Annotated in this window: 53 protein-coding genes, 2 tRNA genes and 1 pseudogene (2 of these 56 running past the window's edge); 24 read left to right on the top strand and 32 right to left on the bottom strand. The window is 50.1% G+C overall.

Translation table 11 applies throughout. The features are described from left to right. The 6 genes from tig to ACSTTO_RS06820 form a co-directional block, all read right to left on the bottom strand. On the bottom strand, positions 1-700 hold the beginning of the coding sequence (gene tig / locus ACSTTO_RS06845) for a trigger factor (protein ID WP_439272409.1). It extends 722 nt beyond the left edge of the window; only the first 700 of its 1422 coding nucleotides appear in the window; its start codon is at positions 698-700; the stop codon falls past the left edge of the window. Between the two features lie 181 nt (positions 701-881). Further along, positions 882-964, bottom strand: a tRNA-Leu gene (locus tag ACSTTO_RS06840). Between the two features lie 229 nt (positions 965-1193). Continuing rightward, positions 1194-1775, bottom strand: coding sequence for a GDYXXLXY domain-containing protein (locus tag ACSTTO_RS06835; protein ID WP_439272408.1), 582 nt, complete (start codon positions 1773-1775; stop codon positions 1194-1196). A 4-nt stretch (positions 1776-1779) separates the two neighbouring features. After that, positions 1780-2970, bottom strand: a complete 1191-nt coding sequence (locus tag ACSTTO_RS06830; protein WP_439272407.1) for a DUF2157 domain-containing protein — start codon at positions 2968-2970, stop codon at positions 1780-1782. Positions 2971-3093: 123 nt separating this feature from the next. Then, positions 3094-4032: a sterol desaturase family protein gene (locus ACSTTO_RS06825; RefSeq protein WP_439272406.1), complete on the bottom strand. Its 939-nt coding sequence runs from the start codon at positions 4030-4032 to the stop codon at positions 3094-3096. Between the two features lie 19 nt (positions 4033-4051). Then, positions 4052-4519, bottom strand: coding sequence for a hypothetical protein (locus ACSTTO_RS06820; protein WP_439272405.1), 468 nt, complete (start codon positions 4517-4519; stop codon positions 4052-4054). Positions 4520-4955: 436 nt separating this feature from the next. Between ACSTTO_RS06820 and ACSTTO_RS06815 the strand changes: the two genes are divergently transcribed. Together ACSTTO_RS06815 and trmFO are read left to right on the top strand one after the other, a co-directional pair. Beyond that, positions 4956-5108, top strand: a complete 153-nt coding sequence (locus tag ACSTTO_RS06815; protein ID WP_439272404.1) for a DUF1127 domain-containing protein — start codon at positions 4956-4958, stop codon at positions 5106-5108. Positions 5109-5485: 377 nt separating this feature from the next. Next, on the top strand, positions 5486-6889 hold the full coding sequence (gene trmFO / locus ACSTTO_RS06810) for a methylenetetrahydrofolate--tRNA-(uracil(54)-C(5))-methyltransferase (FADH(2)-oxidizing) TrmFO (RefSeq protein WP_439272403.1): 1404 nt from the start codon (positions 5486-5488) through the stop codon (positions 6887-6889). On the opposite strand, the gene ACSTTO_RS06805 is transcribed toward trmFO, so the two are convergent. Continuing rightward, positions 6881-7213 (bottom strand): hypothetical protein, encoded by a 333-nt coding sequence (locus tag ACSTTO_RS06805; protein ID WP_439272402.1) that lies wholly within the window; start codon positions 7211-7213, stop codon positions 6881-6883. The two genes, trmFO and ACSTTO_RS06805, sit on opposite strands and share 9 nt — an antisense overlap. 56 nt (positions 7214-7269) lie before the next feature. Between ACSTTO_RS06805 and gatB the strand changes: the two genes are divergently transcribed. Both gatB and ACSTTO_RS06795 read left to right on the top strand, forming a co-directional pair. After that, a complete protein-coding gene (gene gatB / locus ACSTTO_RS06800; RefSeq protein ID WP_439272401.1) occupies positions 7270-8769 on the top strand; it encodes an Asp-tRNA(Asn)/Glu-tRNA(Gln) amidotransferase subunit GatB in 1500 nt (499 codons plus the stop codon). Further along, positions 8769-9272 (top strand): GNAT family N-acetyltransferase, encoded by a 504-nt coding sequence (locus ACSTTO_RS06795; protein WP_439272400.1) that lies wholly within the window; start codon positions 8769-8771, stop codon positions 9270-9272. Before gatB ends, ACSTTO_RS06795 begins: the two co-directional genes overlap by 1 nt. A 72-nt stretch (positions 9273-9344) precedes the next feature. On the opposite strand, the gene ACSTTO_RS06790 is transcribed toward ACSTTO_RS06795, so the two are convergent. Further along, positions 9345-10277, bottom strand: a complete 933-nt coding sequence (locus tag ACSTTO_RS06790) for a bile acid:sodium symporter family protein (RefSeq protein WP_439272399.1) — start codon at positions 10275-10277, stop codon at positions 9345-9347. Between the two features lie 219 nt (positions 10278-10496). After that, a complete protein-coding gene (locus ACSTTO_RS06785; RefSeq protein ID WP_439272398.1) occupies positions 10497-11183 on the bottom strand; it encodes a helix-turn-helix transcriptional regulator in 687 nt (228 codons plus the stop codon). A gap of 150 nt (positions 11184-11333) precedes the next feature. Here ACSTTO_RS06785 and ACSTTO_RS06780 point away from each other — a divergent pair, with 150 nt between their 5' ends. Further along, entirely contained in the window at positions 11334-12755 is a 1422-nt protein-coding gene (locus ACSTTO_RS06780) for an MFS transporter (RefSeq protein ID WP_439272397.1), read from the top strand. A gap of 37 nt (positions 12756-12792) precedes the next feature. Here the strand turns inward: ACSTTO_RS06780 and msrQ are convergent, their stop codons facing one another. The 4 genes from msrQ to gltX form a co-directional block, all read right to left on the bottom strand. Then, positions 12793-13488 (bottom strand): protein-methionine-sulfoxide reductase heme-binding subunit MsrQ, encoded by a 696-nt coding sequence (gene msrQ, locus ACSTTO_RS06775; RefSeq protein ID WP_439272396.1) that lies wholly within the window; start codon positions 13486-13488, stop codon positions 12793-12795. 13 nt (positions 13489-13501) lie between these two features. Then, positions 13502-14455 carry a protein-methionine-sulfoxide reductase catalytic subunit MsrP gene (gene msrP / locus ACSTTO_RS06770; RefSeq protein WP_439272395.1) on the bottom strand — a complete coding sequence of 318 codons (954 nt, stop codon included), beginning with the start codon at positions 14453-14455 and terminating at the stop codon, positions 13502-13504. A 282-nt stretch (positions 14456-14737) separates the two neighbouring features. Next, positions 14738-16030: a citrate synthase gene (gene gltA, locus ACSTTO_RS06765; RefSeq protein WP_439272394.1), complete on the bottom strand. Its 1293-nt coding sequence runs from the start codon at positions 16028-16030 to the stop codon at positions 14738-14740. 354 nt (positions 16031-16384) lie between these two features. Then, on the bottom strand, positions 16385-17803 hold the full coding sequence (gene gltX, locus ACSTTO_RS06760; RefSeq protein WP_439272393.1) for a glutamate--tRNA ligase: 1419 nt from the start codon (positions 17801-17803) through the stop codon (positions 16385-16387). 256 nt (positions 17804-18059) lie between these two features. Here gltX and ACSTTO_RS06755 point away from each other — a divergent pair, with 256 nt between their 5' ends. Beyond that, complete coding sequence (locus tag ACSTTO_RS06755) at positions 18060-20693, top strand: ComEC/Rec2 family competence protein (RefSeq protein ID WP_439272392.1); 2634 nt, start codon at positions 18060-18062, stop codon at positions 20691-20693. 212 nt (positions 20694-20905) lie between these two features. On the opposite strand, the gene lexA is transcribed toward ACSTTO_RS06755, so the two are convergent. From lexA to ACSTTO_RS06725, 6 genes are all read right to left on the bottom strand, one after another. Then, positions 20906-21628 (bottom strand): transcriptional repressor LexA, encoded by a 723-nt coding sequence (gene lexA, locus ACSTTO_RS06750; RefSeq protein ID WP_439272391.1) that lies wholly within the window; start codon positions 21626-21628, stop codon positions 20906-20908. 325 nt (positions 21629-21953) lie between these two features. Continuing rightward, a complete protein-coding gene (locus ACSTTO_RS06745; protein WP_439272390.1) occupies positions 21954-23174 on the bottom strand; it encodes a molybdopterin molybdotransferase MoeA in 1221 nt (406 codons plus the stop codon). Positions 23175-23234: 60 nt separating this feature from the next. Then, on the bottom strand, positions 23235-23708 hold the full coding sequence (moaC, locus tag ACSTTO_RS06740; RefSeq protein WP_439272389.1) for a cyclic pyranopterin monophosphate synthase MoaC: 474 nt from the start codon (positions 23706-23708) through the stop codon (positions 23235-23237). Between the two features lie 19 nt (positions 23709-23727). Then, positions 23728-24525, bottom strand: a complete 798-nt coding sequence (gene trpC, locus ACSTTO_RS06735; protein WP_439272388.1) for an indole-3-glycerol phosphate synthase TrpC — start codon at positions 24523-24525, stop codon at positions 23728-23730. A gap of 1 nt (position 24526) precedes the next feature. Then, positions 24527-25549, bottom strand: coding sequence for an anthranilate phosphoribosyltransferase (trpD, locus tag ACSTTO_RS06730; protein WP_439272387.1), 1023 nt, complete (start codon positions 25547-25549; stop codon positions 24527-24529). A gap of 65 nt (positions 25550-25614) precedes the next feature. Further along, positions 25615-27504, bottom strand: a complete 1890-nt coding sequence (locus tag ACSTTO_RS06725) for a SurA N-terminal domain-containing protein (RefSeq protein ID WP_439272386.1) — start codon at positions 27502-27504, stop codon at positions 25615-25617. 284 nt (positions 27505-27788) lie between these two features. Here ACSTTO_RS06725 and tpiA point away from each other — a divergent pair, with 284 nt between their 5' ends. From tpiA to kdsA, 5 genes are all read left to right on the top strand, one after another. Then, on the top strand, positions 27789-28553 hold the full coding sequence (gene tpiA, locus ACSTTO_RS06720; RefSeq protein ID WP_439272385.1) for a triose-phosphate isomerase: 765 nt from the start codon (positions 27789-27791) through the stop codon (positions 28551-28553). A gap of 111 nt (positions 28554-28664) precedes the next feature. Beyond that, positions 28665-29060, top strand: coding sequence for a preprotein translocase subunit SecG (gene secG / locus ACSTTO_RS06715; RefSeq protein ID WP_439272384.1), 396 nt, complete (start codon positions 28665-28667; stop codon positions 29058-29060). Positions 29061-29339: 279 nt separating this feature from the next. Beyond that, positions 29340-29990 carry a L,D-transpeptidase gene (locus ACSTTO_RS06710; protein ID WP_439272383.1) on the top strand — a complete coding sequence of 217 codons (651 nt, stop codon included), beginning with the start codon at positions 29340-29342 and terminating at the stop codon, positions 29988-29990. 442 nt (positions 29991-30432) lie between these two features. Beyond that, positions 30433-32061, top strand: a complete 1629-nt coding sequence (gene pyrG / locus ACSTTO_RS06705) for a CTP synthase (RefSeq protein ID WP_439272382.1) — start codon at positions 30433-30435, stop codon at positions 32059-32061. Between the two features lie 180 nt (positions 32062-32241). Next, positions 32242-33084 (top strand): 3-deoxy-8-phosphooctulonate synthase, encoded by an 843-nt coding sequence (gene kdsA / locus ACSTTO_RS06700; RefSeq protein ID WP_439272381.1) that lies wholly within the window; start codon positions 32242-32244, stop codon positions 33082-33084. Between the two features lie 56 nt (positions 33085-33140). Here kdsA and ACSTTO_RS06695 read toward each other — a convergent pair whose 3' ends face one another. Then, complete coding sequence (locus ACSTTO_RS06695; protein ID WP_439272380.1) at positions 33141-33578, bottom strand: Lrp/AsnC family transcriptional regulator; 438 nt, start codon at positions 33576-33578, stop codon at positions 33141-33143. A 160-nt stretch (positions 33579-33738) separates the two neighbouring features. On the opposite strand from ACSTTO_RS06695, the gene rocF reads away from it, so the two are divergent. From rocF to ACSTTO_RS06680, 3 genes are all read left to right on the top strand, one after another. Further along, positions 33739-34662 (top strand): arginase, encoded by a 924-nt coding sequence (gene rocF / locus ACSTTO_RS06690; RefSeq protein WP_439272379.1) that lies wholly within the window; start codon positions 33739-33741, stop codon positions 34660-34662. Between the two features lie 103 nt (positions 34663-34765). After that, positions 34766-35833: an ornithine cyclodeaminase gene (gene ocd / locus ACSTTO_RS06685; protein ID WP_439272378.1), complete on the top strand. Its 1068-nt coding sequence runs from the start codon at positions 34766-34768 to the stop codon at positions 35831-35833. A 112-nt stretch (positions 35834-35945) separates the two neighbouring features. Then, a complete protein-coding gene (locus ACSTTO_RS06680) occupies positions 35946-36383 on the top strand; it encodes a DUF1489 family protein (protein WP_439272377.1) in 438 nt (145 codons plus the stop codon). Between the two features lie 20 nt (positions 36384-36403). Here ACSTTO_RS06680 and ACSTTO_RS06675 read toward each other — a convergent pair whose 3' ends face one another. From ACSTTO_RS06675 to ACSTTO_RS06660, 4 genes are all read right to left on the bottom strand, one after another. Further along, positions 36404-36703, bottom strand: coding sequence for a hypothetical protein (locus ACSTTO_RS06675; RefSeq protein WP_439272376.1), 300 nt, complete (start codon positions 36701-36703; stop codon positions 36404-36406). 370 nt (positions 36704-37073) lie between these two features. Continuing rightward, a complete protein-coding gene (locus ACSTTO_RS06670) occupies positions 37074-38633 on the bottom strand; it encodes a D-alanyl-D-alanine carboxypeptidase (RefSeq protein ID WP_439272375.1) in 1560 nt (519 codons plus the stop codon). A 522-nt stretch (positions 38634-39155) separates the two neighbouring features. Further along, positions 39156-40682 (bottom strand): DEAD/DEAH box helicase, encoded by a 1527-nt coding sequence (locus ACSTTO_RS06665; protein WP_439272374.1) that lies wholly within the window; start codon positions 40680-40682, stop codon positions 39156-39158. 271 nt (positions 40683-40953) lie between these two features. After that, positions 40954-41727, bottom strand: coding sequence for an NAD kinase (locus ACSTTO_RS06660; protein WP_439272373.1), 774 nt, complete (start codon positions 41725-41727; stop codon positions 40954-40956). A 141-nt stretch (positions 41728-41868) separates the two neighbouring features. On the opposite strand from ACSTTO_RS06660, the gene ACSTTO_RS06655 reads away from it, so the two are divergent. Then, a tRNA-Thr gene (locus ACSTTO_RS06655) sits at positions 41869-41944 on the top strand. Here the strand turns inward: ACSTTO_RS06655 and ACSTTO_RS06650 are convergent. Next, a pseudogene (locus ACSTTO_RS06650) lies at positions 41944-42132 on the bottom strand (type 4 pilus major pilin); the annotation flags it as partial. The gene ACSTTO_RS06655 and the pseudogene ACSTTO_RS06650 overlap by 1 nt on opposite strands. Before the next feature lie 44 nt (positions 42133-42176). Between ACSTTO_RS06650 and ACSTTO_RS06645 the strand changes: the two are divergent. Beyond that, positions 42177-43568 (top strand): FAD-binding oxidoreductase, encoded by a 1392-nt coding sequence (locus tag ACSTTO_RS06645; RefSeq protein WP_439272372.1) that lies wholly within the window; start codon positions 42177-42179, stop codon positions 43566-43568. Between the two features lie 124 nt (positions 43569-43692). Here ACSTTO_RS06645 and ACSTTO_RS06640 read toward each other — a convergent pair whose 3' ends face one another. The 3 genes from ACSTTO_RS06640 to ACSTTO_RS06630 all read right to left on the bottom strand — a co-directional run bounded on the left by ACSTTO_RS06640 (position 43693) and on the right by ACSTTO_RS06630 (position 44637). After that, positions 43693-43938, bottom strand: coding sequence for a YMGG-like glycine zipper-containing protein (locus tag ACSTTO_RS06640; protein ID WP_439272371.1), 246 nt, complete (start codon positions 43936-43938; stop codon positions 43693-43695). A gap of 55 nt (positions 43939-43993) precedes the next feature. Continuing rightward, positions 43994-44218, bottom strand: coding sequence for a hypothetical protein (locus ACSTTO_RS06635; protein ID WP_439272370.1), 225 nt, complete (start codon positions 44216-44218; stop codon positions 43994-43996). Between the two features lie 176 nt (positions 44219-44394). Further along, complete coding sequence (locus ACSTTO_RS06630; RefSeq protein ID WP_439272369.1) at positions 44395-44637, bottom strand: HP1242/YdcH family protein; 243 nt, start codon at positions 44635-44637, stop codon at positions 44395-44397. A 265-nt stretch (positions 44638-44902) separates the two neighbouring features. Here ACSTTO_RS06630 and ACSTTO_RS06625 point away from each other — a divergent pair, with 265 nt between their 5' ends. The 5 genes from ACSTTO_RS06625 (at position 44903) to ACSTTO_RS06605 (ending at position 50155) form a co-directional block, all read left to right on the top strand. Then, entirely contained in the window at positions 44903-46144 is a 1242-nt protein-coding gene (locus ACSTTO_RS06625; RefSeq protein ID WP_439272368.1) for an ABC transporter substrate-binding protein, read from the top strand. A gap of 91 nt (positions 46145-46235) precedes the next feature. Next, on the top strand, positions 46236-47117 hold the full coding sequence (locus ACSTTO_RS06620) for a carbohydrate ABC transporter permease (RefSeq protein ID WP_439272367.1): 882 nt from the start codon (positions 46236-46238) through the stop codon (positions 47115-47117). Next, on the top strand, positions 47114-47980 hold the full coding sequence (locus tag ACSTTO_RS06615) for a carbohydrate ABC transporter permease (protein WP_439272366.1): 867 nt from the start codon (positions 47114-47116) through the stop codon (positions 47978-47980). The genes ACSTTO_RS06620 and ACSTTO_RS06615 overlap by 4 nt, the downstream gene beginning before the upstream one ends. Before the next feature lie 3 nt (positions 47981-47983). Then, positions 47984-49096 carry an ABC transporter ATP-binding protein gene (locus ACSTTO_RS06610; RefSeq protein ID WP_439272365.1) on the top strand — a complete coding sequence of 371 codons (1113 nt, stop codon included), beginning with the start codon at positions 47984-47986 and terminating at the stop codon, positions 49094-49096. 252 nt (positions 49097-49348) lie between these two features. Beyond that, positions 49349-50155 carry a hypothetical protein gene (locus tag ACSTTO_RS06605; RefSeq protein ID WP_439272364.1) on the top strand — a complete coding sequence of 269 codons (807 nt, stop codon included), beginning with the start codon at positions 49349-49351 and terminating at the stop codon, positions 50153-50155. Positions 50156-50220: 65 nt separating this feature from the next. Here ACSTTO_RS06605 and ACSTTO_RS06600 read toward each other — a convergent pair whose 3' ends face one another. Continuing rightward, positions 50221-50997 (bottom strand): GGDEF domain-containing protein, encoded by a 777-nt coding sequence (locus ACSTTO_RS06600; RefSeq protein WP_439272363.1) that lies wholly within the window; start codon positions 50995-50997, stop codon positions 50221-50223. A 437-nt stretch (positions 50998-51434) separates the two neighbouring features. Then, positions 51435-52634, bottom strand: coding sequence for an MFS transporter (locus ACSTTO_RS06595; protein ID WP_439272362.1), 1200 nt, complete (start codon positions 52632-52634; stop codon positions 51435-51437). 244 nt (positions 52635-52878) lie between these two features. On the opposite strand from ACSTTO_RS06595, the gene ACSTTO_RS06590 reads away from it, so the two are divergent. The 3 genes from ACSTTO_RS06590 (at position 52879) to ACSTTO_RS06580 (ending at position 55226) form a co-directional block, all read left to right on the top strand. Continuing rightward, positions 52879-53673, top strand: coding sequence for an AraC family transcriptional regulator (locus ACSTTO_RS06590; RefSeq protein WP_439272361.1), 795 nt, complete (start codon positions 52879-52881; stop codon positions 53671-53673). Positions 53674-53895: 222 nt separating this feature from the next. Further along, complete coding sequence (locus ACSTTO_RS06585; RefSeq protein ID WP_439272360.1) at positions 53896-54588, top strand: bestrophin-like domain; 693 nt, start codon at positions 53896-53898, stop codon at positions 54586-54588. Between the two features lie 188 nt (positions 54589-54776). After that, entirely contained in the window at positions 54777-55226 is a 450-nt protein-coding gene (locus tag ACSTTO_RS06580; protein ID WP_439272359.1) for a universal stress protein, read from the top strand. Positions 55227-55306: 80 nt separating this feature from the next. Here the strand turns inward: ACSTTO_RS06580 and ACSTTO_RS06575 are convergent, their stop codons facing one another. Together ACSTTO_RS06575 and ACSTTO_RS06570 are read right to left on the bottom strand one after the other, a co-directional pair. Next, the gene (locus ACSTTO_RS06575) at positions 55307-56977 is read right to left on the bottom strand and encodes an ABC transporter substrate-binding protein (RefSeq protein WP_439272358.1); all 1671 of its coding nucleotides are present in this window, start codon (positions 56975-56977) and stop codon (positions 55307-55309) included. A gap of 379 nt (positions 56978-57356) precedes the next feature. Then, a protein-coding gene (locus ACSTTO_RS06570) for an isoaspartyl peptidase/L-asparaginase family protein (protein ID WP_439272357.1) crosses the window boundary here: on the bottom strand, positions 57357-57671 show its 3' portion. 630 nt of this gene lie beyond the right edge of the window; the window shows 315 of its 945 coding nt (coding positions 631-945); the start codon falls outside the window, past its right edge; the stop codon is at positions 57357-57359.

The following is a 57671-nucleotide window of genomic DNA, read 5'->3' as shown; positions in this document are numbered from 1 at the left end:
GATGTTCAGCACCATAATTTTCAGGGAAGGTGACCTTGATCTGCTTTTCCTCACCGGCTTTTACGCCGATCAGCTGATCTTCAAAACCCGGAATAAACTGGCCGGAACCGAGAACAAGCTGGGCATCATTATCTGCGCCGCCGTCAAAAGGAACGCCGTCCAGCTTGCCCACATAATCCATGGTCACACGGTCGCCATCTTCAGCCTTGCCTTTCTTGGTTTCATAGCTGCGGGCGGAAGAGGCAATGCGCTTAACCTGATCTTCTACTTCTTCATCAGAAATATCAACAATTTCACGGGTCACTTTCAGACCGGAAACATCTTTAAGCTCAATTTTTGGCAGAACTTCATAATTCATCGAAAATACGAAATCAGCCTTGCCGCTCAGAACCTTTTCGGCTTCTGCCTCATCTTCGCTCATCACAACTTCTGGCTGGGTTGCAGCTTTTTCGTTGCGGTCTGCGAGGATCGAACGGGTTGAATCATTGAGAATTTCGTTAACGATCTCAGCCATAAAGGACTTGCCATACATCTTGCGCAGATGTGCTACAGGTACTTTACCAGGGCGGAAACCGTCAATTCTGGCGCGACCGCGAGCAGTCTCAAGGCGCTCTGCAAGCTTTGCCTCAAGGTCTTGTGCCGGAACCACGACTTTGATCTCGCGCTTCAGCCCTTCATTGAGCGTTTCGGTAACCTGCATGTCCAAACCTTCACTTTTATCTTCGTTTCGCATACCGGCCGCACGACCAGCAGCCGCCGTGGCTGGCGAAATAATTGTTCTTTTTAGCTGTCACAGGCCGCGCCAGCAAGCGCAAGGGCCATGCAACTCTCCTGACCTTATATAAAGCCTGCCAATTAAGGCAGGAACTTTATATTATTATTGGTGCGGATAGAGGGACTCGAACCCCCACGGTCTCCCGCCAGAACCTAAATCTGGTGCGTCTACCAATTTCGCCATATCCGCATCTGAAACAGCAACACTCTTGAAAGCGCGCGTCTCTATAGCATCCAATTTTCAGGCTTCAAAGGGAAAAAACAGCCTTATGGCACGATAAGACACCGCAAAACACAGCATCTTGTCATTTCTTCCCTGTAAAACAGTCAAACGGGCTATCGCTGAGTCTGCTGCAAATTACAAGCCCGCAGCCATAAATGTCAAAAACGGGCTGTTTAAGGCATAAATGGCATCTGTCTTAAAATAATGGCTCCTTATAAAATGGTTTGCCATTTACCAGCACCGAGCGGATAGCGGCGATACCCTTATCATTAACCGAGAGGACAATATCAACAGTGCCCTCGGTTTGTGCCTGTTCCAGTGCCAGCCCTTCGCCTTCCGGCACATAATAACGCTCAATACCATAAACAACCGGTATGCGGGAATTTTCATCATAGGCCTGTATTGGCGCCTCAATCTCCCCGCGCAGAATTATCTCATTTTTCTCCGTTCTGTCCGGCATTGTAAATTGCGCACGCTGCAGCTTCCAGCTGTCATCCGGCTCTTTTGCAAGGATTACATAAAGATAATTCAACCCGCTTTTGTGCGGCGGCTCACCTCTGATCATGTTTACCGGTATGCGGGAAATATCATAAGACAGGGTCACATAGTCGCCGCGCATCAGATCCCGCGGGTCAACCGGCAGGCTGCGCAGTACCACTTCCGTGCCGTTGCGCAAAATATTGATGCGTTGCAATACACCGGCCAGCATCACCCCTGTTTGCAGCAATGCGGCAATCACAGCGGCAATCAGGAGCTGTTTTTTTGTCAAACTGCTCATTATGTCAGCCTTTCCGCATGGTGTGATCTGTTTCGGCGTGGCGCATATGTTTTTCCGTCCGCGTGACAATATAGGCCAGAGCCATAATCAAAAGCCCGCAAATCAGGAATATGCCGGAAGTGCCGATCATTGTTCCCGCGGTTACCGTTGCGAGATAGAGCACATGCAGCGAAAAACCGGTATAGGCAAACCAGCGCAGCTGGCCGCTTTTTTCGCCGGCGATAATTAAGGCCGCCACACTCACGCCGATAGCGGCAAGTGAATAAACTGCCTCTGTTCCGGTTTCGTAGTGACGAAACAGCCCTCTGTTCTCAACCTGAAAAATAAACAGCGCAATCAGCACCGCTGCCAGCCCGTAGCCGGCAAGCTGGGAGCCGAAGCCAAAGCAGAAACGATCAAAATCCGGCCAGCGCCCTTGTGCTACAATCAGTATAGCGCCGATGATAATCATCATTATGAGTATAAGACTGTTCAGCAGATCAAAATAAAGCACCAGCAAAAAGGCCAGAGTCAGCATTGCTGCAAGATGCATGGCTTTGCCGGCTTTTGTGTAAATCATTGTTATAATGCAGGCGGCAATATAAAGCGGCATTACCCAGCGATAGGATGCCACAAGATTAACCTGTCCGCTCATTTCCATCAGCACGGAATAGAGATAAAAGCCGCCAATACCGAGTGCCGTTGCGCATAAGATTGGCGCACGCAGCAAAACGGCTGCCACAAGCACGCCGATGCCCCAGGCAAGCGCCGCAGTCGTGGCATCGCCGGACATGTGATACATTTGCCCGATCAGGGCAATGCCCGCCCCATAGGTGATTGCTGCCAGAAGATAGAGCGCGGGCGCAAATATGCCTAATATATGAGTGTTATTTTTGCCGGATGCAGGATTATCAGGCTCAGAGCGGCTTACAGCGCGAGCCTGCAAGAACGCACCGCCAAGATAGCCGCCCCACATAATGGCAAGAATCAGCCCGACCCGCCCGATACGGGGAATGACATTCCAGTTGGCCGCAACAAACATGATAAGTGCCGCACCAAGCAGCAAGGCGCCCAGCAGAGCCAGCACGCCGCCGATGCCAAAGCCGCTTTTATTGGTTTGTATATCTTTGCGCAGGCGTCCGGCTGTTTGTGCATCCAGCAAGCCTTGCGCCTCCCACCGGTCAATCTGCCGGCTTAGTGAAACAAAAAAGGACAAATGATAATCCTGTTATCCGGTAATCGGCAGCGGAAGAACCGCCCATATTGCGCCAATCCAAAATGATTCTGATCATGCCTGATCTGTGACTGTGCCCAAAAATCAAAGCCCGTAAGCTGTAAATCATGACGGGTGATCAGGCAATCCCGGTTTTCCGGCCTCCTGCGGATGCTCTCGCACATAATCGGCTTTAAGATCCTGCGAGGTTTTGCGGCTGCCGTCATGGCTCCAGCCAGGTGGCGCCAGCATATACATCAGCCTTTGCCGCAAGGTCAGCTTTGGTGCAAAAACATCACGCAGCATGCCCGCCCATTCATGAAAAGCCACCCGCAGCGGATTAAATGTGCCCAGATTTTTCACAATGCCGTAGCGCGGCACATCTTCGGGCAATTCTTCAACAAAGGTACCGAATAAACGATCCCAGACAATCAGTGTTCCGGCATAATTGGCATCCAGATAACGCGGATTGGTGGCATGATGCACACGGTGATGTGAGGGGGTGTTGAAGATCAGTTCAATCGGCTTCCACATTTTGCCGATTGTTTCTGTGTGGATCCAGAATTGATAAATCAGATTAAAACCATAGACAAAAGCAATCACCGCCGGATGAAAACCCAGCAAGACCAGCGGAGCCTGCAAAATAAACATACCGGTAAACTGCCCCGTCCAGGATTGGCGCAAGGCTGTGGTGAGATTATAATGCTGGCTGGAATGGTGATTAACATGTTCTGCCCACACCCAGCGCACACGGTGTGCAATGCGGTGATACCAGTAGTAACGCAGATCATCAAAAATAAAGGCCGCCAGAAAAACCCACCAATGCAGGCCAAGATCAAAAAAACGGAATTGCCACACCCAGAGCAGGGCAGTAACGGAAACAAAGCCAAGCAGCAGGCCGGCCACGACATTGCCGGTGCCCATGAGCAGGCTGGTTAATGCGTCGCGGGTTTCAAAATCACCATTGCGGTGCCAGTAGCGCACGGCAATGAGCTCAATCAGGATCGCCGCCAGATAAAGCGGCACCGCAAGCAGCGTTACATCAAAAAATGCCGGTTCCTGCATGATGCATGCTCCTGTTTTGCTATATATCCCCTGTCAGCCGGTTATAAATATGATCGCGGCTCTCTTTGTCTGTAAAAATAAAATCAGCTTCCGGCCATGTAAAATCATGCATATGCAGGCGCAGGCCGGTATCGCCTTGTTTGCTGATGGTCTGAATATCGTGCGGCGTTAAAATGCGGGTGAGGAACTTGGCGCCGACCGCATGTATCAGCCCCGTAGCCGGTATATTCTTCTGTTCATTCGCTTTTGGCTGGTTATCGGATATAGTCGCCATCCGCTCCGGTAATGCAAAAAATGCCGAATGCCTGTCTTGCGTATAATAAATTTTTCCCGCCGGATTATATGGATAATCCTGCCGGAACCGCGCCAGCACATCCCCGTCACCGGTTAATACGCCCTGCTTGCTGCCGCCAGTATAATGAACAGCCAGCACAATGGTGAGAATACCGGCAATTATCATAACAATCAGTACCGGCAAACTTATCAAGCAGCGTTCCCCTTTATAAATAAGCTGTAATCAGCGCCGTCAAAGGCAGGTTCCCATGAAAGGCAGGCTGTTTCAACCATATAAAATTATGCTCCCGATCTGTCGGGCTTTTAAAGGGGGAGGGGCTTTATGCTTAATTTTCGTATCACCCCTTGAATTGTCATAAAATATACACAACCAAAGCGCGATTTATTTATAATGATCGCATCTATTATCCGCAGTAAAATTACAGCCGGTCATGTCTTTGCGCACAAAAATTACGCGCAGGTCTGATCATGGCTAAAACCAGGCAAAATTGCGATTTTAATCGTTTAAATAAGGTCTGCAAGCCCCGCAGAGGAGCTATGCATTCTTGTCTCTCCTCATTAAAGGGCAGGCGGGTTATATAAGGGACAACAGATTATACAACATATCAAACACAATCGAGGGTTTAAAAATGAATATCATCCGTTCTTTTAATAACTGGCGCCGTTACCGCGACACTGTTTCTGAACTCAACCGTTTGTCCAATCGTGAACTTGGCGATCTTGGTATTTCGCGTTCCGATATTCCTTATATTGCCCGCAAGTCCAGCACTTCAGGCCTTTAAGATTGTGCAGTCTGCGGTTGATGCGCAGGCTGTCTTGTGAGAATTCTCTGCGCTTTTGGCTCTTGCAGGTGAGGGCGCAGGGCAAAGTCCTTACATGGCCGGTGCTTTCCTCCTCCCGTTCCGGCCATGTTTAACTGCCTGCTATTGTTCCTCCCCCGTATTGCAGCAGGCAGGGCGCTGTGCGGAATAGTCCGCAAATCTGCGCCGGCCGATACATCCCCCTCCGTATCGGTTTAATCAAAAACGGCTCCGTCGCCTGTCCCTCCGGCGACGGAGCCGTTTTTTATTCAATTGTTTAATGATTGCCGCCTGCAAAAGCTTGTGATCAGCCATTCTGGCAATTGAAGCCCGGCCATAAAAGCGGTATTGGACAAAACATGTCCACTATATCCTCATATCAACCGGTTCACATTATCGGCGGCGGTCTTGCCGGCAGCGAAGCAGCCTGGCAGATTGCCAATGCCGGTATCCCTGTCATTCTTCATGAAATGCGCCCTGTGCGCGGTACCGATGCACATAAAACAGAAGGATTGGCAGAGCTTGTCTGTTCCAATTCTTTCCGTTCGGATGATGCGAAGACCAATGCCGTTGGCGTGCTGCATGCAGAAATGCGGCTTGCCAATTCATTGATCATGGCCTGTGCGGATGCGCATCAGGTGCCTGCCGGCGGTGCGCTTGCTGTAGACCGCGACGGATTTTCCAATGCTGTTACGGCCAAACTTGAAGCGCATCCGCTTATTACCATCAGGCGTGAGCTGATTGAGGGGCTGCCGCCCCAAGACTGGGGCAATACGATTATCGCCACAGGGCCGTTAACCGCGCCGGAGCTTGCTGAGGCGATTGCACAGGAAACAGAGGCTGATTCCCTTGCATTCTTTGATGCAATTGCGCCGATTATCCATTTCGACAGTATCAATATGGATGTGTGCTGGTTCCAGTCACGCTATGATAAAGTCGGCCCGGGCGGTACGGGTAAGGATTATATCAATTGCCCGATGAATAAAGAGCAATATGCGGCTTTTATTCAGGCATTGATTGACGGTGAGAAAACTGAATTCAAGGAGTGGGAAGGCACACCTTATTTTGACGGTTGCCTGCCGATTGAAATCATGGCCGAGCGTGGCTTTGAAACCCTGCGTCACGGCCCTATGAAGCCGATGGGGCTGACAAATGCCCATCAACCCGACATCAAGCCCTATGCTGTGGTGCAGTTGCGGCAGGATAATGCGCTTGGCACGCTTTATAATATGGTCGGTTTTCAGACCAAGCTGAAATATGGTGTGCAAACGCAGATTTTCCGCATGATTCCGGGGCTGGAAAATGTGGAATTTGCCCGCCTTGGCGGCTTGCATCGCAATACCTATCTTAATTCTCCTATATTGCTGGATAAGAGTTTGCGGCTGAAATCGCGTCCGCAAATCCGGTTTGCCGGCCAGATCACCGGCTGTGAGGGCTATGTGGAATCATCAGCCATGGGGTTGCTTGCCGGGCGGTTTGCCGCAGCCGAGCAGCGCGGCGAGGTGTTGCCGCCGCCGCCGGTGACCACAGCTTTTGGCGCTTTGCTTAATCATATTACCGGCGGGCATCTTGTGAGCGATGATGAGCCGGGCAAACGTTCTTTCCAGCCGATGAATGTCAATTTTGGTCTGTTTCCGGAAGTGAATATTCCGAAACAGGAGGGCGTGCGCTTGCGCGGCAAGGAAAAAACACTGGCTAAAAAACAGGCGCTCAGTGTGCGGGCGTTGAATGATTTTAAAATCTGGTTACAGCAGTCAGACTAATGGGATACAGGGGGGCGGAAGCGCCGGCATTTTCATATTTTCTGTTTGCCGGCGCTGAAATAGTGCTGAAAAGTCAGAGACCACTTGCCAGTCGGGCCGGTTTGTTTTAGCCAGAAGCGTGAGAGACGGCAGAGGAATACCAATGCCGGAATGACATGTGCCGCACCTGAATATAGTTGTTGCCTGCATGTCGGCTTCTTGAGTTTGTTGCATTGCCGCAATGCTTGAACAAGAATGATTTGAGCCTGCGGGGTGCTTCGGGGCAGTTTTCTCTTCCTGCCGGAAGAGGGGCGCTCCGGTTATTTGTTTTAAACGCAGTTTCATAAGGTAAGCCGGTTGCCACTTTTGCCTGAAACTGCTCCAGCAGAGATTTGTGAGCCATGTCCATTATCGATACACGCACACCAGACCCGAAACGACTGATCTCCGGCGCTACCGGTGACTGGGAAGTGGTGATCGGGATGGAAGTCCATGCGCAGGTGACTTCCAATTCCAAACTGTTTTCCGGGGCTTCCACTGAATTTGGCGCAGAACCGAATGCCAATGTGTCACTGGTTGATGCAGCCATGCCGGGCATGCTGCCGGTTATCAATGCGGAATGTGTGGCGCAGGCTGTTCGCACCGGCCTTGGCCTGAAGGCGAAGATAAATCTGAAATCGGTTTTTGACCGTAAAAATTATTTTTATCCTGATTTGCCGCAGGGCTATCAGATTTCACAGTTTAAACAGCCGATTGTGGGTGAGGGAACGGTAATTGTTTCTGTCGGGCCTGATTCCAAGGGCGGTTTTGAAGATGTGGAAGTGGGAATTGAGCGCGTGCATCTGGAGCAGGATGCCGGCAAATCAATTCATGATCAGCACCCTAATATGTCTTATGTTGATCTTAACCGTTCCGGCGTGGCGCTGATGGAGATTGTTTCCAAGCCGGATATGCGCTCTTCAGATGAGGCGCGGGCTTATCTGACCAAATTGCGCACAATCCTGCGCTATCTCGGTACCTGTGACGGCAATATGGATCAGGGCTCAATGCGTGCGGATGTTAACGTATCGGTGCGCCGCCCGGGTGCGGAATTCGGCACACGCTGTGAGATAAAAAATGTGAATTCCATTCGCTTTGTTGGTCAGGCGATTGAATATGAAGCGCGCCGCCAGATTGCTATTATTGAAGATGGCGGCGAGGTTGAGCAGGAAACCCGTTTGTTCGATCCTGCAAAGGGGGAGACACGCTCCATGCGCTCCAAGGAAGAAGCGCATGATTATCGCTATTTCCCGGATCCTGATCTTCTGCCGCTGGAATTTACGCAGGATTATGTGGATGAGCTGGCCGCGCATTTGCCGGAATTGCCCGATGATAAGAAAATGCGTCTGATTGAGACAATGGGCTTATCCGCTTATGATGCGTCTATTCTGGTAACGGAAAAGGCCATTGCAGATTATTTTGAAGCCGTGGCAGAAGGCCGCGATGGTAAAACTGCCGCCAATTGGGTGATCAATGATTTGCTTGGCGCTTTGAACAAGGCCGGTAAGGATATTGAAGAGGCGCCTGTTTCTCCGCAGCAGCTTGGCAGCATTCTTGATTTGATCAAGGAAGGCACAATTTCAGGTAAAATTGCCAAGGAACTGTTTGAGATCGTGTGGAATGAGGGCGGTGATCCGAAAGAGATTGTTGAAGCCCGCGGCATGAAACAGGTCACGGATACCGGAGCGATTGAAAAAGCGGTTGATGAAATTATTGCAGCTAATCCGGAAAAAGTGGCGCAGGCCAAAGAAAAACCAACACTGGCCGGCTGGTTTGTGGGGCAGGTGATGAAGGCAACCGGCGGCAAGGCTAACCCGCAGGCTGTGAATGAACTGGTTAAAACCAAGCTCGGGCTTGAATAATGTGGCTGCGCTCTGCCAATAAGGATGATTTGCAGGCTGTGCATCAGCTGCTTGTTAAAACCTGGCACGCCACATTTGATGACGTGCTGGGGGCTGAAACAGTCAATAAAGTTACCGGAGAATATCACTCAATTGCCGCATTGAGCCGCAACCTTGCAAAACCGTATTCTGAATTTGTGGTGGCGGATGACGGTGAGGGCAGGCTGGTGGGAATGGCTTTTGCCAGCCAGAGCAAGCAGGCTGTTGCGCAATTGCACCAGCTTTATGTTGATCCGGAATATCATATTCAGGGGATCGGCACTATGTTGCTTGCCGAGATGGAGACGGCTTTTCCGGATGTGGAAAAACTGGCTCTGGAGGTGATTGCAAAAAACCACAAGGCTGTGGAGTTTTATCGCCGTAAAGGTTTTGAAAAGACCGGCGAGACCACAGATTGGGGCACGCTTGAGCTTGATATATTGATTTATAAAATGGAAAAACCGCTGGCGGGCTGGTCTGTGTAGCTAAACAGGGTTTTTTAAAAAAAATGGCGCGGCCTGCCGGTCGCGCCATTTTTATTTTATTGATAAGAAGAATTATTTATCATCTTGCATGCGCGCAAAATAATTGGCCAGCAATGCGCCGGATATATTGTGCCACACGCTGAAGATGGCGCTTGGCACAGCTGCCAGCGGCGAAAAATGCGCATTGGCAAGGGCAGCGCCAAGGCCGCTGTTTTGCATGCCGACCTCAACAGCGATTGCCTTGCGTTTGGCAAGCGGCATGCCGGTTGCCTTGCCGGCAAAAAAGCCGAGCAGATAGCCGATACCGTTATGCAATACCACTACAGCAAAGATCAGCAGGCCGGAAGTGGCAATGGCTGCTTTGCTGCCGGCTACAACCGCGGCAACAATCAGCACAATGCCGGTTACGCTTACCAGCGGCAAAACCGGCACGGCAGCCCTGACCACGCCGGGAATAAGTTTTTGTGCGGCAACGCCAAGAGCCAGCGGCACGAGGATGACCTTAACAATGCTGAGGAACATTGCCATTGCATCAACCGGCAGATAGGCGCTGGCAAAGAACCAGACAAGAAAAGGTGTAACCAGCGGAGCTGTTAATGTGGTGACGCTGGTGCAGGCAACAGAAAGCGCAACATCGCCTTTTCCAAGATAGGTCATGACATTGCTGGATGTGCCGCCGGGGCAGCAGCCAACCAGAATAACGCCGGCCGCAACTTCTGGCGACATGGGGATAAATCTGGTGAGCAAAACCGCCAGAAGCGGCATAATAAGAAACTGAGATGCCACACCAATAGCAACATCAAAGGGACGCCGCACAACCTCGCGAAAATCATCAAGCGAGAGTGTGAGCCCCATGCCAAACATAATAATGCCGAGCAGTGTAACAATATAGGGGCCGAAGAGTTTGAATGTATCCGGAAAAACAAATCCGAGAACGGCAAATAACAAAACCCAGACCGCAAAGGTTTTGCCAACAAATGCCGAAAACGATGCAAGCGCCTTCATTTGCAAATAGTCCTTTTATAAATGCTCAAACCGCAGAAGACCGCTCCGGAACAGCGCAGGATTGTTTCCGGTAAAAGCAGTAAACTGTACTGGATATGGCATGCTCTAAAGGCTGTATGCATTTAAGGCAAGTTATTAATGTAAAAATAAAATCTTCACGGCGTAATAAAATGAGGCAGTTTCGGGCTGCATGATGGCTGAAATTACAAAATCAGAAATTTAGCATGCGCCATTGGCAGGGAAAATGCGATAAGCGCAGCGTCTTGCGCCATGCAGGATATGTTCACAGCGTTCAATCACATAATTATCGCCGAGAACAGCCTGAAAAATATTGAGCTCCGAACGGCAAAAACCGCGGCAGCTTGTTGCTGCGGCACATATCGGGCAGTGGTTTTCGATCAAAAGCCAGGTGCCGTCATGCTGTTTGCGCCATTCAGACATATAACCTTCTTCGCTTCGCAGGCGGGTAAGGGCGGCAATGCGTTGTTCTGTCTCTGATATGCCGGACATGGCTGCGCGGTAGTTTTCCAGCATTTCCTGCTCGCGCAAAGCGATAATCTGCTCAGTCAGCCCTTCACCAAGGGCATTCATATGGCGCAAAAGGGTAACCGTCAATTCGGCATGGCTATCGGGAAAGCGGCTGTTGCCCTTCTCTGTCAATTGCCATAATTGCACCGGCCTGCCTGCGCTGTGCCGCTTTTCAACGGCGCAAGTCTCAACCAGTTTTTCCGCCGCACATTTTTGCAATTGCTGGCGTATATTCTCCGCACTGCTGCCGGCAAGTCTGGCCATTGCTGATATGGTCAGGGGGCCGCGGGTTTTTAAGAAAAACAACAGGCGCGCCGCCGTGTTTTGTTGTGCGGTACCATTTTTTCCATTCAAAGTGATAATGCCAGAACTTGACATTTTTTCTCCCTCTGAATATTCCAAGCAAATACTTGCTTAAATAGCGGCTTTGTCAGGGCTTGGCAACCCGACCGGATTTTTCCGGTGAAAATTGAAGAGAAAACCCGAATTTTCCGGGCTTGAAATTTTGGCGCCGCTGCGGAGATTTGAATGTCTGATCCAGCTTCACTTGTCAGTCATCATAAGGTTGGCTGGGGAGATTTGTTGACTGGCAAAAATGCCGTCCGCTCCGTGGCACTTGCGGGCGGTGTCGCGCTCCACGCAATCAATGTTTATATTGCAACCACCATATTGCCTTCTGTTGTCGCAGATATTGGCGGGCTTGATTATTATGCCTGGAATACAACTTTGTTTGTGGTGGCATCCATTATCGGCTCCACATTGGCGGTCAAGCTGTTGCGTGCCACAGGGCCGCGCAGGGCTTATGCGATCTCGGCCTGTATTTTTGCACTGGGCACGTTGATTTGTGCCCTGTCACCAACAATGCCGGTATTGCTGGCAGGGCGGTTTATACAGGGGTTGGGCGGCGGTTTTATGCTGGCCTTGTCCTATGCGATGATCCGCATCGTGTTTCCGGAAAGCCTGTGGCCGCGTGCTATGGCGCTGATTTCGGGCATGTGGGGTGTTGCCACTCTGGTTGGACCTGCCATTGGCGGTGTTTTTGCTGAAATCGGGCAATGGCGTGCGGCTTTCTGGGCGGTTGCACCCGCAGCTCTGCTATTTGCAATGATGGCGTTTTTTGTGCTGCCGGATGTGCGCCATGAGGAGGATGCCAACCGGCTGCCTTTTCTGCAGCTCACATTGCTGACACTTGCCGTTTTTGCCGTTTCACTTGGCAGTGTCAGCCCGGAAATTATCTGGAATCTGGCTGGTATCAGCAGTGCGGCAGTGCTGATCGCGGTGATGATCCGCCTTGATGCTGTCAGCAGTAAACGCTTGTTGCCGCGCGGTTCTTTCAATCTTGCCAGGCCTTTGGGGCCGGTGATTGCCACAATGTCGCTTCTGGCTTTGACCGTAACTTCTGTGGAAGTGTTTATTCCGCTGTTTTTGCAGATTTTGCATCATCAATCACCGCTGGTTGCCGGTTATCTGGCCGCGTTGATGGGCGCAGGCTGGACACTGGGATCAATTATGAGTTCCGGCATTGCCGCGCGTCATGTGCGTGATGTTTTGATTATTGGCCCGCTCACCTCGTTTGCCGGCATGATTTTGCTGCTTTTATTGTTGCCGATCCGCAGTGAGGGCAGCTATCTCGAATTATTGCCGCTCTGTGCCGGTTTTGTTGCCGTTGGCTGCGGTGTGGGGATGACATGGCCGCATTTGCTCACAAGAGTGCTGAAAGTGGCGCCATCGGATGAAAAAGACCTGGCTTCAACGGCTATTACCACGGTGCAGTTGTTTTCTGCAGGGCTTGGCGCGGCTTTGGCAGGCATGGTCACCAGTTTGGGAGGATTGGCGGTGCCGGGCGGTGTGACAGGCACAGCCAGTGCTGCGTTCTGGTTGTTTTTTTGTTTCGGTTTCGGGCCGTTGCTGGCGTTTTTCTGCGCTTCAAGAATTGTGAAGCACTGGTAAAAGAAACAAGTAAAACATGATGAAGAAAACTGACCGGTTAAAACCGGTCAGTTTTCTTATAGGCCAGATATGGCTTGCGGATAAAGCGCCACAAAATCAATGCAGTGACGATGGCGCTGTAAATGAGTGGCTGCGGCGGCCAGCTTTTTACAGACAATAAAAAGTGCACACAACCGGCAAGAGCGATAAGATAGATCAGCCGGTGCAGGCTTTGCCATTTGCTTTTTAAATGGCGGATTGACCATTGATTGGATGTCAGCGCCAGCGGAATAAGCAGGATAAAAGCAGCAAAGCCGATAATGATATAGTTTTTGTGGGTTATATCCTTGATAATATCCGGCCAGTTCAGCCCGCGGTCGAGAATGATATAAATGGCCAGATGCATGGCTATATAATAAAAGCTCAAAAGACCAAGCGCACGGCGATAGGGCAGAAAATTGATCCGGAACAAATCACGCAATGGTGTGACAAGCAAGGTGAGAATAAGAAAACGCAGCCCCCAAAGCCCTGCTATATGTTCAAACTCTTTTACCGGATTGGCGCCGAGCTGATTGCTGGCCGCCAGCCAGAATGCCCAGAATGCAGGCAGAAGGCCAAGCGGATAAATGCCCCAGCGCAGCCACGGATTATTCGGAATTTTCAATGGTGCGCGGCGTGCAGACTGTTTTTTTTTCTTCTCAGTTGCCGCAGAACGCGGCAGGGAGATGGTTGTTTCCGGTTGTAATCGCTTCATGCTCACCTGCCGTTTAATAGTATTTTGTCAAATCCATACCACTGTAGAGTTGTGCAACATGCTCGCCGTAACCGTTAAATGGCAGCGTTTCGCGCCGGTCTGGTGAGAAAAAACTGCCGCTGCCGATGCGTATTTCAGTTTTCTGGCTCCAGCGCGGGTGATCAACCGCCGGATTGACATTGGCATAAAAACCATATTCGGCAGGGTTTTGCATATTCCATGCTGTTACGGGCTGTTTATCGGTCAGGGTGATTTTGACTATGGATTTGATACCCTTGAAGCCGTATTTCCATGGCACAACAAGGCGCACCGGTGCGCCGTTCTGATTGGCGAGCGGCTCACCGTAAAGGCCGGTTGCCAAAATGGTCAGCGGGTTCATAGCCTCATCAAGGCGCAGCCCTTCACGATAAGGCCAGTCCAGAACCGGAAACAAGCCGCCAACGCCTGGCATTTCCTCAGGCCGCAATGCTGTTTCAAAAGCGACATACTTGGCCGAACCAAGCGGCTCAACGCGGTTTAAAAGTTGCGCGAGCTGAAAGCCCTGCCAGGGAATAACCATTGACCATGCCTCAACGCAGCGCATCCGGTAGATGCGCTCTTCAATGGTCATGGTTTTGATAAGGTCATCAATGTCAAAAACTGCAGGTTTTGCCACCATGCCGCCAATTTCGATTGTCCAGGGCTGCGTTTTGAATTTTCCGGAATAACTGGAAGGATCAGATTTTCCGGTGCCAAATTCATAAAAATTATTATAGGTGAGCACCGAGTTTTTCGGGGTCAGTTTTTCATCGGTCTTAAAGCCGTCGGCACTGTCTTTGGCCAGAGAGTTTTCCGGTAAAAGTCCGTTCAAGGAAAGCCCGATACCTGTTGCCAGACCGGATTTGATAAATTCACGACGGCACAGATAAAGTGTTTTGCTGGTAATTTCTGATGCAGCGATACCGGATCTGAAAAACGATCTTGGCATATTCTCTCCTTTCGCAATGCTGCTGGCGGCATTTGGAGCGCAAAAGGAAACGGGAATAGAGTACTTCAACTTTTCACAAAAACGCTAAAGTGCTCTTTTTGTTTCACGCTTGGAGATGCGAAAAACCGCTCACACTTCGGGCTCGGAAATACCTGGCTCTGCCTTCAATATTATAAGTAAATCTGTGGTGGTAATTGGTTCAGAATAAGGGAGAAAAACGCCAAAAATATTGCGGGCAATAAAAAAGGCTCCCGGAGGAGCCTTTTTTCAACAAAAATTTGATTATTTGCGCTTTGCAAGCGGAATAAAATCGCGCTTTGCATGGCCGGTATAAAGCTGGCGCGGCCGGCCGATTTTCTGCTGCGGATCTTCCACCATTTCCTTCCACTGGGCAACCCAGCCAATGGTACGGGCAACAGCAAACAGAACGGTAAACATTTCTGTAGGGAAGCCAAGCGCCTTCAGGGTGATGCCGGAATAGAAGTCGATATTTGGGTAAAGCTTCTTTTCAATGAAATATTCATCGGTCAGGGCGATATTTTCAAGTTCCATTGCCACATCAAGCAGCGGATCATCCTTAATGCCAAGTTCACCCAGCACTTCATGGGTGGTCTTCTGCATGATGCGGGCACGCGGATCATAATTTTTGTAAACGCGGTGGCCAAAGCCCATCAGACGGAACGGATCATTCTTGTCTTTTGCGCGGGCAATATATTCCGGAATGCGGTCAACCGTGCCGATTTCTGAAAGCATGTTCAATGCAGCTTCATTGGCGCCGCCATGGGCAGGGCCCCACAGGCAGGCAATGCCGGCAGCAATACAGGCAAACGGGTTTGCTCCCGAAGAGCCGGCAAGACGCACAGTTGATGTGGAGGCGTTTTGTTCATGATCGGCATGAAGAATGAAAATACGATCCATAGCGCGGGCGAGAACCGGATTAACTTTATATTCTTCGCAAGGCACAGCAAAGCACATATGCAGGAAGTTGGATGCCAGATCGAGATCATTTTTGGGATAAATGAAAGGCTGACCCACATGATATTTATAGGCCATGGCAGCCAGTGTCGGCATTTTTGCCAGAAGGCGGATAGAGGCAACCATACGCTGATGCGGATCAGTAATATCGGTTGAATCGTGGTAGAAGGCAGACATTGCGCCGACGCAGCCAACCATAATGGCCATTGGATGGGCATCACGGCGGAAACCGTGGAAGAATTTGGCCATCTGCTCATGAACCATTGTGTGACGGGTCACGCGGTAGTCAAAATCTGCTTTCTGGGTTTTGGTTGGCAGTTCGCCATAAAGAAGCAGGTAGCAGGTTTCAAGAAAATCGCCGTGTTCGGCAAGCTGCTCAATCGGATAGCCGCGGTGCAGAAGCACGCCTTCATCACCATCAATATAAGTGATTTTAGATTCGCAGGAGGCGGTTGATGTAAAGCCAGGATCGTAGGTGAAAGAATTGGTATTTTTGTAAAGCGGGCCGATTTCGACGACGTCCGGTCCGATAGTGCCCTTACGGACCGGCAATTCAGTGGAATTGCCATTGAGGGTAATAGTCGCTGTCGTATTAGACATGCTTGTTCCTTTCATCATCGCGCTCACTGCTTTGGGATGCAGTAAATTGATGCATAATTCCCGGAGTAAAAATATAAATCGCAGTATTATGCATTGAAAAACACAGTTAAGGCATTTTAACCGGTGCTGCCAGTTTGAAAAATACCTTCAGGCAGCATATGCGCAAACTTCATGAAATTTGCGAATGATGCCCTGCAGAATTCACGGCTCAAACTATCGTAAATATAACGCGTTGCAATGGAGAAATTTCAATTTGGAAGTACAAATTTCCGTCAATTGACAAATCTTCACCACGGAAGCCGTTTTGAAAGGGTAAAAGCGCCGCAGCCAATAGTCAGTGCGGCGCTGAACAGGCTAAATTGCCTGATCTTTAATGCGGGCAAGTGCCTCTTCCCGCCCAAGAACTGCCAAAACATCAAAAACACCCGGTGAGGTGGCGCGCCCCGTGAGGGCGGCACGCAGGGGCTGGGCAATTTTCCCGAGTTTCAGGCCGGTTGATTCTGCATGGGCGCGTATAGCGGCATCCAGAGCTTCGGCAGTCCATTCTGCATTTTCAAGCTTTGGTAATACGGCTTTGAGCACCGCACGGCCTTCTTCATTGAGCAGGGCAGCGGCCTTTTCATCCGGCTGCAGTGGGCGCGAGACAAACAGGAATTTTGCACCATCTGCAAGTTCCACCAGGGTTTTGGCGCGGTCTTTAAGCCCCGGCATTGCCGCAACTAGTTGTGCCCTGCGTTCATCCGTCATTTTTTCAAGCAGTTCCGCCCCCCCTTCAATAAAGGGCAGCACATCAATCAGCGCCTGTGTCAGTTCTTCAGGATTGCCGGCGCGGATATATTGGCCATTAATGGCTTCCAGCTTCTGAAAATCAAAACGGGCAGCCCCTTTATTGATATCCTTGGTATCAAACCATTCAATCATCTGGTCCATGCTCATGATTTCATCATCACCATGGCTCCAGCCAAGACGCACCAGATAATTGCACAATGCTGCAGGCAAATAGCCCATGGCACGATAGGCCTCCACGCCCAAGGCGCCATGGCGCTTGGAGAGCTTGGCGCCATCTGCTCCGTGAATCAGCGGGATATGGGACATTTTAGGCACATCCCAGCCCATTGCCTGATAGATAATGGTTTGGCGGGCGGCATTGGTGAGGTGGTCATCGCCACGGATAATATGGGTAACACCCATATCATGATCATCAACCACAACCGCATGCATATAGGTTGGTGTGCCATCAGAACGCAGAATGATAAAATCATCGAGATCTTTGTTGGGAAAGCGTACTTCACCCTGCACATCATCATGCACAATGGTTTCGCCTGTTTGCGGCGCCTTGATGCGAATAACCGGCTTTACACCTTCTGGTGCCTGCGCCGGATCCCGGTCGCGCCAGCGGCCGTCATAGCGCGGCGGGCGGCCTTCAGCGCGTGCCTTTTCGCGCATTTCATCCAGCTCTTGCTGGCTGGCATAGCAATAATAGGCTTTGCCCGCTTTCACCAGTTCTTCAGCCACTTCACGATGGCGGGGCGCGCGTTCCCATTGCGAGATAGCCTCACCATCCCATGTCAGGCCAAGCCATGTCAGCCCTTCAAGGATAGCCGCGGTTGCCGCTTCAGTGGAGCGTACGCGATCCGTATCCTCAATGCGCAGCAGCATTTTACCGCCGGTATGTTTGGAATAAAGCCAGTTAAACAGTGCCGTGCGCGCACCACCAATATGCAGAAAGCCGGTTGGTGATGGCGCAAAACGGGTTATAACGGGTGATGACATAGGTCGCTCCGTATTTTGCAGCAAAATAATAAAACCTTACGTATATATCCGAATATATGGCGATAAGAATGTAATTGGCTGCCTCTCGATTTCTTGTGCTGTTCATGTAGCATAGGCAGCACAACGTGCAAGACTTTAGCGAAAAATCAGAACACAGAACCGGTGTTTAATAGCATAAGACGCAAGAATTCTGCGTTAAAATGGCTGATTTAAACGAATTCTTGCATGGCTGTCAGATGCGGGGGCAGGGCGACAGATGAATAAAGGCAATGACGGTGAGAACAGCCGCCGTTCAGGCAAGAGTGAGTCCCGTCGGGATTGTGACGGGGCGGTGATTGCGGCTGCGCTTATGCAGCCGGGTCTAAAGCTGACAGATGAGCAATCCATGCTTGGTATTGCCGGTGGCAGGGGACTTGCCGGTGATGACGGGCCTGCCCCTGGCGATGGGGCAGCACTTGGCGGGGTTGCACTTGGCGGGGCACAAAACAGCCTTGACGGGGCGGAGGTAATTGCCCGCAACATTGCTGATCAGGGCGCGGATTTTATACGGGAGCAGCCTGCAAAGGCAAAAATCGCCTATAGCCTGCTGCGTGAGGCCGGGCAGAAGGCTGCGGGAAAACTTGGCAGGGCTGTGCTTTTTGAATATGAGCGCGGTGCGGTTTTTCTGCTGGTTGTTATTGCTGCCGGCACTGGTGTTGTACATTATTTTTCATTGCTTGCAGAGCCATATTGGATGGCCTTGGCAATTCCGGCTGTTTTGCTGTCATGCCTGTTGTTCTTGTTGCGTGATACGCTGATAAGGCGAACAGGGCTGATAATGGCTCTGGCTTTTGTGGGTGGTATGGTCTCTGCCAAATGGGAGACGGAACGCCATGCAACACCAATGCTTGGCAGTGCGGTTTCAACCGTATTAACCGCACGTATTATCTCTATGGAGCAGGAGGCGCAAACAGCAGGGGGCAAGCCTGGGCGCTGGCGCATTGTGGCAGATGTGCTGGCAACGGAAAAACCGCATTTGCGCCATGCGCCGCAACGATTGCGCCTGACGGCAAGAGATTTGCCTGCCTTGGCAGAAAATGGTGCCGTTCTTAAAGGGGCGGTGAGGCTGCGCCCACATGGCGGGCCCGTTCGTGCCGGACAATATGATTTTGCTTTTCATGGGTTTTTTCGAGATATTGGCGGTAATGGTTTTTATCTTGGCGTGCCCAGACTGGTTGCTGATTTTGATGGCAATATTGCTTCCGGCTTATCAGAAACGCTTCGTGCAATGATTGGCGGGATGCGGGCGGCAATTGCCGGCAGAATTATGCAGGCCTTGCCGGGAGAGGAAGGGGCGGTGGCGGCGGCGCTGATCTCCGGCCGGCGGGCAGGGATCAGCGAGGATACCAATGAGGCGCTGCGCATTGCCGGACTGGCACATATTTTGTCAATCTCAGGCCTGCATCTGGCTTTGGCCGCGGGCATTGTTATGGTCGCCATACGCGGTTTTGCCGGCCTGTTTCCTGCATTGTCGCTTTATTATCCGGTAAAAAAAATCGCAGCTTTTTTGTCTTTGCTTTCTTCCGCTTTTTATCTGGCGGTTTCCGGAGCGGATGTGGCGGCGCAGCGCAGTTTTATCATGCTGGCTGTGATGCTGGGGGCGGTTTTGCTCGACCGGCAGGCGCTGACAATGCGTAATCTGGCAATTGCTGCATTGTTCAGCCTTGTGATTGCGCCGCATACGATTCTGGGGCCGAGTTTTCAGATGTCCTATTCGGCAACAGGGGCACTGATTGCAGGCTTTGCGTGGTGGAAACTGCATAAACGCCACAAAGCTGATCTGAAAGGCAAATGGGGAAGAAAAGGTAAAAAAAGCATAGCCGATAATAAGATTATAAAATTTCTGGGTGGTACGGCTGCCACATCATTGCTTGCGGGCACAGCCAGCGGGCTTTATGCTGCTTTTCATTTTAATAATATGGCGCCGCTTGGCCTGTTGGGCAATGCGCTGGCAATGCCGGTTATTTCACTTTTGATTATGCCTTTTGCGGTAGCGGCATTGCTGCTCATGCCTCTGGCAATGGAATGGCTGCCCTTGCAGGTGATGGGCAAGGGCGTGGAACTGGTAAAATATATTGCGCATTTTGTTGCGGATATCACACCGGATCTTGTGCCGGGATTGATGCCCGCACCCGCATTGCTGTTATTGAGTGGCGCTATGTTGACGGCGATGATTTTAACCAGCTTTTTGCGGATTATATCTTTAATTTTGCTTGCCATAGGCGGTTTTGTATTTTTTACCGCGCCCTTGCCGGATATTATTATCTCTGAAGACAGCAAACTGGTTGCAGTGCGCCAGCAAAACCGGCTTTATGTCAACCGTGCCCGCCCATCGGCATTTATCATGGATAACTGGCAAAAAGCCTATAAGGCTGAAATTGTGCCGCCGTTAAAAAACAACCTGATAATACAGGGGTTTATCTGTGAGGAAGGGCTTTGCAGTTTTGAATTTGATGACGGGTATGTGCTTGCCTATGCGCAGGATCGTGATGCCGCACAAATTGCCTGTAATATTGGAGATATAATAATTCTGGCTTATGCGGGCGAGCAAAATTGTGCACGGTTGCGCCGCCAGAATATTATAGAAACACATGATGCGATAAAAAAAGAGGGGGAAAAGAGTGCCGGAAAAACCGGCCTTGCCAATATTACCGGCATTGAAACAGAGCCGCTTGTGATTACCCGCCAGCAACTGGCATTGAAAGGTGTGGCTGAAATTTATTTGCCGCAGCGAACAGCAGAACGGCCATTTTCCGCTGCGCGGATTACATTTGCAACAGGTGCGCCACAGCGCCCGTGGCATTTATACCGTCTTTACTCGCGGGCAGCGCGTAATCTGGCTGACAAATAACAGAACAATTTAAAAAGCGGCCCGAACCGGAACAAAGCACCGGAGCTGCTCTGATTTTTGTTTTTGCATAATAAACACGTAAAAACACTTTGCATAAGAATGCGAGCAACATTTTGCCTTTTGCGCTACATATGCCTGTTTTGTTGAAACCGGATATCTTCTTTAAAAAAGAATATCCGGTTATTTCGTATGGCCTGAAAATGCTATATCCGTCAGTAGCGGCGCAGCAAACCCACCAGCTTGCCCTGAACGCGCACACGATCAGGGCCGAAAATCCGCGTCTCATAGGCCGGATTGGCAGCCTCAAGCGCAATGGAAGCGCCTTTGCGGCGAAAACGCTTCAGGGTTGCTTCTTCATCATCAACCAATGCGACAACAATCTCCCCGGCATTGGCGGAATCTCCGCGGCGGATAATCACAGTATCGCCATCGAGTATGCCGGCTTCGATCATTGAATCGCCCCTGACTTCGAGCGCATAATGCTCGCCGCTGCCCAGCATTTCCGGAGGGAGGGTGATCATATGGGTTTGTGACTGGATGGCTGAAATCGGCACACCGGCAGCAATGCGCCCCATAACCGGAACACTGATGCCGGGGGCAGCATCAGGATCAGCGGCAGGGGGGGCTTTTCTGGGCAGTTCTGTTACGGTTTTTCTGCCAAGATCGCCCTGAATGACACTTGGGGAGAATTTCTTCTGGCTGTTGAGCCCCGGTGCAATGGAATCCGGCAGGCGGATAACCTCCAATGCGCGGGCGCGATTGGGCAGACGGCGAATAAAGCCTCGCTCTTCCAAAGCTGTGATCAGGCGGTGAATGCCGGATTTTGAAGCAAGATTGAGTGCATCCTTCATTTCATCAAAGGAAGGGGGGATGCCGCTCTCTTTCAGCCGGTCATGGATAAACAGCAAGAGTTCATGTTGTTTACGCGTCAGCATCTTACACTCCCAAAGCCTTAAATTTATCTGCCATGCCATTGCGGCAAAGCGGCAGATAAAGCCGCCGTGCTGAAATAAGCAAACCGTGCGCACGAATACGGTTATAAGAATCAATATTAAAAACAAATACAGAACGAACACTATATGTTCCAGTATTGTTCTGCAAGCTTTAAAAAAGGGTTGCTGTTTGCATTTATCACCCTTTTACCGCGCAGAGGAAAAAACAGATCCTGAATATATGTAGATGGTTTTGATGTCCTATATGTATAAATTTAAAAAATTTTTTATAATTAACAAGTTATCGTGTTTTATTGTCTTTCTGTGCTCAGCGCAGCAGCAAAATTTTGCAGCTTTCTCCCTTTTGCGCCGGTTTTGCAAAAGGTTCTCTGATCAGCAAGGCATCCGCACGGGCAATGACTGTGAGCATGGAAGAATCCTGAACCGGCAATGGTGTTGCCATAAGTGCGCCGCTATCCGAGCGGCTAAGGCTTGCACGCACATAATCACGCCGGTTGCCGTTGGCGGACATATCCTGCGCCAATATGGCTTCATCTAGGCGGGTGGCGGGTGCTTTGCCGGCCATTTTGGCAACAAGGGGTGCCAGAAAAACATAGGAACAAACAAGGCTGGAAACCGGATTGCCCGGCAGGCCAAGCACCTGCAATGGTGATTTATTTTCACGCTTTAACCGGCCATACATCAAAGGCTTGCCCGGACGCATGGCAATTTTATAAAAACTCAGCTCCACACCGCAATTGGTGAGTGCCTTATGCACCAGATCATGATCGCCCACGGATGCGCCGCCAAGTGTTATCAAAATATCTGCGTCGGATGCAGCAACATTATAAACAGCCTGTTCAATGGCTTTAAGATCATCAGGTATAATGCCAAGATCACTGGCAAGGCCGCCGTTGAGGCGCACGATTTCTGCCACACCATAGCTGTTGGAGCCGATGATTTGATTGACGCCGGGAAGGGTGCCGGCAGGCACCAGTTCATTGCCGGTGGCAAGAATGGAAACTTGCGGGCGGCGATAAACCTCAAGCTCTGCAAAACCTGCGGCGGCAGCAAGAGAAAGTGATGCCGGATCAAGCACATGGCCGCTTTGCAACAGGCATTGACCATCACGGAAGTCCAGCCCGTTCAGCCGGATGTGGCGGCCTTGCTCTACCCCTTCAAGAAGGGTGATGCGGGTGCCGTCTGCCTGTGTATTTTCCTGAATAACAACAGTATCGGCACCGGCTGGCAGGGGGGCGCCGGTAAAAATGCGCACGGCTTCACCGCTGTTTACAACGCCGTCAAACCCCTTGCCGGCGGCAGATTCTCCGATAAGTTTCAGCGTGGCCGGCAAATGTTGCGCATCAGCAAAACGGATTGCATAACCATCCATTGCAGATGAATCGAATGACGGCTGATTGAAAGTTGCAAAAAGAGGAGAAGCGAGCACACGGCCACCCGCCTCATGCAGGCAGACAGGCTCGCAACCATCAGGCATTTTATCTGAAAGAAGGCGCTCCAATGCTTCATCAACCGGTAATAATGCCATGAAACTCCCCCTCCTTATAAACGCAGTAATTCAACGCAGCAGTTTGAGGCGGCAGACTTGTTAACGTTGCCAGTCGCCGGATTTTCCGCCGGTTTTTTTCTCTACCATTATCTGGCTGATGATCATGGTTTTATCTGCGGCCTTTGCCATATCATAAATGGTCAGGCAGGCGATGGAAACCGCAGTGAGCGCCTCCATCTCCACGCCGGTTTTGCCGGTCAGTTTTACTGTTGCCATGACACGCAAGCCCGGCAAAGCTTCATCCGGTTCAATATCAACGGCAACTTTGCTCAGCATTAACGGATGACAAAGCGGAATGAGATCGGCGGTTTTTTTGGCTGCCATGATACCGGCAAGCCGTGCCGTGCCGGTTACATCGCCTTTGGCGGCATTGCCGGAGAGGATCAGCTCCAGCGTCTGTTTTTGCATGATAACGCAGCCTGATGCACTGGCAATGCGGGTGGTGTCGGCCTTATCGCCGACATCAACCATATTTGCTGTTCCGTTTTCATCAAGATGCGTGAGCCTGCTCATTTGCCTTTTACCTCACAGTTTATTCTGTGCCGGTCAGAAGCTTGCGCGTGGCAGCAGTGACATCCTGCTGGCGCATCAGGCTCTCGCCGATAAGAAAGGTGCTGATGCCGGATTTTTGCAGGCGCAGGCAATCTTCATGCGTGAAAATGCCGCTTTCTCCTACCAGAATCCGGTCATCCGGCACCATATTTGCCAAGCGTTCACACACGGCCAGATCCACCTCAAAGCTGCGCAAATTGCGGTTATTAATGCCGAGAAGGCGGGATTGAAGCTTCAAGGCGCGTTCCATTTCCGCCTCATCATGCACTTCAATCAGCGCATCCATGCCAAGTGAAAAGGCGGTTTGTTCCAGTTCCTGCGCCAATGCATCATCAACACTTGCCATGATGATCAGGATGCAATCTGCCCCCCAGTGGCGGGCTTCATAAACCTGATAAGGGTCAAACAAAAAATCCTTGCGCAGGGCAGGCAGGGAACAGGCAGCGCGTGCCTGCTGCAAAAATTCCGGCGCGCCCTGAAAGCTTGGCGTGTCGGTGAGAACCGAAAGACAGGCCGCTCCGCCATCCTGATAAGCCCCGGCCAATGCCGGAGGATCAAAATCCGCACGGATCAGACCTTTAGAAGGGCTGGCCTTTTTTATCTCTGCAATCAGGCCGAAACTGCCGGCCGCCCGTTTTGCTTCCAGTGCTTTGAGAAAACCACGGGCAGGGGGCTGGGCTGCTGCTGCTTTTTTCACCTCATTCAGGGGCATATGTGCCTTGGCTCTGGCAATTTCCACCCGTTTATAGGCTTCAATTTTTTTAAGAATATCCGTCATATCATGCACCTGTGGTGCTGTTGGAAACAGCAATCAATTGCTCAAGCCGTGCTTTTGCAGCGCCGCTGTCAATTGAGGCGGCGGCAAGGGTAATGCCTTCTTTAATATCTGCGGCTTTGCCGGCAATCACCAGTGCAGCGCCTGCATTGAGCAGCACAATATCGCGATAAGGGCCTTCCTCACCATTGAGCACGCGCAGCAATGCCGAGGCATTATGAGCGGCATCACCACCTTTGAGATCGTTGAAAACCACACGTTTGAGGCCAACATCCTCCGGTGTGATTTCAAATTCAGTGATAGTACCATTATGCAATGCCGCAATATGCGTGGTGCCGGCGGTGGTCATTTCATCCAGTCCGTCACCATAAACCACCCATATATGCTCGGAGCCAAGCTCCTTAAGCACTTTGGCAATCGGCAATACCCAATCCCGCGAGAAAACACCAACTAGCTGATGCTTGACACCAGCCGGATTGGCCAGCGGCCCCAGCAGGTTGAAAATTGTGCGCGTGCCAAGCTCTACACGGGCAGGGCCGACATGGCGCATGGATGAATGATGCATTGGCGCAAACATGAAGCCAAGGCCAGCCTCATGAATGCAGCGGCTGATTGTTTGCGGATCGGCCTCAATATTAATGCCAAGTTCGGCCAGTGTGTCGGCCGCACCGGAGCGGGAGGATAAAGCGCGGTTGCCGTGTTTGGCAACCGTTACACCGGCACCTGCCACCACAATGGCTGCGCAGCTTGAAACATTATAGGAGCCCGATTGATCGCCACCGGTACCGACAATATCAATTGCGCCTTCGGGGGCTGCAACGGGCACCATTTTGGCGCGCATGGACTCCACCGCGCCGGCAATTTCTGCAACCGCTTCTCCGCGCATGCGCAGCGCCATCAGAAAACCACCGATTTGCGCCGGAGTTGCCGAACCGGACATCATAATGTCAAATGCCGCTTTGGAATCTTCCTTTGTCAGGGGAATGCCGCTTACAGCTTTGGCGATATAGCTTTTGAAATCTGACATTGTGCTCTCAATATTCTCAGAAAAGAGCCGGATAATTTAAGATATTATCCGTCCTGATCATCGGTTTAAAATGCCAGCGCTTGATCAATCAGCGGCTGATTGATCCGCACCGGATATTCACCCTGCAGACGGCCGACAAGCTGCTCCAGAAGATCATCGGAAATACGGGCGGCAATGGCATTGCGCGTATCCTGCGGCAGGCTCTCTGCGCTGACACCTGCCGGTTCCGTGGTTTCTGTAATCTGATACAGGATTTGCGTGTTTTTGCTGATGCCGGGTGCAACACCGCTGGATTTATCCGGCCCGCTGAAGATTTGCGCAATAGCAGCTGCTGAAAGCTCAGAATCCTTGGAATTGCGTGTCAGGCCGCGTTTGATTTGTTTTTCAACTCCGTTTGCCTGTGCAATTGCGTCCATGGTCTCGCCGGCAGCAAGGCGCTTGCGCAGCTCCTCTGCTTTTGCGCTCAGGCGTTTTGCTGCTTCATCCTGCTTCCATTCCGCAATAACCTGGTTTTTCACCTCATCAAATGTTTTGTCACGGGCAGGGGTGATATTATCAACCTGATACCAGATATAGCCGCGCTCCGGTGTTGGCAGGGCATCATTATCAAAGCCCTGATCCGCCTGGAAAGCAGAGGAAAGGAAGCCTGGAAGCTGCGGAAGGCCGGCAACGGTCTTGCCGTCAATACCCTTGCCTTCTGCATCCACCGCATCAATGGTTTTCATTTTCAGCTTAAGCTTTTCTGCAGCCTGCGCCATGGTGGCGCCGTTGCCACGTTCTTCCTCATAGGAATCATGCACGGCGTTAAGTGAAGACAGCGCATGTGTGAGCGCGAGGGTTTTGCGGATTTCCGGTTCAACCTCGGCCTGTGTCTTCACGGTTGCAGGCGTAATGGCACTGACATGCAGGATAACAGGCCCGAAAGCGCCTTTTACCACATTGCTTGTGCCATTGGCGGGTAGGGCAAAGGCTGCATCGGCAATAACAGCATCAGGCAGCTCCCCTTTGGTGAAAGTGCCAAGTCTGACATCATCAGGCTTTTTACCGCTCTCTTTTACAAGATCGGCAAAGCTTGTGCCGGATTTGAGTTTTTCAACAGCTGCTTTTGCTGCCTCATCATTGGCAAAGTTCAGCTGATCAATGGTACGCTTTTCTTCCGTGGAGAAGCGGGCAATGTTTTTCTTGTAATAGTCCTCAATCTCTTCAGGCGTTACATCGCTTTCATTGGCAATATCCTGCGCTTCAAGCTGCACATAGCTGATTTTGCGATATTCCGGTGCGCGATAGTTTGATAAATGGCTCTCATACCATTTTTTCAATTCAGCCTCATCCGGCATGGCAATCGTATCAGGATTTTCTTCTGTGAGGGTGATGAAATCAATGGTGCGGCTCTGGCCATCATAGAGAGCCAGTGCTTTCAGCAGGGTTTGCGGTGCCTTTGCACCGTCAGACACAGCTTCAACAATTTGCTGACGCAGGGCATATTTGGTGCGGTTGTTGAAATAATCCTGCGGGCTCATGCCAGCCTGCCGCAGTACGGCATTAAATTGCGCATTGGAAAAGCGGCCGCCGGCATCCTGAAATGCCGGATCCTCACCGGTGAGGCGGGCAAGGTGATCCTTGGACATGCCAAGCCCCATGGTGCGCGCCTGCTCATCCAGCAACACACCGGCGACAAGCTGCGCGGTGACCTGATTTGGAACACCAAGCGCCCTGGCCTGATCACGGGTCAGCTGCTGCTGGAACTGGCGCGACAGCGCAAGCAATTGGCGGTCATAGGCAAGGCGGTATTCTGTGGGAGAAACAGAAGAGCCGCCGGCCTCAAGCACTGAATTGCTACCGAAATTCTCACGGAAAACGTCTGCAACACCCCAGGCGGCAAAAGAAAGGACAAGAATCCCGAGGAGAAGTTTGGAAATCCATGATTGGGACGCATCACGCAAGCTGTCGAGCATAGAAGTACCTTTGCGGAGTAAACTCACTTTGTTCACTAAAGGGGATAACCGCCGATGTCATGACAGTCAAACAGAAACCTGTTTGCAAGAGGGCAAAGACGAAAAGAATTTTGATATTATCGCTGTTTTGCGATGCCTTGCTGTTGTGTTTGGGGATTTGCTTTCAGATATGAATTTGCTAGAGCATTGCGCAAAATCGGCTGAATCAGGCCGGCAATCGTGCGGCGCATCAATAATATGCCGCACAAGGCCATAAAATACGGCCACAAAACAAGGAGGGTGGAATGACCCCGGAAATACGTCCGCTTGTTGCGGGAAACTGGAAGATGAACGGCACCGGTGAGCAGCTTGGCGAGTTGCGTGCCATTGCCGCCAATCTTAGCACAGATATCGGCCGTAAGTTTGATGTTGTTATCTGTGTTCCTGCCACTCTTGTTTCCCGCGCGGCTGCTACGCCCGAGACTGAGGCTATTGGTGTTGGCGGGCAGGATTGCCATGCGGCAGAGGCCGGCGCCCATACGGGTGATATTTCTGCGCAGATGCTGAAAGAAGCCGGCGCAAGCCATGTGATTGTGGGCCATTCCGAGCGCCGCACAGACCACCATGAAAGCAATGCCGATGTGCGCGCCAAGGTTGAAGCAGCCTGGAAAGCCGGCCTGACAGCCATTGTCTGTGTTGGTGAAACTGCCGAGCAGAAACAGGCCGGCCAGACACTTGATATTGTGGGAGAGCAGATTGCCGGTTCATTGCCGGAAGGCGTGACGCCGGAAAATACGGTTGTGGCCTATGAGCCTGTCTGGGCTATTGGCACCGGTCTGACCCCCACAGTGGCGGATGTGCGCAATGTACATGCCTTTATCCGCTCAAAATTAATTGAGCGTTTTGGCGCAAAGGGTGCGCGTTTGCGTCTGCTTTATGGCGGCTCGGTCAAGCCGGCCAATGCGGTTGAGCTGCTTGGCATTGCCGATGTGGATGGTGCGCTTGTTGGTGGTGCCAGCTTGAAAGCCACTGATTTTCTGGCGATATGTGATGCTTATCGCGTGCTTTAATTTGCGCAAATCCGGCCTCTTTTGCAACCAGATGGTTGCGCAGGGCCGGATTGTCGGTTAAATCCGTGTAAAAGCCGTCTCTCAATAATTTATGAAAGCAGACCGGAACCCATGCAAACCGTTCTTATTGTTATTCATCTCTTGATTGTCCTCGCCCTTGTTGGTGTTGTGCTGATTCAGCGTTCTGAAGGCGGCGGTCTTGGTATTGGCGGCGGTTCCGGGTTTATGACAGCGCGCGGCGCGGCCAATGCACTTACGCGCACAACGGCGCTTCTTGGTGCCGGCTTTTTTGCCACATCGCTGATTTTGGGCATTATGGCTATCCATGGCGAGCGCCCGAGCGATATTCTCAACCGTATTCCGGCTGAAAGTGGTTCGCAGACAGCGCCATCAAATGGCAAGGGTATTCTGGATCAGCTTGGCGGCGGCACAACAACACCTGAAGCCGCGCCAAAAACTCCGGAAAAGCCTGAAGCTCCGGCAAGCTCAGTACCAAGCTCTCAGTAAATAAGATTTAAATCTTTGAACAGCCCGCCATAAACCGGCGGGCTTTTTACTTTCTTCAGATTGTTTTAAGTTTCGCCGGGCATCCTTAAATCTCAGTCTGACAGTAAATGGTCAGAAAATGTGTTGCAGCTGTGCCATAGATTGAAGGATTTAATCTGTGTGTAACATATTGCCCGTTGAGACCGGTCAGGCTTTGGCATATCTAAAAATTAATCTGCTTTGCTTAATCTTCCGCTTGTTTGAACAGAGCGGTGCCAGAGGGTGTTACGGAAAAGCCTCATGATTTCATCACGTGTTCTCATTGCCGGTTTTGCCGGCTTGTGCCTTGGCCTGTCCGCGCTGACCGGTCAGGCTTTTGCTCAATCTGCCAGTGCCGCTTCTTCGCAGGATGCAAGCGTGAAGGCAGCAAAATCAGCTAAGAAAAAAGCCCCTGTCCAGAAGGCTGCACGGGGCAAATATAATATTGATCCCAAATATAAGGCGCAGACCGTGCCTTTTTCCGGTTATCCGGTGGGCACAATTGTTGTCGATCCTGCCAAATATTTTCTCTATCTGGTGGAGACGCCAACCACGGCACGCCGCTATGGTATTGCTGTGGGCAAGGTTGGCCTGCAATTTAAAGGCAGTGGTACAATTCAGGCAAAACGTGAATGGCCGCGCTGGATTCCTACCGCTGATATGATCAAGCGTAATCCGGAGCATTATGGCCGTTTTAAAAACGGAATGGATGGCGGAATGGGTAATCCGCTTGGTTCGCGCGCGCTTTATCTCTTCCAGGGTAATAAAGATACTTATATCCGTATTCATGGCACAGTGCAGCCGTGGACAATTGGCAGCTCGGCTTCCAATGGTTGTTTTCGTATGACCAATGAGGATGTTATGGAGCTTTATGAGCGTGTTAATCTGGGGGCAACGGTTGTTGTTCTGTGATATTTTGGTTTGATGAATAAAAGCCGGCCTTGTGCCGGCTTTTTTCATTTTATGATATTTTATAAAAAGTTTTCAAAAAACCGGTGAATAAGCGGTGGTATTTTGTTTGTCTACGCATTATCAGTAGGCGCAGAGCTGCGGATTGTTAAGCTGTGGCGCGTTTTCAACGCAAGTTCAGATATTTCAGCACTGTCGGGAAAAATCCTTACGGTGGTGCATTTGCGTGAAGTCAGGTTTTTGCCGTAATATCTTGTAACGGATGTTCACGGGCAGATGTCAGCAAGAGAGTATTTATGATGCCGGTAATGGCGTTGCAAATACCTTGAATTCAACAGATTAAAAGCCGTTTCGCTTTGATGCGGGCAGTTTTTAATGAAAAATCCGTTGCGAATTGCATTTTTTAGTGGCGGAATCAATCAGGAGAGTCTAACGACATAAGCCCATGGCGCGATATGTATTCATCACAGGCGGCGTGGTCTCTTCCCTTGGAAAAGGCATAGCTGCAGCAGCACTGGCGGCTCTTCTTCAGGCACGTGGTTACCGCGTGCGGATCAGAAAGCTCGACCCTTATCTCAACATTGATCCGGGCACTATGTCTCCTTACCAGCATGGTGAGGTCTTTGTGACCGATGACGGTGCGGAAACCGATCTTGACCTTGGTCATTATGAGCGTTTTACCGGTCGTTCTGCTACAAAGCAGGATAATATCACCACCGGACGCATTTATCAGAATATTATCGAGAAAGAACGCCGCGGCGATTATCTCGGCGCGACGGTTCAGGTTATTCCCCATGTAACGGATGAGATCAAAAACTTCATTACTGAAGGCAATGAGGATTATGATTTTGTGCTTTGCGAAATTGGCGGCACAGTCGGCGATATAGAGGCAATGCCGTTTCTTGAGGCCATTCGTCAGCTTGGCAATGAATTGCCGCGTGGTACAGCCGTTTATATTCATCTCACATTGATGCCCTATATTCCGGCCGCTGGTGAGCTCAAAACCAAGCCGACCCAGCATTCTGTCAAGGAATTGCGCTCTATCGGTATTGCGCCGGATATTCTCCTGATCCGCGCCGATCGTGAGATTCCGGAATCCGAGCGTAAAAAGCTTTCTTTGTTCTGTAATGTTCGCCCATCAGCGGTTATTCAGGCGCTGGATGTCAAATCTATTTATGATGTGCCAATGGCCTATCATAATGAGGGGCTGGATTCGGAAGTTCTGGCGGCTTTCGGCATTGAGCCGGCACCAAAACCGCAGATGGAGCAGTGGGAAGAAATTGCCAACCGGATTCATAATCCGGAAGGTGAAGTTACCATTGCCGTGGTTGGTAAATATACCGGCCTGAAGGAAGCTTATAAATCTCTGATTGAAGCCTTAACCCATGGCGGCATTGCCAACCGGGTGAAGGTCAATCTCGACTGGATTGAGGCTGAGGTCTTTGAGAGTGAAGATGCAGCCCCTTATCTTGAGAAAGTGCACGGCATTTTGGTGCCGGGCGGCTTTGGCGAGCGCGGTGCGGAAGGTAAGATCCTTGCGGCCAAATTTGCCCGTGAGCATAAGGTGCCTTATTTTGGTATCTGCTTTGGTATGCAGATGGCCTGTATTGAAGCTGCACGCAATCTTGCCGGTATCAGGGATGCATCTTCCACCGAGTTTGGCTCTGCCAAAGAGCCGGTGGTTGGCTTGATGACTGAATGGCTCAAGGGCAATATGCTTGAGAAACGTTCGGCAAGCGGTGATCTTGGCGGCACAATGCGGCTCGGATCTTACGAATCCGCACTTAAGAGCGGCACCCGCATTGCGGATATTTATGGCTCTCAGGTTATCCATGAGCGGCACCGCCACCGTTATGAAGTCAATATTGACTATATGGACCGGCTGGAAAAAGCCGGCTTGATCTTCTCAGGCCTTTCTCCGGATGGTGTATTGCCGGAAACGGTTGAATATGCAGATCACCCGTGGTTTATCGGCGTGCAATATCATCCGGAGTTGAAATCACGTCCGTTTGAGCCGCATCCGCTGTTTGCCTCCTTCATCAAGGCAGCAGTAGACCAGAGCCGTCTGGTTTGATTTATAAAACGGGCACTTTATTAAGTGCCCGTTTTGTTTTCAGGGGTTGGATATTTCAGCGGCAATAATCATATGCTGAGACTGAAGCTGCTGTTACATAAGCTGCCAATGCATAAACAGGCTGATTCTTGCCACTTGATTTGCGAAAAGCTGGTTACTTTTCAGATTTGAGGAACAAATATGACTGCCAATCCGGTTATTGAGATTAAAGCGCCATCAGGCACTGTGGTTTTTTCCAACAAAAGCGCCTTGTCGCTTATTGCAGGGCCATGCCAGATGGAAAGCCGCGATCATGCCTATGACATGGCAGGCGCCCTCAAAGAGATGACGGATAAACTTGGCATCGGGCTGGTTTATAAATCAAGTTTTGACAAGGCTAACCGCACATCGCTCAAAGGCAAGCGCGGCATCGGACTGGAAAAGGCGCTGGAAGTTTTTGCCGGTCTTAAAAAGGATTTCGGCTTTTCCGTTCTCACCGATGTTCATACAGAAGAGCAATGCGCCATTGTTGGTGAAGTGGCGGATGTGTTGCAGATACCGGCATTTTTGTGCCGCCAGACGGATTTGTTGATTGCCGCTGCCAAGACCGACCGTGTGATCAATATCAAAAAAGGTCAGTTCCTTGCGCCTTGGGATATGAAGAATGTTATGGCCAAGGTGGTGGAAAGCGGTAATCCAAATGTGATGCTGACCGAGCGCGGCGCATCTTTTGGCTATAATACGCTTGTATCCGATATGCGGTCATTGCCGATTATGGCTGCCCTTGGCGCGCCGGTGATTTTTGATGCCACGCATTCAGTGCAGCAGCCGGGCGGGCAGGGCGGCAGCAGCGGCGGCCAGCGTGAATTTGTTGAAACACTGGCACGCGCAGCGGTTGCTGTGGGGGTAGCGGGTGTGTTTATTGAAACACATCAGGATCCGGATAATGCCCCTTCTGACGGGCCTAATATGGTGCCGTTGAAAGATATGCCGCGTCTGCTTGAGACCCTGATGGCATTTGATAAGATAGCCAAATCCCTTTAAGCTAATATTGGCTTGAAATTTATAAAAAACGCAGCGGATAAAACAGCTGCGTTTTTTTATAAGCGTGCTCTGGTGCTGCGCGGAGTTGCAAGCAGCAGATTTGTCTCGCTATTGGTGATGCCGGGCACCAGCCGGATACGGCGCAAAACACTGTCAAGATCGGTCAATGTGCTGGCATTAATCTCTGCAATAAGATCCCAGCGGCCATTGGTGGTGTGAATTTCTGATATTTCCGCAAAGCCGCCAAGAGCTTTTACCACGCGGTCTGTTACATGGCCTTCAATCTCAATCATCATAATGCCGCGCACGGCCTGTTCCACAGTGTCGGCGCGCAGAATAACCGTATAGCCCAAAATATGGCCGTCTTTTTCCAGCCGCTCCAGCCGTGACCGAGCTGTGGCGCGGGAAACGCCGGCATCAAGTGCCAAATCAGAGATACTGCGCCGTGCATTATGGCGCAAAAGGGTGATTAGTTTTTGATCAAGTTCGTCCACTGTTTTGCCAGTTTGTTCATTTAACTGCGCAATCTGATAAAGCATCTGTGGAGATTTGCCAATCTTCTCTGTCCACTCTGCCAATTTTTCGTGGTTTTATAGGTTTAAAATTGCCGCGCTTTTGAAAATACGGCGATACGAATGGTTATGAGGAACACAGATGCATTGTAAGCTGATTGGCGCACCCGTACAGGACGGAACCGGACGTATGGGCTGTGAAATGGGGCCAAGTGCCTTTCGTGCAGCCGGATTGCGGCAGGCGCTGGAAGAATTGGGGCATGAGGTTACAGATCTTGGCAATGTTACGCCGGCAGCACAGCGCAATATTACGCATCATAATCCGGCTTTAAAAAATCTCTCCGCTGTTGTGGCCTGGATCGAGGCGCTGGAACAGGAAGCCTATGCGCATAGTGCGGATGGTTTTCCGGTTTTTCTTGGCGGAGATCATGCTCTGGCTGCCGGCACGGTGAGCGGGCTGAGCCGCCGCGCCAAAGAGCAGGGGCGGCCGCTTTTTGTGCTGTGGCTGGACGCGCATACGGATTTTCACACGCTGGAAACCACGGTCAGCGGTAATCTGCATGGAACGCCGGTGGCATATTATACCGGCAGAAAAGGTTTTGAGGGCGTGTTTCCTGACGTGAAGGCACCGGTTGATCCGGCTAATGTCTGCATGATCGGTATTCGTTCTGTTGATCCTGCCGAGCGTATTGCAATCAGGGACACTGCAATTACCGTTAATGATATGCGCATGATTGACGAGCATGGCGTTGTGGCGCTTTTGACGCGCTTTTTGCGCAAGGTGAAAGAGGCCAATGGCTTGCTGCATGTGAGTCTGGATGTAGATTTTCTTGATCCTTCCATTGCGCCGGCTGTCGGCACCACGGTGCCGGGGGGGGCAACATTTCGTGAGGCGCATCTGATTATGGAAATGCTGCATGACAGCGCGCTGGTTACCAGTTTTGAAGCGGTTGAGCTTAATCCTTTTCTGGATGAGCGCGGCCGTACGGCCTGTTTGATGGTGGATCTCATTGCAAGCCTGATGGGGCGCAGTGTGATGGATCGCCCGACGCGCAGCTTTGTCTGAAATAAGCCAAAAACACCACAAAGTGCCTTGTTGCTGCGGCAAGCGGAGCACTTTTTCATAAATTGAACGAACAGGTTCCGGAATGCCGGAGGGAGACAGCCTGATGTATGACAGAAAAACCTTGAATCTCGTGCCGTTTGTCAGTGTTGACCATATGATGAAACTGGTCTTGAAAATTGGTATTGAAAATTTTCTCAAAGAGCTTTGCGCTTATGTGGAGGAGGATTTTCTGCGCTGGGAAAAATTTGACAAAACCCCGCGTGTGGCTTCCCACTCCCATGATGGTGTGATTGAGCTGATGCCAACCAGTGACGGCACGCTTTATGGTTTTAAATATGTCAACGGCCACCCCAAAAATATGAAAGAGGGTTTGCAGACAGTTGCAGCCTTTGGCATGTTATCGGATGTGGATACAGGCTATCCGCTGCTTTTGACAGAAATGACTATTCTCACCGCATTGCGCACTGCGGCAACCTCTGCCATTGCGGCCAAATATCTGGCGCCTGAAAATGCGCATATAATGGCAATAATCGGCAATGGCGCGCAGTCTGAATTTCAGGCTATGGCCTTTAAGGCGCTGCTTGGTATCAAGACACTGCGCCTTTTTGATATTGATCCGGCCGCAACAGAAAAATGCCGGCAGAATCTTGCTGGTTTTGGCTTTGAGATTGTAACTTGTGACAATGCGATGGAAGCTGTGCAGGGCGCGCAGATCATCACCACGGTTACGGCTGATAAACAGAATGCGACAATCCTGACCGATAATATGATTGGCAGTGGTGTTCATATTAATGGTGTTGGCGGTGATTGCCCCGGTAAAACCGAAATGCATAAAGATATTTTGCTGCGCTCGGATATTTTTGTTGAATATCCGCCGCAAACACGCATTGAAGGGGAAATTCAGCAGCTTGATGCAGATCATCCGGTGATTGAATTGTGGCAGGTAATGAATGGCACGGTAAAAGGCCGCCGCGATCAGAACCAGATCACACTGTTTGACTCGGTTGGTTTTGCTACGGAAGATTTTTCAGCCCTGCGCTATGTGCATGATAAGCTGAAAACCACTGATCTTTATGAAAATCTTGATCTTCTGGCAGACCCTGATGAGCCGCGCGATTTGTTTGGCATGTTGCTGCGTTGCGAGAAAAAACTTGCAGGTGAGATGGCCTGATAAAAGCATAATCAATAAGCAGATAATGCGGACAGAAGTGGTTCTGTCCGTTTTTCTGTTTGCATCTACCTGATGCTGGACAATGCACGGACAAGAGAGTATTTGGCCTTTTATGGCACTTCATCTTGTAAAACTTTGTGTGGGATGTGATTCCCTTGAAGACCTTGCGGCATGGATTGATTTTCATCTTGAGGAATGCCGGGCAAATGGTGTTGCCGCAGAGCAGTTTCACACCACGCGCATGGTGCCCAAACGGCAGGAAGAATTGCTAGACGGCGGCTCACTTTATTGGGTGATTAAGGGCAATATTCAGGCACGGCAAAAGCTGCTGGAGATACGCACTTTTACCGGTCAGGATGGTATTGGCCGCTGTCATCTGGTGCTGGAGCCAAAACTTGTTCCGACAATATGGCAGCCGCGCAGGGCATTTCAGGGCTGGCGTTATATGAGTGAGGAAGATGCACCGCGTGATGAGCGGGCAGGCGGTGGCGGCATGCAGAGCCTGCCTGCGGAATTGCGCCGCGAATTGGCGGCACTTGGTCTTCTCTGATCTTTAAAATATAAGCGCCTTCAGCGCAGACGCAGGCGAATGGCAATGCGGCCATCCGGATTGTTGGTGGCAATGCGCAATGAGGCCTGCGGCAAGCTGATGCGGCGGCTGCGCTGGGCATTGCATACAAGAAGCCCGACAAATTCACGTGTGTTGAGTGATGCGCCGTCTGCGCGCAATTCTGCCATGCGGGCTGCTGCGTGGCGCAGCGCCTGAACACTCAGCAAAGTTGTTTTGCCGCTTTTGGCTGCGGGGCGCATTGTATTTGTTTCTGTGTGCTCTGTGCCGGTTAATCCGAGAAGATTGAGCATATTCGACATTGTAAACCCTTTACACAATACTTACTGGGTTTGCAGATGGACTGCCATATCAGAGCAGTTGCGGCAAAAAAAGAAACAGTTGAGCCGCTCTAACTCTTTGTTTTGTCATATTATCCGAAGCAAAACTTGTTTCATGCTTTTGTCCGGAAATGCTTCAGGATATATTCAACCAGTTTTACTGATGAAAGGTTAACCATCAGCAAGAAAAACAGAAATGTGAAACAGTGCTGATCTGTAACACTTCTCAATTTGCAACAGAAATGCTGTTGCAGTTGTTAACCTCTTTTTGCAAAGAGATAATTTGTCCGGCCGGATAAAAAGCCGGACAAATATCTAATTATACTTTATTGCTAAAGTTGATTTGCGTTGTTTAGCGGGCAATCGCATAGCAGCTGAAACTTTTTTTCTTAAGTACAGCGCAGGCATCCCATGCTGCTGTTTTTGTTTCAAAACCGACAAATCTTGCACGGTAGAAGGTGTTATTGCCTTTATTGAAGGTCTCGGTCATGGGGGAGGTGGCGCGCAATGTGCTGCCGGCCTGTTGCGCTGCCTTGTTCAGCATGGCCTGTGCCTGGCTTTCACTTGGCAGGGATCCGATCTGGATGGCCCATGCTCCGGATACATTATCGGCATTGTTTGCATTTGCCACTGCAACTTGTGGCACGGGCTCATTGCGCGTAACCGGTGCGGGTGCCGGTGTTGGTGAGGGCACCAAGCCCATACGGGCGGCGGCCGTATTGGCCGAAGCGGTGGTTACCGGATCAACATTGGGGACAGCAGCCTTGGGGGTGGGAATAGCAACAAGCTGCGATGATACGGGTGCTGCAGGCCGCGGTGTGGGCGCGGCCAGTGCCAGCATCTCCGGCTGCTCTGCAGGAACCGGTTTCTGGCGGGCAATAACGGCGCTGATTGCATCCTGCGCATTGCCGGCATTGGCAACCATAACCGGCTGGTCAACACGTTCTGCCGGCAGCGGCACGGCGCGCGGCAAGGGTGAAGGGGCGGAAGCCACAGGGGCAGGTGCCGGTGTATCATTGCGGGCAATCAGCAGGGCGTCATTTCCGCGGCGCGATGGTGTGGCCTTGGGCAGATGCGCCTGAATAAGGCGGGTCATCTCGGCATCACGTGCACCACTGGTATTGCCGCCCATGACAACAGCAACAATGCGCCGACCATCACGATTGACAGAGGTGACAAGATTATAGCCGGATGCATTGACATAACCGGTTTTAATGCCATCTACCCCTTCAACCCGGCCAAGCAAACGATTGTGGCCGTTGATAGTCTTGCCGCGGAATTGAAAGCTGGAACGGCTGAAATAATGATAATGCTGCGGAAAATGCTGGCGCAGCGCAATACCGAGAATGGCCATATCGCGCGCGGTGGTCTGCTGGTTGGGGTTTGGCAGGCCGGATGCATTGCGGAAAGTGGTGGAACGCATACCAAGGCGGCGGGCTTTTGCTGTCATCATCTGGGCAAAGCGTGCCTCAGAACCGCCGAGATACTCACCTAATGCCGCTGCGGCATCATTGGCCGAACGGGTAATCAGCGCAAGAACCGCATCTTCCACTGTCATGCTCTGGCCTGCGCGCACACCAATTTTTGTTGGCGGGCGGCTTGCAGCATATTTGGAGAAGGGGATTTTGGTCTTTTTATTAATACGGCCGGCCTGCATCGCTTCAAAGACCATATAGATAGTCATCATCTTGGTAAGCGAGGCAGGATAGCGTTTGGCATCCGCACTATCGGCATACAGGGTTTTACCGGTATTGGCATCAATTACAATTGCTGCATGACGCGACGGGTTCTTGGCCGCCTGCGAAGCAGTGGTTGCAATTGCAAGGGTGACGGCACCTGCCATTGTGATTTTTAACAATGAGCTGGCCGCAATCTTGATGCCGGATGCGGCGTGACGGAACGCATGATACACGGTGACTACCTGCCTGGACTGCCATTTTTCAGGTGTGGCGCAAACAACACGCCACGAAGATTTCCGTGATCATATTGCCAATAGCCTTACCAATCCGTTTATAGGCAGGAAAATCCTGCGTTTTTTTAAGGGGATTGGCTTTTTTGAACATATAAACAGCACAAGATAAGGGGTGGCAATCTGACTTTTTGATTGCAAGTTATTGCTAATAAAGGATAAAATTAACCCATTCTCTGCTGTGATAATTTTTCGGGAAAATATTTTCAGGGGTATTTTGCTGCGGTTTTTAGCGCCGGATGAGAGGGGCGACATTGTTAAAACCTGTATTTGGACAGGTTTTAACCTCATAGTAAGTGTGTTTGATGCCGGAAATTGTATTGCGGAGTGCTTTGCAAGCCTGCCTTCCCGGGTGCAGATTCGCATCAATCACCCTGCAAATTTTTCTGATTGCAAACAAAACCCCGAAAGCCTGCTGTGATCTGGCTCCCGGGGCTGGCTTATGCAGAGGTTTTAACCGTCTGATCAGATATTGATCGGAATCAGCATAAAGGCCGGAATATCATCACCAAAACCGAGCGGTGACGGTTCATCATCAAAATCGCGGCGGTGGCGTTTGTTGTGCTGGCCATTATTGTGGCGGCGCTCTTCATTGCCGTGTTTTTGCGGCGCAGGGCGCACAGTTTCAGAAATGGCCATGGCTCTGATGGCAATATTATCCGGCAATATTGGCTGCGGCGCATCAAGAGCGGAAATATCCGGCGCAGATGTTGCGCTTTCCGTTGTTTTGTCCTCTGCTGGGGAGGTTTGCGCCTGATTTGCCTTATTGTCTTTATCGCGGGGTTTTTTACCGTTTTTGCCGCGATTGTTGCGGCCGCGGCGTGAGGTATCCTCAGCCTCTTCCGCCGCTGGCAGGGTGGAAAGATCGCCGTCGAGCCATTCCAGCTTTTCGCCAATCATTTTTTCGATTGCATCAAGATGTTTGGTGTCAGCGGTGGTGATGATCGAGAAGGCTTTGCCCGAGCGGCCGGCACGGCCGGTGCGGCCAATACGGTGCACATAATCTTCCGCATGAACAGGCACGTCAAAATTAAAAACATGGCTGACATCGGGAATATCAAGGCCGCGGGCAGCAACATCAGACGCAACAAGGATTTTTAGATTGCCGTCCTTGAAATTGCTGAGCATAGTCATGCGCGCGCGCTGATCCATATCGCCATGTAATGCACCGGCGTTGAAACCATGTTTAACCAGCGAGCGGAACAATTCCGAGACATCCATTTTGCGATTACAGAATATAATCGCGTTTTTCAGTTCATCGCCTTCTGCCTTGATAAGATCCCGCAGAACGGCACGTTTGTCCCATGGTTTTCTTGCAGATTTAACCAGACGCTGTGTTACGGTTTTTGCGGTGGAAGAGGCTTTGGCCACTTCAATACGCACCGGCGAATGCAGGAATTGCTCGGTCAGCTTGGTAATTTCAGCCGGCATGGTTGCCGAGAAAAACAAGGTTTGTCGGGTAAAGGGGATAAGTTTGCAGATGCGCTCAATATCCGGAATAAAACCCATATCCAGCATGCGGTCTGCTTCATCAATCACCAGGATTTCCACGCCGGTGAGAAGCAGCTTGCCGCGTTCAAAATGATCAAGCAGGCGCCCCGGCGTTGCAATCAGCACATCTGCGCCGCGCTCCAGCTTGCGCTCCTGCTCTTCAAAGGATACGCCGCCAATCAGCAAAGATACATTGATGCGGTGATTGATGCCGTATTTAACAAAGTTTTCCTCAACCTGTGCTGCAAGCTCGCGGGTGGGCTCCAGAATAAGTGTGCGCGGCATGCGTGCGCGTGCGCGGCCTTTTTCAAGCAGGTGCAGCATAGGCAGCACAAAGGATGCTGTTTTGCCGGTGCCGGTTTGCGCAATACCAAGCACGTCTTTACGTTCAAGTGCGGGGGGAATTGCGCCAGCCTGGATAGGGGTGGGAGATGTGTAACCGGCGGCCTCTACCGCTGCCAGTATTTTCGGTGACAGACCGAGTTCTGCAAATGTCGTCAATGGAGGCGTAGCTCTCTTTTTGGAAAAAGTGCACTGACCCGGCCGGTAATGTCTGCATGACAAAAGGTCAGGAAAAGCACTTATGTTTGCGCATTGCGTTAAAATTAATAATGCCGTTACGTGGAACAGTTCAAAAAGTCAACAAAAATGCCGTTTTTGCTTGATGAATGTTTGATATGAACCCTGTCTGTATCGCCTGCAACTGCAAAATCATGCATTGAATGCATCATATGATGTTGTAATTGCAGGGCTTGCACAAATAAAGACCTGTTTAATAACGGAACTGCTCATTGAGAATGCGCTCATCCCATGTATGTTCCTCATCAAACAGCAGGGTAACGCTGTTTTGCGTATCTTCCCGCACGATGACCGAAGTGACGGATTTTACCTCTGTATGATCGGCAACAGCATTGACCGGTCGTTTATCAACCTCAAGAATATCCATGCGCACTGTAACGGATTTGGGCAGCAGCGCGCCACGCCAGCGGCGCGGGCGAAACGGGCTCACAGGCGTGAGTGCCAGCAACGGGGAGTCCAGCGGCAGGATTGGCCCCTGTGCGGAAAGATTATAGGCTGTGGAACCGGCAGGCGTTGCTACCATTACGCCATCGCAAATCAACTCATCGAGCCGCACTTTATTATCAATACTGATGCGGATTTTGGCAGCCTGATAGGATTGGCGCAGCAGTGACACTTCATTAATAGCGAGGGCTTTTACGCTGCCGCTCTCACGTGATTGGGCAATCATCTCCAGAGGGCGGATGGTTTCAGCATGAGCGGCAGCCACGCGCCTTGGCAGATCACGCTCATGATACTCATTCATAAGAAAGCCCACAGAGCCTCTGTTCATGCCGTAAATCGGCCGATCATGATTCATATGATCATGCAATGCCTGCAGCATCACGCCATCACCGCCAAGCACAATCAGCGCATCGGCTTTATCTGCCGGTGTCTCGCCATAGCGTTTGCGCAATGATTCTGCGGCAGATTCCGATTCTGCAGTGCCGGAAGTGATGTAAAAGAAATTTTCATAGGAATTTTTCATCAGCTTTGTCACACATCCTGCATGTTTAGGTGCCGATTTGTAGCCCAAATCCGGTTTGGACGCAAAACATTGTTGTTTTTTGCGGGCTTAGGTGATTTTTTATTTTACATTCGTAAAACTTGTGCTATCTAGCCGTCAGTTGCCCTTATAGCTCAGTTGGTAGAGCACCTGATTTGTAATCAGGGGGTCGGGAGTTCGAGTCTCTCTGGGGGCACCAATTTTAATTTTCCCGTTATAATTATTGCTTCTTTTATTTAATCCTGTCCGTGGCATCGGGCAGGGGATTTGCGTATTTGCAATTATTTTTGCGGTTATGTCTTGTTTTCTTTGCTGTTGCTTTAACAATGCCTGTGTTTTTGAAATAATTTTCCGGATATTGGTTTTATCCCTGCGGTTATATGTAATATCTGTTTCACATTAAAATAAATGGCGGAACGGAGTTTTAAATTATGCAGGATAAACCGGCCTATCGCAGCTTGCTGGAAGATCTGGCAGCACTTCTTGGCAAGGATCTCAGAATCGCTGAAGCGGTTGATCCTGCGCATTTACATGATTGGAGCGGCGAAAAGGGCGGCATGCCGCTTGCTCTTGCCTTGCCGCGCAGCACGCAGGCGGTTTCAGAAATCCTGCGCCTTTGCCATGCCAATAATGTGCCTGTTGTGCCGCAAGGCGGGCTGACAGGGCTTGCAGGCGGAGCTGTGCCGGTGGAAAATGCACTGCTTCTGTCATTGCGCAATATGAATGCCATTGAAGAGATTAATATACAGGCCGGAACAATGATTGTGCAGGCCGGCGCGATTTTGCAGACGATTCAGGAGGCTGCCGCGGCCTCGGATATGATGTTTGCGCTTGATCTTGGCGCGCGCGGCTCATGCCAGATTGGCGGCAATATCTCCACCAATGCAGGCGGCAACCGTGTGATACGCTATGGTATGGCGCGCGATCTTGTGCTGGGGCTGGAAGTGGTGCTTGCCGATGGCACTGTTTTACCGATGATGAACCAGATGCCCAAAAACAATACCGGCATGGATATGAAACATATCTTTATCGGTTCGGAAGGCACAATGGGCATTATTACGCGTGCGGTGCTGAAGCTGCATCCGCAAGCAAGGGGTGCCAATAGTGCCGTGGTGGCGCTGGAGAGTTTTGAAGGTGCACTGCAATTGTTGCGCTATGCACAAACAACACTTTCCGGCCGCGTCAGTGCTTTTGAGGCGATGTGGAATGATTATTATACCGGTGCTGCAGAATATGTGCGTGCGCCGCTTGATAGTTCTTATCCGCTATATGTATTGATGGATATGCAAAGTGCATTGCCTGAAAATGACCGGGAATTGTTTCAGGCCATGCTGGAACATGCAATGGAACAGGGCTGGATTGCCGATGCGGCTATTGCACAATCACACCGTGAGGCAGAAGCTTTCTGGGCGCTGCGTGATGCCGTATCTGAAATGCTGAAAGATGGGGCGCCATCCATCAGTTTTGATGTTTCTGTGCCAATGTCATTGATCGGTGAGGCCGTGGAAAAAATCCGCACTGCGCTTGCTGAACGCTTTCCGGCCATGAAATGCACATTTTTTGGCCATGTCGGTGATTGCAATTTCCATATTGGCGCCAATCACTATGCGGATTTTGATCCCGATGGCCGCGAGATTGAGAAAATTGTCTATGATATTGTGCGCTCTTATAATGGCTCGGTTTCGGCTGAGCATGGCATTGGCCTGCACAAAAAGCCTTGGTTGCCTTATTCCCGCAGTGCCGCTGAGCTTGCAACGCTCAAAAAACTGAAACTGGCGCTCGATCCGAAAAATATACTCAATCCGGGCAAGGTGATTGATTGATTTTTCGCATTATAAACCAGCCGTAAAATGAAGCTGTGCGGACGCCTGTATTAATAAATTTACGGGCTATTATTAAAAATGGCAGCGCAAGGCTGCCATTTTGTGATTTTTGTGTGATGCTACATTATCGGCAGCGGGCAACATAGATCTGGCCGCGGCTGTTGCGGTATTCGCATTTGCCGTTGCGCAGATTGCGCACCAGCAGGCCGCCGACCGCACCAACACCCGCGCCAATCAATGCGCCTCTGCCGCCGCCGGCAATACCACCGATGATTGCACCGGCACCGGTGCCGATGCTCAAATCCTTTTCTGTGGTGGTGCAGCCGCTAAGAGCAATTATTGCACCGAGTGCGATGATGAATATACGCATGACAATTCCCCTCAAAACTACCTGTTTTGTGTTGTGGTTTGTATTCTTTATTCTGTCAGGAGCGCAAGTTGCCAATCTGCACAATCAGCCTTGCAATTTCATCCGGTGATCTGATGCCGCTTTCATATATACGGATAACAGTACGCGCCAGCTCATCCTTATGGTTATCGCTCACCGGACAGCAACCAAGCTGCCTGCACACCTCATCATAAGCCTGTTGCAGGAGTTTCAATTGTTCCGCTTTGTAAACCCCAAGATAATCAGACTTTTGAAAAGGCATGATATCTCTCCTGTTTGCCTTATTGTGATACAAGGTGAGGGGAGAAATCAACCAATGAAAATGTGATGATCTCATGGCAAAGTAGGGGGATGCAAAGCAGGGGGGTGCAAAGTAAATGCCGGAACCAAAAAGCCCGGCATTATCGCCGGGCTTTGTTTGTGTTTTTCCAGAATAGATCAGGCCTTGCCTTCGAGTGCTTTTGCAATCTCATCCTTCAATGCAAGGCGGCGCTTGCGCAACTCGGTTTCGTTATCCTGACTGGTCGGCTCAATCTTGGTTTCTGCGCGATGGATCTGATCATTCACATCGTCATAGTCTTCAAGAATTTTAGCAAAACGCGGGTCAGCGGCTTTTAAGGCGTGGATCGCATCCAGTTGTCCGGGAAATTCTTCGCCAAGCGTATGCGGTGTATTCGACATAGTGTTTCCTTTGCTGAATTCTGAAAGGAGTTTCACATGCATTTGCGCAGCCCGCATTGATCAGGATCAATTTATTATTTTGTGGGAAAAAGAGACCAAATTTGTGGAAAAAAACAGTCAAGATAATTTAGTGAGGCAAGGGTGTAAGCGCCGTTTTTATAATAATTACAAGCAATAAAGTGCTGTTTTCTACGATCTTGGGTTGTGCTTGTGTTGAAGAATATTATCCGTTATCGTCCCCAACGGGTTGGAAAAGGAGGAGAATATGCACAGGTTGATAGTAGCAACAGCAATGGCTGCAGGGCTGATGACATGTGCAGCACAAGCTGAGGAAAATGTGGAAGTCCTGCACTGGTGGACATCCGGCGGTGAGGCAGCAGCACTGAATGTGCTGAAAAAAGATCTGGAGGCCAAGGGTATCGGCTGGACTGATATGCCGGTTGCAGGCGGCAGTGGTGTGGAGGCCATGACCGTGCTGCGTGCCCGCGTGGTTGCCGGCAATCCGCCAACCGCAGTGCAAATGCTTGGTTATGATACCCGTGACTGGGCCGAGCAGGGCTATCTTGGCAATCTTGATGCGGTTGCCGAAAAAGAAGGCTGGGATAAGGTTATTCCGCAGCCTTTGCAGGATTTTGCCAAATATGACGGGCACTGGATTGCTGCGCCGGTGGATATACACACAGAAAACTGGGTGTGGATCAACAAGGCTGCGCTGGACAAGGCCGGCGGCAAGGTGCCGCAAAACTGGGATGAGCTGATAGCTCTTCTGGATAAGTTCAAGGAGCAGGGCATTGTGCCTATGGCGCATGGTGGCCAGCCCTGGCAGGACGGCACAGTTTTTGAAACGGTGGTTTTATCCTTCGGGCCGGAATTTTATAAAAAGGCGCTGATTGATCTTGATGCGCAGGCGCTTGGCAGCGATACGATGCGGCAGGTTTTTGACCGAATGACCAAATTGCGCTCCTATGTGGACGATAATTTTTCCGGCCGTGACTGGAACCTTGCCTCGGCAATGGTGATTGAAGGCAAGGCCGGTCTGCAATTTATGGGTGATTTTGCCAAAAGTGAATTTATTCGCGCCGGCAAACAGCCGAATAAGGATTTTGTTTGTATCCGTTATCCCGGCACGCAGGGTTCAGTTACTTTTAACTCGGATTTATTTGCCATGTTCAAAGTGGCAAAAGATAAAATACCTGCACAGATGGAGATTGCATCCTCCATTGAAAGTCCGGCTTTTCAGTCTGCATTCAATGTAGCAAAGGGGGCTGCACCGGCAAGAATGGATGTGCCAGATATGGCTTTTGATGCTTGCGGGAAAAAGGCCATCGCCGATATTAAAGAGGCCAATGCCAAAGGCACAATGCTTGGCTCCATGGCGCATGGCTATGGCGCACCGACTGCGGTGAAAAATGCCATTTTTGATGTGGTGACCCGCCAGTTCAATGGTGATCTGACCTCCGAACAGGCTGTGCAGGAGTTGGTAACCGCTGTTGCCGCAGCCAAATGATCCGTTTGCAGGATTTTTAAGATTATCTCAATATTATCAGGCATTTGTGCGGCTTGTCCGTGCAAATGCCCACCCGATATGGTGACTGCTTATGACCAGCCGCAGCCGTTTGCAGGTTTTGTTGCCAAAGCTCGTTCTGGCACCTAGTTTTTTTATTGTTCTGATTTTTGTCTACGGGTTTATTGCCTATACCGGCCTTTTATCGCTGACAGGCAGCAAAATGCTGCCATCCTATAATTTTGTCGGTCTGGCCAATTACAGCAGATTGTGGGCGTTGCCGCATTGGTGGCTGGCAGTCAGCAATCTGGTAATTTTTGCGGTATGTTATATTGCAATATGCTCTGTGATAGGGGTGTTGCTCGCCATTTTGCTGGATCAGAAAATCCGCGGCGAGGGTTTTTTGCGCCCCATTTATCTTTATCCGATGGCCTTGTCGTTTATTGTAACCGGGACTGCGTGGAAGTGGTTTCTTGATCCTGGAATCGGGCTTGAACATACGATGCATCTTTGGGGCTGGGAGGGGTTTCACTTCAACTGGATCAAAGATAGCCGCTATGCGATTTATTGCGTGGTCATTGCCGCTGTCTGGCAGTCATCGGGTTTTATCATGGCGATGTTTCTTGCAGGTTTGCGCGGGGTGGATACTGAAATTCTCAAAGCCGCGCAGATAGATGGCGCTTCCGCTTTTACCACCTATCGGCGGATTGTCATCCCGATGATGCGGCCGGTATTTCTTTCTGCCTTTGTGGTTTTGGCGCATCTGGCCATCAAGGCTTATGATCTTGTGGTGGCGCTGACAGGCGGCGGGCCGGGGCAGGCAACAGAAATGCCGGCCACCTTTATGTATTCCTATACATTTACACGCAATCAGATGGGGATCGGCGCTTCATCGGCCATTATCATGCTGGTGATGATTTTCTCGATTATTATTCCCTATCTTTATGCAGAAATCAGCGGAGGCAAAAGCCGGTGAGCAATGCTGTTTCCCATGCGCGGCTGACACGCGCGCTGATCTATGCCGCATTACTGCTTTTTGCGGTTTATTTTCTGTTGCCGCTTTATGTGATGCTGGTCAATTCTTTCAAACCGCTGGAGGAGATCCGTCAGGGCGGCATGCTGAGCCTGCCGCATGACTGGACGATTGCTCCCTGGCTTTCCGCATGGTCTACCGCGCAGATCGGCGTGCAGCCAACCGGTGTGCGGCCGTTTTTCATCAATTCCATTCTCATGGTGGTGCCGGCGGTTGCAATCTCCACAATCATCGGCGCCCTGAATGGCTATGTGCTGGCCAAATGGCGGTTTCGTGGGTCTGATCTGTTTTTTGGCCTGTTGCTGTTATCGTGTTTTATTCCGTTTCAGATCGTGCTGATACCTATGGCGCGTGTGCTGGGTTTTTTGGGGCTTTCCGGCACAATTATCGGTCTGATCATGGTGCATGTGATTTATGGGCTTGGTTTTACCACATTGTATTTTCGCAATTATTATGAGGCATTTCCAAGTGAGCTGGTGCGTGCCGCGCAAATGGATGGCGCGGGATTCTGGCAGATTTTCCGCTATATCATGCTGCCATCTTCAGGGCCGATTATTGTGGTGTCGGTGATCTGGCAATTTACCAATATCTGGAACGATTTTTTGTTCGGCGCATCTTTTTCAGGGGCTGCTTCAACGCCAATGACTGTTGCGCTCAATAATCTCGTTTCATCCTCCACAGGGGTGAAGGAATATAATGTTCATTTTGCAGCGGCCATACTTGCCGCGCTGCCAACGCTGATCGTCTACATCATATCCGGTCGTTATTTCGTGCGCGGGCTGATGTCTGGTGCGGTGAAGGGATAATTCATGGCATTTCTAAAAATTTCGCATCTTAATAAAGCTTACGGAACAGTTGAAATTCTCAAGGATATTAATCTTGAGATTGAAAAAGGCGGGTTTCTGGTATTGGTGGGGCCTTCCGGTTGCGGAAAATCCACTTTGCTGAATATGATTGCCGGACTTGAGCCGGTAAGCTCCGGTGAAATTGTTATTAATGGCCGTCCGGTGACCGGCCTGCCGCCATCACAGCGTGATATTGCCATGGTGTTTCAATCCTATGCGCTTTATCCCAATATGACTGTTGCCGGAAATATTGCCTTTGGCATGGAAGTGCGCGGCGTGCCAAGGCATGAGCGTGAAGAGGCGATCCGCAATGTTTCAGAAATATTGCAGATTGGGCATTTGCTGGATCGTAAACCCGCCCAGCTTTCCGGCGGGCAGCGGCAGCGTGTGGCTATGGGGCGGGCGCTGGTGCGCAATCCGCAGGTGTTTTTATTTGATGAGCCGCTCTCCAATCTTGATGCCAAATTGCGGGTGGATATGCGCACAGAGATCAAGCGGCTGCATCAGCGCATGCAAACCACTATTGTTTATGTGACCCATGATCAGATTGAGGCGATGACACTGGCCAGCAAAATTGCAGTGCTGAAAGATGGTGTTTTACAGCAATATGGCACGCCTGAGGAGATTTATAATAAGCCGGTCAATATGTTTGTGGCGGATTTTATGGGCTCGCCTGCAATGAATCTATTGAATGCAAGGGTGGAAAAAAGGGATGCTGGTTTGCATCTGCTTTTAGAGAGGCACGATGCTGCGCCTTTGCCATTGGCGCTGCCTGCTTCCTGTGCTGCCCTTGGTGACTATGTGGGCAGAGAGGTTGTTTTTGGCATTCGTCCTGAAGCATTAACCGATGCAGAGGGTGAGCGCGGTACAAATGCGGTTGTCTATGGTGATTGCCATATTGATGTTGTGGAGCCTGCGGGTTCTGATACTTTCGCGGTTACCAGGCTTGGCGGCAAAGAGGCTGTGGCGCGGTTGCGTGCAGATGCACAAGTGCAGGCAGGGCAAATGCTGCGCCTTGCCTTTCACCTTGGCAAGGCCGTGTTTTTTGATCCCTCGTCACAACAGCGTGTTGCGTAAAGAGCATATAAAATGCGCGAATATAACGTAGTTGAAATAAGTATAAATTTATTATGATAACTTAATCATATTTAAAGCTTACTTTCTATATTATGTCGCATCAATATTATATGTTTTAATCAGCGGATTGATGGCGGATAATCATTTTATATTTTAAGTGCTATGCTTAAATATTGATGATTGACGGTCTTTTAGAATGGCTTACTCTTTGCCGGTGGTTCTAATAATTTCCGGCAAAGGGCGCGCCCGTTTATGCGAAATAAAGCACTTTTTATAACCAGCCTTGTCAGTGGTTTCTTGATGTTAACATCGGCAATGGCAGCAGATGCGCCGGTACAAAAATATGTGACTGATGATGCATGGAAAATTATCGTAAGCCCTTATGTCTGGGGTGCTTCATTACATGGCAGGGCAGAGCTTGGCGGCTATCGCACAGATGTAAATGTGCCTTTTTCCGAGATTTTTGACAATCTTGATATGGCTGTCATGGGAAATATTGAACTGGCAAGGGGGCCGCTCGGTTTTTATGTGGATGCGCAATATGTTTCCACCAGTCAGGATGAGAATCTGCGCGCCCATGAAATTGCGCTGAAGATGAAGACCACGATGGTGGCCGGTGGTATGTTCTACCGTATTTATGAGAAAGAGCTTGGTGGTCTTACCATTTATAATGAGCCGCAGCGTTTTGCCATTGAACCCACATTGGGGGTGCGCTGGACAAGGCTGAAAGCTGATTTGGCATCAGAGGGGTATCATATTTCCAGAAAAACCAGCTGGACAGATCCTTTTTTCGGTGTGCGGGTGAGGGCTGATCTTAATGAACGGTGGAATTTGTCGGCTGAGGCGGATATAGGCGGTTTCAGCGCCGGTACAAAGATGAGCTATAATGCGCAGGGCTATCTTGGATATCGTACTTTCCTGTTTGACAGACCGACAATGCTGCGGTTTGGTTATCGCGCCTTGTCACAGGATTTTAAAGAGAGTGATTTTATGGGACATCCGCTTAAATGGGATGTTGTGCAGCACGGCCCTGTTATCGGCCTTTCTATGCGCTTTTAGAACTTTGATGTGAGCAGCAAAATATACGGAACGGTTGCGGCAATATTAGTCTTGCCGGAACCGTTTTAAGCTGGTTCATTGGCGGGTTTTTCCTTTTCGGGATTGTGCCGGTTCAGGCTGTGCAAATTCAGCACAACCTGATTGCGTCCCTTTGCCTTTGCCTGATAAAGGCTTTGATCAGCCATGCGCATGAGCTGGGATGTGGTAAAACTGCCATCTGATAATGCAATGCCAATGCTGATGCTCAACGGATAAATCTGATCTTCAAGTGGTGAGAAGGACAGGTTCTCAACCGTAATGCGCAGTTGCTCGGCAAGGGTGAGAGCGGCCTGCACATCCGTTTGCGGCAGGAATAATGCAAATTCCTCACCGCCGATACGGGCAAGTATATCTGTTTTGCGCAAGGGGGTCTTCAAGGCGCTGACAATGGCTTGCAAGGCTTTGTCTCCTGCGTGGTGGCCGTAAATATCGTTGATGCTTTTAAAATTATCCGCATCGATAATAAGACATGCTGAGCTGGATGATTGTTTGTTCAGGGGTTTTATGCGTGTCAGAAAGGCGCTTCTGTTTAGCAGGCCGGTCATGCTGTCTGTATCAGCGCGGATCTGGAGCATATGGTTTGCTTTTTTCAGTTCATCCGAGAGTTGCTTGAGGCGAGCGTTCTGCCTGAAAATATAAACACTGATCGGAAAGGCCGTCATGACCGGCAGGACAGAATTCATAAGAAAGACAAAAGCCGTAAAAGGCTGGCCGGAGGCATAACGGATGCTGAAAGAGAATATCTGGCTGAGCGCAACCACAAGCATGGTTACCAGCAACGCTTTTAAAAGAATGATATACAAACCCGCCCCGCATATATTAAAGACTTTGCTTTTTTAGAGGATAAGCAAAGATATAAGTTCATTATAAGAGACATTGTAACAAAACATGATCTGCCTGAGTGAACCTGGTTGAAACAAAGATGTTGGAACACTCTAAGTATTTGTTTTGTTGCATTATTTTGAGATAAAACCGTTTCACAATTTTAGCCTGTAAATGCCTGTATGAAAAATTTCTCCGGCATAGGGCAATAAGCTCCCTGATGGCTCCCCGCCAGTTATATATATTATATATACATGAAATTTTTCTAACAAAGGTTTTATTTTGAGAGTATAGTAATAATAATGTGAGCCTGAAAAGTAAAAAAATTATGGCGGTATACTTTTGGGCTAAGGTGTATTTTAGAAGAATATGTTTTATTAAAACGGGGAAGCCTGAGTGCTTCCCCGTTTGGTGATATTCAGATTTTTTGAGGCAGGCGCGGCAACAGTATTGTCAATATGCCAAGCAGCGGCAGGAAGGAGCACAGCCAGTAGACATATTCAATGCCGTGGATATCTGCATAATCGCCGAGCAGAGCCGCCCCAATGCCGCCGGCACCAAAAGCGAAGCCGAAAAACATGCCGGCAATCATGCCAACGCGCCCGGGCACCAATTCCTGTGCAAATACCACAATGGCTGAAAAAGCTGAGGAAAAGATAAGGCCGATTATAACAGTAAGAACACAGGTCCAGAACAGATTGGCATAAGGCATCATCAGTGCAAAGGGAATAACGCCGAGAATTGAAAACCAGATAACAAAGCGTGCGCCCATGCGGTCACCAACCGGCCCGCCAAGGAAAACACCGGCGGCTGATGAGCCGAGAAACAGGAACAGCATCAACTGGGCATTTTGCACAGTTACCTGAAACTTCTCGATAACGAAAAAAGTATAATAGCTGGAAAGACTTGCCATATAGACATTTTTGGTTGCTGTGAGCAGAACCAGAATGGAAATGGCGAAAATCACCCGCCCTTGCGGCAGCGGCAATGTGCGATCGGCTGGTGCCCTATTTTTGTTTTGACGCTGTTTTTGCGCATACCAGCGGCTGACGCGGGTGAGGGTGATAAAGCCAAAAACCGCGATAACTGCCAGCCACGCCACGCTGGATTGGCCATTAGGCAAAATTATGAAAGCGGCAAGCAAGGGGCCGAGTGCCGAGCCGAAATTTCCGCCAACCTGAAACAGGGACTGGGCAAAGCCATGGCGCCCGCCGGAGGCTGTGCGGGCAACACGTGAGGCTTCCGGATGGAAAATAGCCGAGCCAAGGCCGATCAGGCTGGAGCCGATCAGCAACATTGTATAGCTGTCTGCATGGGCAAGAAGCAGCAAGCCGGTAAAAGTGCTGACACTGGAAAGCGGCAGCGAATAGGGCATTGACCAGCGATCCGTGATGATGCCAATCAGGGGCTGCAGAAGCGATGCCGTGATCTGGAAAGTCATGGTAAGCAAACCGATCTGGCGAAAATCCAGATTATAATTGGCTTTGATCAACGGATAGATCGCCGAGAGCAGCGATTGCATAATATCATTGAACATATGGCAGAAACTGACTGCCACGATCAGTGAAACGGCAGTTGTTTCGGCTATTTTGGGTGACTGGCTGGTCACGGTTGTCATTACAGTGCTCCGGATAATTTAAAGCCTTATAGCAGAATGCACAGTTGTCTCTATAACCGGAAGATGCAGATCTGATATTGTAATCGGGATAAGGGCGGTTTTTCATTTATTGCATATAGTTGCAGATATGTTGCCGACTTGTTTTCCCGACAGGCATAAACATGATGTAATCTGCTTTGCGCTGGCCTGCTTTTGCGCTAAGGACTTAAACTTGTTTGATCAGGCCAAAATGCAGGGTAAAATCATGACGCAGAAGAATATTCACATCGCCGAGGCTTATCACCTGCTTGAACAAAGCCCCGAGCCGGTGGTGGCGCTTGCCAGAAATTATCCTGCCGGATTGCATATTCCGCGGCACAGCCACTCGCGAACGCAGTTTCTTTATGCGCGCTCGGGTGTGGTTTTGGTGAGTACGGAAAACGGACGCTGGATGATCCCGCCGGAACATGCCCTGCTTATTCCGCAGGGCATAGAACACAAGGTGGAGACATTTTCTGTGGTTGAAATGCAATCTGTCTATGTGAGAAATCATGAGTCTGGTGGTTTTCCGCAGGTTCTGGCTGTGAATGAGCTGACCCGCAGCCTGTTTGATGAAGTGGTGCGGATGGAGAAGCCCGATGCTGAAGATGAACGCAGCCGGTTACTGTTTGCATTGCTTGTTCATGAGATAAGGCGTCTGCCAGTGCGGGATCTTGGTTTGCCTTTTCCTCAAAAACCGGCTCTTGCTGCTTTGTGCAGGGCATTTTTGGCAGCGCCTGATCCGGCGGCAGATATTGATAGCTGGGCGGCAAAACTTGGCATCAGCCGGCGTTCATTTACGCGTCTTTTCAGGGGGCAGACCGGCGTCAGCTTTGTAACATGGCGTCAGCAGGCCTGTATTTTTGCGTCTTTGCCAAAATTGGCCGCCGGAGAGGCAATAACTACAGTCGCTTTTGATACAGGCTATGAAAGTGCGGCGGCTTTTACCACTATGTTCAAGCGTATGCTTGGCAGTTCCCCGCGGGAATATCTGCGCCGCAAAGCCGGCTATGCTGGTTGAATATATTTACTGTTTTCCAGATAAATATTTTCATAAATTTATATATTTACATTAATTTTTTTACACAATAGCTGTATTAACAGATGTTTTTCAGCATGTGCTCTCAGCGCAGAGCTTATCATTATTTTTGGGGGGAATATGCATTCATTATTCAGTATGTCGCCTGTTATTCTGTTTTTTCTTTTTTTGATATGCGGAATATTTTTTTACTGTGTAAGCCTGTTGTTTTTGCGTGTTTTTGCCAAACAAGCCTCGCAGGATATTCTTACCCTGCCTGTTGCAGCCTTTGTTGGCACTGTTGCCACAGCTTGGGCGCTGGCACTGGGATTTGTGGCGGCGGATATCTGGTCGGCCAATAGCCGGGCAGATCAGGCGGCCAGTGATGAGCGGTCTTCAATCATTCGTCTGGTAGGCATGGCTGTGCCAGATGCTTTAAATGAGGTGACCCTGCTTGAGGCATTGACTGCTTATCGTATAGCGGTGGTGAAGGAGGAATGGCTGAAAAGCGGCAATGTGCGCCCCGAAAAGCCGGTTGAGGAAGCGCTGCAAAATATTCGCATTGCGCTGATTGATCTTGCTGCCACGGATATTTCTCCGGCACTGATGGCCAAGATGGTACAGGATTTTGACGAGATGCAGGATGCGCGCAATACCCGCCTTGCTGTGGGGGCAAGCTCGGTCAGCTTTTTTAAATGGTATCTGGTGCTTTTTCTCACATTATTATCGCTTGTGGTGATTGCTGCCGTTCATGCAGACAGGCCAAAAGCCGGGCGCAAGGCTTTGGGGATCTATACGGTGACAGCGGTGACAAGTATGTGGATTTTGGCCATTCATGCCAGCCCTTATCACGGGGCGGGGCGTATTGAGCCGTCTGTCTTATTCAGCAGCCAGAAAAATGCACAGATATTGCCGTGAGAACTCAACTGCTATGTGAAAAAAACGGGTCTGTTTTTTTAGAAATATTTTGCGAAAAAATATTTCATAGTTTCAGGCTTCTGTTTTAAAAATATCATGATCGGTGATAATATTAAAAAAGTAAAAATTCTGCCTAGGCATTTTAACAGCGCCATATGCAGGATGGAAACCGGAACAGGAAGCGTGTGATGTATAAGCATATTCTCATCGCAACAGACGGATCTGAACTGGCTGAAAAAGGGCTGGAGCAGGGGGTGAAGCTGGCGGGTAAGCTTGGCAGCAAGGTAACGCTTGTTACGGTGAGTGAGCCGTTTCCGATGATGGCAACCGCAAGCAGCGCCGGCTGGATTGCCAGCCCGAAAGATATTGAAATCTATAATGAAAATCAAAAAAATCAGGCAGAGGCGGTTTTGGAAAAAGCGCGTCTTTATGCGCAGGATCTGGGCGTGAAGGCTGATGTGAAATATATTGAGGAGCGCTGGCCTGCTGAAGCAATAGTGGAATTTGCCGAGAAAAGTGATGTGGATCTTATTGTGATGGCATCCCATGGCCGCCGTGGTATCGGGCGTTTGCTGCTTGGCAGCCAGACCAGCGAAGTGCTGACCCACACAAAAACGGCAATTCTGGTGGTGCGATGACCAGTAAACAGAACTGCGTGCTGTAATCTCAACGATCGGAAAATGCCCCGTATGAGCAGAGAATACGGGGCATTTATTTGTTATTCCTTATGTGCTTTCAATACATAATTGGCATCAGGTGAAATGATAAAATCTTTGACCTTGTTGGAGACCACTGCCACTTCTGTAAATTGATAGATCATGGTGAACGGGCTGGTATCGCGGAATTCTTTTTGAATATCGAGATATTGCTGGGCCCGTTTATCTGTATCCTTTTCCATAACTGCGGCCAGTGTTTGTTGCGTGAGTTCAGGGATAACCCATGAATTGCGCCATGCACTGGTTTTGGAAACAGCATCATCAGCATTATCAAGATTGGTCACAAAAGTATCGGCATTGGTATGGGGATCCCAGTAATCAATTCCCCATTGGCCGATATAAATATCATGTTTGCGGGCACGATATTTGGTTAGTGTTTGTTTGCCGTCTCCGGGGATAATTTCCAGCTTGATACCAGCCTTGGCAAAGGTTTGCTGGATGGATTCCGCAATGCCGGTTACAGGCTGGGTATTACGCACATCCATGGTGATGGAAAAACCATCTTTCAGCCCCGCTTTTTCAAGCAGTTCTCTGGCTTTTTCCACATTCAGCTGAAATGGCTTTTCTGTTGATGCGCCAAGCATGCCGGCAGGCAGAAAATTTTGATGAATGGTGCCGATACCTTTAATCAGGGTGGACTGGATTGCATCATAATCTACCAGATATTTAACAGCCTGCCGCACTTCCGGTCTGGACAGGATATCGTGTTTTTGATTGAGGCTGAAATAATAGATAATACCCTTGGGTGCGCTGGCAATATGGAAGCGTTTGTCGGCGGTAATTGCTTCCAGATCACCGGGCTCAAGATTGCGCGCCACATCAATATCACCGGCGTCAAGCATAATACGCTGTGATGCGCTTTCCTTGACATGACGGTAGATGACGCGCTTGAGAGGCGGCTTTTCACCATCATAATTTTCATTGCGCTCCATCATTATAATTTCATTGGGGCGCCAATCGCGGATGATATAGGCGCCGGAGCCGGCATAATTGCGTTTCAGCCATGCATGGCCAAAATCATTATCAATTGCGGAGCCGTCAGTTGGGGTTACCGGTTTTGCATGTTCTTTCAACAGTTTACTGTCAACAATGGAGCCGACTGTTGCAGACAGGCAATTATAAACAAAGGATGGGGCAAAAGCTTTTTCCGATGTGAAGATCAGCGTATCATCATCTTTGGCATAGATTTTCTCATCAACATTTTCTTTTGTCAGGCCAAACTGACTGAGAATAAAAACCGGACTCTGGTCAAGTTTAACTGCACGTTGCAGGGAATAAGCGGCATCATGCGCTGTCACCGGATTGCCGGAAGCAAATTTCTGCCCTTTGCGAATTTTGAAGGTAAAGGTTTTTCCATCTTCACCGACATCCCAGCTTTCGGCAATATCCGGCACCAGTTTGGATGGGTCTGTATAATCGGTGCGCACAAGACGGCCATAACTGTTTCCCAGCATTTCTGATGTGGTAATTTCAAAAGACTCTGCCGGATCAAGTGAAATGACATCATCAATTGTCATGGCAATAACCAATGTGTCATCGGGTGTTGCCGCATGGGCTGCAGGCAGAAACCATGCACAGGATAAAGCAGTGCTGAAAGCCAGCGCCACAGGCAGGCATGTGCGTTTTGGCAGATTTGTGTGTCTTGAATGACCGGACGATATTGTCAGTTTCATTTCAAATTTCCCCATCATGACATTTTCAATTGCATTTGCGTGATTGAAAATGCTTTGTCTTTGTGTGAAGCGCCTTATATCCGGAGAATTGCTTTTTTTCGGATTGCGCCTGATCTGACTTGTTAAATTATTTTTTAGTCAGATAAGGGGAGCCTAAAGAAACAATATGAAATATCCAACAGTTTTTTAAATTATTATTATAATCGCGGGCGGAAAATGCGGATATTTATTTTAGATATATCTGTTTTAAATATGGTTTTAGAAAATATAAAATCTTGCAAAAAAGCTGAATGGCCGGTTTCTGTCTGATATTTATGCCTGAGTTGCAGAAGCGGCCGCATGATATTTTTCTTTCGCGGCCGCTTTCCATGTCTAATCTTTATTCTGTATCGTCACCGTAAATACCGGTATGAATAATGCCATCGGCGCCGCACCATGCACGATACATGCCCGGGCTGTTAAACGGCAGTTGAATATTGCCTTTCGCATCAATTGCGACCAATCCGCCGGAGCCGCCAATTTCACCAAGTTCACGCACCACATCGCCCGCTGCCTGCTCAAGGCTTTGGCCTGCCCAGCGCATACGGGCATCAATTTCATGACCAACCGCCCAGCGGATAAAATATTCACCATGGCCGGTGGCGGAAATTGCTGCTGTTTTGTCATCGGCCCATGTGCCGGCACCAATAACAGG

The sequence above is a fragment of the Pseudochrobactrum albidum genome (genome assembly GCF_051851455.1).
Taxonomy (GTDB): domain Bacteria; phylum Pseudomonadota; class Alphaproteobacteria; order Rhizobiales; family Rhizobiaceae; genus Pseudochrobactrum.
This window is presented reverse-complemented; position numbering and strand designations above follow the sequence as displayed.

Excerpts from the sequence above, each read along its gene's own strand:
- ACSTTO_RS06835 (WP_439272408.1), bottom strand. The coding sequence starts at position 1,775 with ATGAGCAGTTTGACAAAAAAACAGCTCCTGATTGCCGCTGTGATTGCC.
- ACSTTO_RS06825 (WP_439272406.1), bottom strand. The coding sequence starts at position 4,032 with ATGCAGGAACCGGCATTTTTTGATGTAACGCTGCTTGCGGTGCCGCTT.
- ACSTTO_RS06815 (WP_439272404.1), top strand. The coding sequence starts at position 4,956 with ATGAATATCATCCGTTCTTTTAATAACTGGCGCCGTTACCGCGACACT.
- trmFO (WP_439272403.1), top strand. The coding sequence starts at position 5,486 with ATGTCCACTATATCCTCATATCAACCGGTTCACATTATCGGCGGCGGT.
- ACSTTO_RS06805 (WP_439272402.1), bottom strand. The coding sequence starts at position 7,213 with ATGAAACTGCGTTTAAAACAAATAACCGGAGCGCCCCTCTTCCGGCAG.
- gatB (WP_439272401.1), top strand. The coding sequence starts at position 7,270 with ATGTCCATTATCGATACACGCACACCAGACCCGAAACGACTGATCTCC.
- ACSTTO_RS06795 (WP_439272400.1), top strand. The coding sequence starts at position 8,769 with ATGTGGCTGCGCTCTGCCAATAAGGATGATTTGCAGGCTGTGCATCAG.
- ACSTTO_RS06790 (WP_439272399.1), bottom strand. The coding sequence starts at position 10,277 with ATGAAGGCGCTTGCATCGTTTTCGGCATTTGTTGGCAAAACCTTTGCG.
- ACSTTO_RS06785 (WP_439272398.1), bottom strand. The coding sequence starts at position 11,183 with ATGTCAAGTTCTGGCATTATCACTTTGAATGGAAAAAATGGTACCGCA.
- ACSTTO_RS06780 (WP_439272397.1), top strand. The coding sequence starts at position 11,334 with ATGTCTGATCCAGCTTCACTTGTCAGTCATCATAAGGTTGGCTGGGGA.
- msrQ (WP_439272396.1), bottom strand. The coding sequence starts at position 13,488 with ATGAAGCGATTACAACCGGAAACAACCATCTCCCTGCCGCGTTCTGCG.
- msrP (WP_439272395.1), bottom strand. The coding sequence starts at position 14,455 with ATGCCAAGATCGTTTTTCAGATCCGGTATCGCTGCATCAGAAATTACC.
- gltA (WP_439272394.1), bottom strand. The coding sequence starts at position 16,030 with ATGTCTAATACGACAGCGACTATTACCCTCAATGGCAATTCCACTGAA.
- gltX (WP_439272393.1), bottom strand. The coding sequence starts at position 17,803 with ATGTCATCACCCGTTATAACCCGTTTTGCGCCATCACCAACCGGCTTT.
- ACSTTO_RS06755 (WP_439272392.1), top strand. The coding sequence starts at position 18,060 with ATGAATAAAGGCAATGACGGTGAGAACAGCCGCCGTTCAGGCAAGAGT.
- lexA (WP_439272391.1), bottom strand. The coding sequence starts at position 21,628 with ATGCTGACGCGTAAACAACATGAACTCTTGCTGTTTATCCATGACCGG.
- ACSTTO_RS06745 (WP_439272390.1), bottom strand. The coding sequence starts at position 23,174 with ATGGCATTATTACCGGTTGATGAAGCATTGGAGCGCCTTCTTTCAGAT.
- moaC (WP_439272389.1), bottom strand. The coding sequence starts at position 23,708 with ATGAGCAGGCTCACGCATCTTGATGAAAACGGAACAGCAAATATGGTT.
- trpC (WP_439272388.1), bottom strand. The coding sequence starts at position 24,525 with ATGACGGATATTCTTAAAAAAATTGAAGCCTATAAACGGGTGGAAATT.
- trpD (WP_439272387.1), bottom strand. The coding sequence starts at position 25,549 with ATGTCAGATTTCAAAAGCTATATCGCCAAAGCTGTAAGCGGCATTCCC.
- ACSTTO_RS06725 (WP_439272386.1), bottom strand. The coding sequence starts at position 27,504 with ATGCTCGACAGCTTGCGTGATGCGTCCCAATCATGGATTTCCAAACTT.
- tpiA (WP_439272385.1), top strand. The coding sequence starts at position 27,789 with ATGACCCCGGAAATACGTCCGCTTGTTGCGGGAAACTGGAAGATGAAC.
- secG (WP_439272384.1), top strand. The coding sequence starts at position 28,665 with ATGCAAACCGTTCTTATTGTTATTCATCTCTTGATTGTCCTCGCCCTT.
- ACSTTO_RS06710 (WP_439272383.1), top strand. The coding sequence starts at position 29,340 with ATGATTTCATCACGTGTTCTCATTGCCGGTTTTGCCGGCTTGTGCCTT.
- pyrG (WP_439272382.1), top strand. The coding sequence starts at position 30,433 with ATGGCGCGATATGTATTCATCACAGGCGGCGTGGTCTCTTCCCTTGGA.
- kdsA (WP_439272381.1), top strand. The coding sequence starts at position 32,242 with ATGACTGCCAATCCGGTTATTGAGATTAAAGCGCCATCAGGCACTGTG.
- rocF (WP_439272379.1), top strand. The coding sequence starts at position 33,739 with ATGCATTGTAAGCTGATTGGCGCACCCGTACAGGACGGAACCGGACGT.
- ocd (WP_439272378.1), top strand. The coding sequence starts at position 34,766 with ATGTATGACAGAAAAACCTTGAATCTCGTGCCGTTTGTCAGTGTTGAC.
- ACSTTO_RS06680 (WP_439272377.1), top strand. The coding sequence starts at position 35,946 with ATGGCACTTCATCTTGTAAAACTTTGTGTGGGATGTGATTCCCTTGAA.
- ACSTTO_RS06675 (WP_439272376.1), bottom strand. The coding sequence starts at position 36,703 with ATGTCGAATATGCTCAATCTTCTCGGATTAACCGGCACAGAGCACACA.
- ACSTTO_RS06660 (WP_439272373.1), bottom strand. The coding sequence starts at position 41,727 with ATGAAAAATTCCTATGAAAATTTCTTTTACATCACTTCCGGCACTGCA.
- ACSTTO_RS06645 (WP_439272372.1), top strand. The coding sequence starts at position 42,177 with ATGCAGGATAAACCGGCCTATCGCAGCTTGCTGGAAGATCTGGCAGCA.
- ACSTTO_RS06640 (WP_439272371.1), bottom strand. The coding sequence starts at position 43,938 with ATGCGTATATTCATCATCGCACTCGGTGCAATAATTGCTCTTAGCGGC.
- ACSTTO_RS06635 (WP_439272370.1), bottom strand. The coding sequence starts at position 44,218 with ATGCCTTTTCAAAAGTCTGATTATCTTGGGGTTTACAAAGCGGAACAA.
- ACSTTO_RS06630 (WP_439272369.1), bottom strand. The coding sequence starts at position 44,637 with ATGTCGAATACACCGCATACGCTTGGCGAAGAATTTCCCGGACAACTG.
- ACSTTO_RS06625 (WP_439272368.1), top strand. The coding sequence starts at position 44,903 with ATGCACAGGTTGATAGTAGCAACAGCAATGGCTGCAGGGCTGATGACA.
- ACSTTO_RS06620 (WP_439272367.1), top strand. The coding sequence starts at position 46,236 with ATGACCAGCCGCAGCCGTTTGCAGGTTTTGTTGCCAAAGCTCGTTCTG.
- ACSTTO_RS06610 (WP_439272365.1), top strand. The coding sequence starts at position 47,984 with ATGGCATTTCTAAAAATTTCGCATCTTAATAAAGCTTACGGAACAGTT.
- ACSTTO_RS06605 (WP_439272364.1), top strand. The coding sequence starts at position 49,349 with ATGCGAAATAAAGCACTTTTTATAACCAGCCTTGTCAGTGGTTTCTTG.
- ACSTTO_RS06595 (WP_439272362.1), bottom strand. The coding sequence starts at position 52,634 with ATGACAACCGTGACCAGCCAGTCACCCAAAATAGCCGAAACAACTGCC.
- ACSTTO_RS06590 (WP_439272361.1), top strand. The coding sequence starts at position 52,879 with ATGACGCAGAAGAATATTCACATCGCCGAGGCTTATCACCTGCTTGAA.
- ACSTTO_RS06580 (WP_439272359.1), top strand. The coding sequence starts at position 54,777 with ATGTATAAGCATATTCTCATCGCAACAGACGGATCTGAACTGGCTGAA.
- ACSTTO_RS06575 (WP_439272358.1), bottom strand. The coding sequence starts at position 56,977 with ATGAAACTGACAATATCGTCCGGTCATTCAAGACACACAAATCTGCCA.